Raw genomic sequence first — 57,671 nt, forward strand, 5'->3', positions numbered from 1 at the left:
TCGAACATCCCCGTGGAAACAACGTGAACCGTGTAGGAACCAACAGCCGGGAAAGCGATTGCCAGATTCGGTCGTTCAGCTGCGACGAGAGCCTAGAGTCTGCGCCGCACCGAGGACCTGGGAAGCTGCCGCATCTTCAGCCGCCTCCCACGCTCGGGCGATCAGAACTCCTGTCGTACAAGGGCGCTAGCCTGGACCTGGAGGCTTCCAGGTGCGTCCGCATGGCGGTCTCGGCGGCGTCGGCGTCGCCGCTGGTGATGGCACTGACGAGGGCTCGGTGTTCGCGTAAGGCGGCCGACCCCATCCCCGCCCCGTAGTTGAGGCGGATGATGTGCAGATGACAGTGCGTTCTGGTGAACGCCGCCCGCATCCGGACGTTGCCTCCGAGTTGCTGGATGAGGTCGTGCAACCGGTGGTCGTGCGAGGCCATCCGTTGGTAGTCCTGGTAGGACGTTCCCTTCGGCGCACTGGGTGTCGAGGCCAGCTCCTTGGTGAGGAGCGCGGCCTTGTCGTCGTCGATCGCGGCGGCGGCGTGGGCGGCCGCCCACGGCTCCACCACGAACCGGAACTCGAAGAGGTCCTCGAACTCCGCCTTGCTGAGCAGTGGCGCGGTCGAGTAGCCCCGGAAGGGCTCCTTGATGACCAGCCCCTCCGACTCCAGCCGGACCAGCGCCTCGCGGACCGGTGACTGGGAGACCTCCAGTGCACGTGCCGCCTCGTCGATGTTGATCCGGGCGCCCTGGTTGTAGACGCCGTCCATGATCATTTCCTTGAGCGCTTCGTAGACGCCCTCGGCGAGGTTCTGCCGCCTGGGCAGCACGACGTTCCCACCTCGCCCACCCAGTGACACCCGTGCACGTGCGCCCATGCCGCGCTCTTTTCAGGTAAGGAGCATCGAGACTTCAGGTAGGCCCCGCGAAGGGCTTGAGAAGAAGAAGCGCGTTCGAGGAGAACCCTCGATCGTGGACACACGATCCTATAGCCGACACGATCGCGCAATCCCCATTCGGCGATTGCCCCGCGCGCTTCCGTTTTCGGACGCCGCCCGCCCGGCAGGCGGCATCCGGCAGGACGCTCAGCGGTGCACGTTCGCGGCCATCATCCGTACGAGCACGTCCGGCGTCACCACCCGTACGTGTGGCGCCAGCTGGTTGACGACCGACCGCACGTCGTCCACACTCTTGCTCCACGCGTGCCAGATCACCAACGAGTACGCGTCGACGCTGGTGGGATCGCGGCCCGCGTCGTTCACCGTCGCGGCCACACTGGCCTCGTCGGCGCCGGACAGCCCCTGCCACAACATGGCGCGCGGAGCGACGACCGGCTTGTCGTTCACCCACACCACCCGGCCACGTCCGGCGTCGTAGCGGGAGTACTCGAGATACACCAGTCCCTCGATCTGGTCGTGGCGCAGGTAACTCGACCACAGCGACGTGTCGTCCATCGACTCGAAGTCGAGGATCTGCACGACGCCGAGGTCGGCCCGGCGCATCTGGCCGGCCAGCCGGTCGGTGTGCAGGTCGAGGTCGGCCCTCGGGTACCTGCTGGGATAGAGGTAGCCGCCACCGGAGGGGCCGACCACGAACCGGTCGCGGTGCTCACCGTCGGCCGCGTGGTCGTAGTACCACCGGAGCACCGAGGGCGCGAGGTCGACCAGTCCCGGCGCGACGGCCCAACCGAGGTCGAGGGACCCGCGCGACGGACTGCCGTACCACCTGCGATCGCTCTGGAAGTCGCCGAGCAGCCACTGCACGTTGTCTCCGTCGGTGACGAGGAACGCCACGTGGTGGGTGCCCTGCGGCGGTGCCGGCACTTCGTCAAGCGGATGTTGACGCACGGAGTCGAGGGTGATTCCGGACAGTGGCGCGAGGTTGCGGGCGTGGTCGGCGGCGATCGTCCGGACGCCGGCTCGGGAGGAGACGGAGACGAACGCGTCCTCCCCCTTGGACGCGTCACCCCAGCCGATCACGGCCGCGTCCGGATCCAGGTCGCCCACGACCTCGGCGCGGAAGTCGGAGTTGCCGTCGAAGAACACGAACGCGCCGGCCATGGTGGCGTAGTCACGCAGCTGGTTGGCGAAGTCCGCCTTCTGCTCGATCGCGACGTCGTGGCGCAGCCGGTTCCAGAACGTGTTCTTCACCCAGTGGTCGTCCCGCCCACGCACGTCGAGGACCCGCCGCATCCGGTGGGCACGTACCGACGGCTCCAGGCTCTCCTCCACCGCGACGGCCCCGAGGAGACCGGCCACGCTGGTAGCCACGTTGACCGACCCGTCGCCGTCGCGGTAGAGGACGTAGCGGTCCAGCGTCCGCCCGGCCGTGCCCGGCCGCGCGAAGCGGTCGACCAGCTCCCAGGCGCCGGCCGCCTCGACCACCTCCACGTCGTAGCGGTCGGCAAGGTCTGCCAGCCACACCGGATACCCGACGCCGGGCACGTCGACGTAGATCCCCTCAGAGCCCGAGTACGGCCGGGGGCGCGCCAGTTGGCCCTGCAAGGTCGCGACGAGCACGCGTTCGGCCGGGCTCAGAGCTCCCTCCCTGACGGCGTGCAGCCGGGTCGGCCGTACGCCCTTCGGGAACAGGCTGCGTGACCCCCCTGCCGCCTGCGCGGAAGGCGGCCGGGCCAGGTCGACCGCACCCAGGCCTAGGACACCGGCACCCGCCCATGCCATCCGACTCATCGCCTGCCGCCGGGAGATCCCGGACCGTGCCTCGGTCATCGCGAACGGTTCCCTTCGTCGCCTCCGGTCGGGGTCGCTCGCACAGTAATGATCTTCGTTCCGAGGTCACCAGCGTTCGTCCCATGTCGGACGACCAGAACGCCGCGACACACCGGATGTTGGGTTGCATCGGATTGAGAACCACAACATGTAGTCTCTCCGTGCTGGTGATCGCGGCGGATGCGTGACGCGCGACGCGTGCCCGAGGCCGCCGGCACTTCTTTGGACCTGCGGTCGGCGCACGCCCCCACACGGGCGTACGCCGATCCGACGGCCGCGAGGGTAAATGGTCATGCAGGGCGGGTACGGGCGCAGTGAGCCCGACGCCCCCCGCGTGACCTGCACAGGCCTGGGTCGACCCGGCGCCGCACCACCGGCGCCGGTTGACCCCGCTCGCCTTTCGCGGCCGGAGGCCGACGTCATTCCGCTCGCGAGGAGAGAGAGCCCGTGTCCACGCACGACACCACGCACGCAACCATGCACGATGGACCAGACCCCGTCGCCGATTCCGCGATCGGCTCCCCGGCCGAAGGCGTGTCCGTCCCGCCACCGCCTGCCCCCGACACCGACGAACGCCAGGTGGTCCGCCGCGACGGCAGCATCTCGCCGTTCGACCCGGCGAAGATCGCGGTGGCCATGTCGAAGGCGTTCCTCGCGGTGGAGGGACCCGACGCCGGGGCGTCCTCCCGCGTCCACGAGACCGTCGACCTGCTCACCCGGCAGGTGGTCGCCTCGCTGACCCGGCACCCCGACCTGGGCCGGATCTTCCACATCGAGGACATCCAAGACCAGGTGGAGCTCGCCCTGATGCGGTCGGGCAACCACCGCGTCGCCCGGGCGTACGTGCTGTACCGCGAGGAGCACACCCGCGCCCGGCTGGAACGCGAACCCGCCGTCGAGGTCGAGCCTGCCGAAGTCTCCATGCACGTCAAGGGCGCCGACGGAGAGCTCCACCCGCTCGACGACGTCCGGCTCACCCGGATCGTCGAGGAGGCCTGCCACGGGCTGCCGGCCACCTCGGCCGAGTTGGTGCTCACCGAGGTGTCCCGCAACCTCTACGACGGGATGAGCCAGCACGAACTCGAACTCGCGCTGGTGATGGCCGCCCGAACCTTCGTGGAGACCGACCCGGAGTACTCGCTCGTCAGCGGCCGGCTGCTGCTGGACAAGCTGCGCCGGGAGGCCCTGTCGTTCCTGCGCGGCAGGCCGGACGAGGCGAGCCAGGAGGAGATGGTCCCGCGCTATCCGGCGTACTTCCGCGAGTACGTCCAGCGTGCGGTGCGGCTGGAACTGCTGGACCCCGAGCTCGCGAGGTTCGACCTGGACCGGCTGGGTGCCGCGCTGCGGCCGGGCCGGGACCCGGCGTTCCAGTTCCTCGGGCTGCAGACGCTCTACGACCGCTACTTCCTGCACAGCGACGGTACGCGGTTCGAACTGCCGCAGGCGTTCTTCATGCGGGTCGCGATGGGGCTCGCGCTGCGCGAGGACGACCGGGAGCGGCGGGCGATCGAGTTCTACGAGATGCTGTCGTCGTTCGACTTCATGTGCTCCACGCCGACGTTGTTCAACGCCGGAACCACCAGGCCCCAGCTGTCGTCGTGCTTCCTCACCACGGTGTCGGACGACCTGGAGGGCATCTTCACCGGCATCCGGAACAACGCGATGCTGTCGAAGTACGCCGGCGGACTGGGCAACGACTGGACACCGGTGCGCGGGATGGGCGCCTACATCAAGGGAACCAACGGCCAGTCCCAGGGCGTCGTGCCGTTCCTGAAGATCGCCAACGACACCGCGGTCGCGGTCAACCAGGGCGGCAAGCGCAAGGGCGCGGCCTGTGCCTACCTCGAGACCTGGCACATCGACATCGAGGAGTTCCTCGACCTGCGCAAGAACACCGGCGACGAACGCCGGCGCACCCACGACATGAACACCGCGAACTGGATACCGGACCTGTTCCTCCAGCGGGTCGAGGCAGACGCCCAGTGGACGTTGTTCTCCCCCGACGAGGTCCCGGACCTGCACGACCTGTACGGACGGGCGTTCGCCGAGCGGTACGCCGAGTACGAGGCCCGGGCGGACCGCGGCGAGATCAGGGTGTTCCGCCGGTTGCGGGCGGTCGAGCTGTGGCGGCGGATGCTCACCATGCTGTTCGAGACCGGGCACCCGTGGATCACGTTCAAGGACCCGTGCAACCTGCGCTCCCCGCAACAGCACGCGGGTGTGGTGCACTCCTCCAACCTGTGCACCGAGATCACGCTGAACACCTCGACCGCCGAGGTGGCGGTCTGCAACCTCGGCTCGGTCAACCTGGCCAACCACGTCACCGCGAACGGCGTCGACCACGAGCATCTGGCGTGGACGGTGCGCACGGCGGTGCGCATGCTGGACAACGTCATCGACGTGAACTTCTACACCATCCCGCAGGCCGGTGAGTCCAACCGGCGGCACCGGCCGATCGGCCTCGGCCTGATGGGCGTGCAGGACGCGTTGTTCACGCTGCGGATCCCGATCGCCTCCGACGCCGCGGTGGAGTTCGCCGACACCACGACCGAGATCTTCAGCTACGAGGCCATCGCCGCCTCCAGTGACCTGGCAGCCGAACGCGGAACCTACGAGTCCTTTCCGGGATCCCTGTGGAGCAGAGGGATTCTGCCCATCGACTCCCTCGCCCTGCTCGCCCAGGCCCGCGACGACAAGCTCGACCTGGACCGCTCCAGCCGGCTGGACTGGGACAGCCTGCGCCGTCAGGTTCGCACCACCGGCATGCGCAACTCCAACGTGATGGCGATCGCGCCGACAGCGACGATCTCCAACATCTGTGGCGTGGGGCAGTCCATCGAGCCGCTGTACCGCAACCTGTTCGTCAAGTCGAACATGTCCGGTGACTTCACCGCGATCAACCCCCACCTCGTCCGTGACCTCAAGGCCCGCGGGCTGTGGGACGAGGTGATGGTGAGCGACCTCAAGTACTACGACGGAAGTGTCGCCCCCATCGACCGGGTGCCGGCCGACCTGAAGGCCCTGTACGCGACGGCGTTCGAGGTCGACCCGGCCTGGCTGGTGGAGGCGGCGGCCCGGCGCCAGAAGTGGCTCGACCAGGCCCAGGCGCTGAACCTCTACGTCGCCTCACCGAGCGGGCTGCAACTGGACGCGCTCTACCGGCTGGCCTGGCGCCGGGGACTGAAGACGACGTACTACCTGCGGTCCCAGAGCGCCACGCACGTGGAGAAGAGCACCCTTCGCGGCACGGACGGCAAGCTGAACGCGGTGTCGCCGGCACCCGTCGTCACCCCGGCCGGCATCACGGTGCCGCCGCCGTCTGACACGGCGTTCTGTGTGATCAGCGATCCCGACTGCGAAGCCTGCCAGTAAGCGTCCCCGTGAGGTGTGGAGAACCATGAACAGGACTGACCCGACCGGTCTGGGACACATCGACCGGCACGCGGCCCGCGTCAGCGTGGACGACAAGGCGATGATCAACGCGCGGGCGGACGTCAACCAGCTGTTGCCCCTGAAGTACAAGTGGGCATGGGAGAAGTACCTCGCCGGCTGCAACAACCACTGGATGCCGACCGAGGTCTCCATGCAGGCCGACATCGCCCTGTGGAAGTCGCCGGAGGGGCTGACCGCCGACGAGCGCCTGATGATCAAACGCAATCTCGGCTTCTTCGCCACGTCGGAGTCGCTGGTCGCCAACAACATCGTGCTCGCGGTCTACCGGCACCTCACCAACCCCGAGTGCCGGCAGTACCTCCTGCGCCAGGCCTTCGAGGAGGCCGTGCACACGCACACGTTCGAGTACGTCTGCGAAAGTCTCGGCCTGGACGAGGGTGAGTTGTTCAACATGTACCGCGAGGTGCCCTCGATCACCGACAAGGCGGCGTGGGCACTGGAGTACACCCGGCACCTGGAGGACCCGTCGTTTCGTACGGGCACCCCCGAACGCGACCAGGCGTTCCTGCGCGACCTGGTGGCGTTCTACGTCGTCTTCGAGGGAATGTGGTTCTACACCGGATTCGCGCAGATCCTCTCCCTCGGCCGCCGCAACAAGATGGTCGGCATCGCCGAGCAGTACCAGTACATCCTGCGGGACGAGTCGATCCACCTGAACTTCGGCATCGACACGATCAACCAGATCAAGATCGAGAACCCTCACCTGTGGACCCCGGCGTTCCAGGAGGAGATCCGCAGGATGCTCGCCGAGGCGTGCGAACTCGAGATCGCCTACGGACGCGACACCCTGCCGCACGGCATGCTCGGCCTCAACGCGGGCCTGTGTGAGAAGTACATGCGGTTCGTCACCAACCGGCGGTGTGTCCAGATCGGGTTGACACCGGTGTTTGCCGTGACCGAGAACCCCTTCCCCTGGATGTCGGAAATGATGGACCTCAAGAAGGAGAAGAACTTCTTCGAGACCCGGGTCATCGAGTACCAGAGCGGCGGGGCGCTGACCTGGGACTGACCTGGAACTGACCTGGAACTGACCTGGAACTTGCCTGCACCTGATCCGTGGATGGGCGGCGGCCTACGCCGCCCATCCACGCTACGACCCGGCCTGGGCACCACCAGCCTCGTCGGCGGCCAGGCGGTAGGGCGTCCGGCTGTCCCCCGCACCCGAGGACTGGGCGACCGCCCAACCGCTCCCGGCGGTCCGGTGCCGGACCACCGGCGGCGCAGCACGTGTGCGACTACTCCGCGCACCCTGCAGAATGCGAGACATGGCGACGACGTTCGAGGTCTGGGCCCCGCTGGCCCGCGAGCAGGTCCAGGTCGAGGTCGACGGGTCGGCCGTCCCGATGACCGGCTCCGACGACGGGTGGTGGCGGGCACGGGTCGACCAGGCCACGCACGGCACGCCGTACTCCTTCCGCCTCGACGGCGGTGATCCCCGGCCCGACCCCCGCTCGCGGTGGCAGCCCGAGGGCGTGCCCGGCCCGAGCGCGGTCTACGACCACGGCCGCTTCTCCTGGACGGACCAGGGCTGGCGGGGCACGCCGCTGCCCGGCGCGGTGATCTACGAGCTCCACGTCGGCACGTTCACTCCGGACGGCACCCTCCAGTCAGCCGTCGACCGGCTGGACCACCTCGCCGCTCTCGGCGTGACCTTGATCGAACTCCTGCCCCTCGCCGCCTTCCCCGGGCACCACGGCTGGGGCTACGACGGGGTCGGGTTGTACGCCGTACACCAGGCCTACGGCGGGCCCGATGGGCTGAAGACGTTCGTCGACGCCTGTCATGCGCGGGGCATCGGGGTCTGCCTGGACGTCGTGTACAACCACCTCGGCCCGGCCCACAACTACCTGAGCGAGTTCGGGCCGTACTTCACCCACAAGTACGCCACCCCGTGGGGACAGGCGGTCAACCTCGACGACCCGGGCTCGGACGAGGTCCGGCGGTTCATCGTCGGCAACGCACTCGGCTGGTTCCGCGACTTCCACGTGGACGCGCTCCGCCTGGACGCCGTGCACGCCCTGCACGACGAGCGCGCCGTCCCGATCCTGGAGGAGCTCTCGCAGCAGGTGGACGCGGCGGCGGCGACCCTCGGCCGACCGCTGTGGCTGATCGCAGAGAGCGACCGCAACGACCCGCGCACGGTGACGCCGCGCGAAAGCGGCGGGCTCGGGATCCACGCACAGTGGGATGACGACGTCCACCACGCCCTGCACGCTCTGCTCACCGGCGAACGCGACGGCTACTACGGCGACTTCGGCAGCCTGCCGTGCCTGGCCAAGACCATGACCCGGGCGTTCTTCCACGACGGCACCTGGTCGTCGTTCCGCGGCCGCGTGCACGGCCGGCCGGTCGACGTCGAGCACACGGCCGGCTGGCGGTTCGTCGCCGCGCTGCAGAACCACGACCAGATCGGCAACCGCGCGGCCGGCGACCGGCTGTCGGCCACCCTGTCCGACGACCAGCTCGCCGTGGCGGCCGGCCTGCTGCTGACCTCGCCGTACACTCCGATGCTGTTCATGGGCGAGGAATGGGGCGCGGGCACGCCCTGGCAGTACTTCACCGACTTCGCCGACCCCGACCTCGCCGAGGCCGTTCGCAACGGCCGCCGCAACGAGTTCGCCGACCACGGCTGGAACCCCGAGGACGTACCCGACCCGCAGGACGAGGGCACGTTCCGCGCCTCCCGGCTGGACTGGAACGAGCCGGAGAAGGAGACCGGCGCCCGGCTGCTGGACTGGTACACCACCCTGATCCGGCTGCGCCGGGAGCTGCCCGGCCTCGCCGACCCCCGCCTGTACCGTGTCGAGGTGACCTACGACGAGGACGCGCGCTGGGTGATGATCCGCCGCGGTGACCTCGGCGTGGTCGCCAACCTCGCCGGCGCGCCGGCGACGGTTCCGCTCGGCGCGGTGGTGGACGAAACGGCCGGCCGCGACGGCGTCGTGCTCGCCTGGCATCCCGACGACACCCACACCGCACCCGGCTCCCACCCCAGTTCGTACCCCTCCCCCACCTCAGACGCCAACTCCGCGGACAAGGACGACGTGACCCAGATCCAGCTGCCCGGCCACTCCCTCGCGATCGTCGGGCTGCGGCCTTGAGCGCCGCCGAGCACGACCTCGAGCTGCACTCCCCCGCACCCGGGCGCTCGCGCGCGAACGTCGTCTCGACGTACCGCCTGCAGCTCCAGCCGGAGTTCGACTTCGACGCCGCGGCCGCCGCCGTGCCGTACCTCGCCCGGCTCGGGGTGACCCACCTCTACCTCTCGCCGGTCCTGCAGGCCACGCCCGGCTCCACCCACGGCTACGACGTGGTGGACCACACCCGGCTGTCGGCCGACCTCGGCGGACAGCCGGCGTTCGACCGGCTGGTGGCGGCTGCCCACGAGGCCGGGCTGGGCATCGTCGTCGACGTCGTGCCCAACCACATGGCCGTGCCGACGCCACTGCACCTGAACGCCAAGCTGTGGGCGGTGCTGCGCGACGGGCCGAGCTCTCCGTACGCCCGCTGGTTCGACGTCGACTGGTCGCTGCAGTCGGGCACCGGCCACGGGGCGATCCTCATGCCCGTACTCGGCGACCGCATCGGCCAGTGCCTGGACCGCGGTGAGATCCAGCGCGACCAGTACGCCGGCGCGCCGATCCTGCGCTACTTCGACCACGTGTTCCCGGTCCGCCCCGGCACCGAGCACCTGCCGCTGGACGAACTGCTCGACATGCAGTTCTACCGGTTGGCGTTCTGGCGGATCGCGGACGAGGAGCTCAACTACCGGCGGTTCTTCGACATCGACACCCTGGCGGCGATCCGGGTGGAGGATCCCACGGTGTTCGCCGCCAGCCACGACCTGCTGATCCGGCTGCACCGCGAGGGCAAGGTCGACGGCTACCGCATCGACCACCCCGACGGACTGGCCGACCCGCGCGGTTACCTGCGCCGGCTGGCCGCGGCCACCGGCGACGCCTGGGTGGCGGCGGAGAAGATCCTGGAGGCCGAGGAGCCGCTGCCGGCCGACTGGCCCTGCGCGGGGACCACCGGGTACGACGCGCTGTGGCGGGTGCAGTCGCTGTTCGTCGACCCCGACGGCGCCGCTCCTCTCCTGCGCCTGTGGACGTCCCTCACCGGCGAGCCGGACACCCTGCAGCCCGTCGTGGACGAGGCCAAGCGCTACATCGTCGACCAGGTGCTGGCCGCCGAGGTGGTTCGCCTGGTCGAGCTGCTGATGGCCATCGGCGAGCACGACATCCGGCTCCGCGACTTCACCCGGCGCCGGCTGACCCGCGCGCTGGGCGAGCTCCTGGTGGCGTTCGACGTCTACCGTGCCTACGTCCACCCGGGTGAGCCGCTCGCACCGGAGGCGGAGGAGACGGTGCGGGCCGCGGCCGCCCGGGCCACCACCGCCGCACCCGACCTGGCCGAGGAGATCGAGTTCCTCGTCGGCGTCGCCCTCGGCGGCCACGACTGCTCGGGCGCCCGGGCACAGCAGGACGAGTTCTGCGTACGGTTCCAGCAGACCACCGGGCCGGTGATGGCCAAGGGCATCGAGGACACCGCGTTCTACCGCTGGTTCCCGCTCGTCTCGCTGTGCGAGGTGGGCGCGCCGGCAGACCGGTTCGGGATCGCGCCGGACACCTTCCACGAGTGGGCCGCGGGGGCGACCGCGCGCCACCCGTCCGCGATGACGACCCTGTCCACTCACGACACCAAGCGGACCGAGGACGTACGCGCCCGGCTGGGCGTGCTGTCGGAGCTGCCCGCGGTCTGGGAGCACACCGTGTCCGCGCTGCGTGAGGCGACCGCGGGCTACCGGCCCGAGCCGCTGGACACCGCGACGGAGTACCTCCTGTGGCAGATCCTCGTCGGCGCGTGGCCGATCGAGGCCGACCGGCTGGTGGAGTTCGTCACCAAGGCCACCCGCGAGGCCAAGCGGCACACCACCTGGACCGAGCCGAACGAGGCGTACGACGAGGCGGTCACCGGGTTCGCGCGCGCGGTGGTGGCCGACGAGAACGTCGTACGCCTGGTGCGGACGTTCGTGGACACGATCGCGCCGTACGACCGGGCCAACGTTCTGGGCCAGAAGCTCGTCCAGCTCACCTGCACGGGTGTGCCCGACGTCTACCAGGGCACCGAGCTGCGCTCGCTGACGCTGGTCGACCCGGACAACCGGCGGCCGGTCGACTTCACCGAACGCGTCCGGCTGCTGGACCGGCTCGACGCCGGTGATCCCGTGGCCGAGATCGACGGAGGCTCCCTCGACGCGGAGAAGCTGCTGGTCACCGCTGCGACGTTGCGGTGCCGGGCGGCGCATCCGGACTGGTTCGTCGGGCCGGGGGCGAGCTACACGCCGTTGGAGACCACCAGCCCGCACGCACTGGCCTTCTTGCGCGGGGGCACGGCGGCCACGGTGGTCACCCGGCTGTCGGCGGGGCTCGCCGCCGCGGACGGCTGGGGCTCGGCCACCGTGGACCTGCCCGCAGGCAGCTGGACCGACCAGTTCACCGGCCAGCGGGTCGACGGCGGGAAGGTTCGGCTGGACCAGCTGCTGGCCCGGCGGCCGGTGGCGTTGCTCGTACGCGAGGACGATGGCACCTGAGTCAGGCCTCAGGGCACCAGGACGGCGACGCCGTTCACCCGGTCCGCGGCCAGGTCGTCCAGTGCCTCGTCGGCCCGGTCCAGCGGGTAGGTCGTGGTGGAGATCCGCAGCCGGTGCGCGGCTGCGGCCGCCAGGAACGCGTGGCCGTCCTCGCGGGTGTTGGCGGTGACGCTGCGAACCGTGCGTTCCTGGAACAGATGCCGCTCGTAGTCGAGGGAGGGTACGGCGGTCAGGTAGATGCCGGCGATGCTCAGTGTCCCGCCGCGGTCGAGGGCGCTCAGCGCGGCGGGGACGAGATCGCCCACCGGGGCAAACAGGATCGCCGCGTCGAGTTGCTCCGGCGGTGCGTCGTAGGCGCCACGCGCGGAGGCGGCACCGAGTTCCAGGGCGAGTTCGCGGGCGGCCGCCGACCGGGTGAGCACGTGCACCGTCGCACCTTCGGCCGCCGCCACCTGGGCGGTGAGATGGGCCGAGCCGCCGAAGCCGTAGACGCCGAGCCGGCCGCCGGCGGGCAGGTCGGCACGCAACAGCGCGCGGTAGCCGATGATCCCCGCGCACAACAGGGGCGCGAGCTCCTGTTCGGCGTACGCGCCGAACCGGTCGGCCGGCAGCGGGTAGGCGTAGGCGGCCGGGACGGTGGCGTACTCCGCGTACCCGCCGTCGGCGTCCCAGCCGGTGTAGCGGGAGTTCGGGCAGAGGTTCTCCTGGCCGCGCAGGCAGTACCTGCACCGCCCGCACGTGTGCCGCAGCCAGGGCACACCGACTCGACTGCCGATCGGTGCGACCTCGGCGATTCGGCGAGCGAGGTCTCCGGCCTTCGCACCCGCGGCCACCGCGACTTCGGTACCCGTCGCCACCACCTCGCCGACGATCTCGTGGCCGGGCACCACCGGCGAGCGGTGCGGCGGCAGGTCGCCGTCGCGTACGTGCAGGTCGGTACGGCACACCCCGCACGCCCGCACCCGCACCAGCAGCTCGTCCGGAGCGGGCTCGGGGACCGGCAACTCGACCGCTTCCAACCGGCCCGGCTCGCTGACCACCCAGGCCCGCATGGTCGCGGGCAGGCCGCCGGGCGCGGCCGGGGAACTCTGCTCCGTCATGGGGCGATTCTCCCCCGGTGCCCGGCATCTCACCGCGGACCTGATGGAATCGTGCTCGTGGTGTACGGGATCGGGCGTGCGCGGTGAGGTGTACGCCGTGAGGTGCGCGTGGTGAGCGGCGCAGGTGCCGGGGAGCTGCTGGCGGAGGCCGGCACGGTCGGGGCGTACTTCGCCGTCTCCACCGAGGTCCCCCGCGAGCTCCCCGGCGACCGCGAGCTGGTCTCCCTGGCGCAGTTGTACGCCGGCCACGCCGCGCTGGGGCAGGCGATCACGCACACGACGGACCGGCTCGGCACCACCGAGCCCCGGGTCGGCGCCTCGATCCTGTTCCAGGGAATGGCCGCGCGCCTGTGGTCACCGGTGGTGGCGGTGGCGCTGCTGCGTCGACGGGTGCCGGTGCTGGCGCCCGGCACGACGTGGCCGGACCTCGGCGCCTCGGGCCGGCCGTGGCGTACCGACCCCGCACGGGTCGTCCTGCTCGCCCCTGACGGGCAGCGCGACGTCGACGCGAGCGGGCACCTGCACAACGACCTCGTTCACCTTGCCAGGCTTGCCGTTCGTACCGTCGTCAAGACGCACCTGACACCCCTGAAGGACGCGGTGCGCGCCGAGGCGTCGCTGCCGGACGCGCTGCTCTGGGGAAACGCGGCATCGGCGCTCGTGGGCACGCTCGGCGTCCTCGCCGGGGCCAGGCCCGAACTCACCCGTGAGGTGGCCGCGTTCACCGAGACGGCCCTGCGTCAACCGCCGCTTGCGGACGCCGGGATCGTCGATCCCCCGACGCCCTCCGCGGGAGGAGTGAGCACCTCGGCGTTCGTGCGCCGGAGCTGTTGCCTCTACTACCGAGTACCCGGCGGCGGGCTGTGCGGTGACTGCCCGCTCGCCCGCTGACCTCGCCGGCAACGGGGTGGGGCTGGCCCCACCTTCGACCCGGGGGCGCACGGGCTGCCGCTCGACATGGCCACCGCACAGACTCGACGGGTGAGCACAGACACCACGCACGAACGAGCCGGCACTGCCACCTACACCGGCCGGAAGCCCAACCCTGGCAGCGAATTCGCCGAACTCCGCCGCCGGGTGGGCGAGGCCCGGCTCCTGACCAGACGGCCGGGTTACTACGCGGCCCGGATCGCCGTGGTGGCCACCTGCTACGCCGGCGCCTGGGTGGCGTTCGGCCTCCTCGGCGACACCTGGACGCAACTGCTGGTTGCGGCGTTCCTCGGCGTGGTCTTTGCCCAGGTCGCCCTGGTCGCGCACGACCTGGCGCATCGGCAGGTCTTCCGTACCCGGCGGCCCAGCGAGTTCGCCGGCCTGGTCGCGGGCAACCTGGGTATCGGCATGAGCTACGGCTGGTGGATGGACAAGCACACCCGCCACCACGCCAACCCCAACCACGAGGACCTCGACCCCGACGTGGGGCCGGGCATCCTGGTGTGGTCGGCGGAGCAGGCTCGGCAAAGTCGCGGCGTGACCCGGATCATCGGCCGCCACCAGGCGTTCTGGTTCTTCCCGCTGCTCGCCCTGGAGGGCTTCAACCTGCACCTGTCCGCGGTGCGCGCCCTCCTGCGCCCCGGTTTGCGTACCCGCCGGACGGAGGCGGTCCTGCTCACGGCACACACCGTCGCGTACGTCGCGGCGTTGTTCGTCACGCTCTCCCCCGGCCTCGCGGTCGCGTTCTGTCTGATGCACCAGGCCGTGTTCGGCCTCTACCTCGGATCGACGTTCGCCCCTAACCACAAGGGGATGCCCGCACCCGGCTCCGAACTGCAGAAGGACTTCCTGCGCCGCCAGGTGCTCACCTCCCGCAACGTCCGCGGCGGCCGGCTGGTCGACATCGCGCTCGGCGGGCTCAACTACCAGATCGAGCACCACCTGTTCCCGAGCATGCCGTCGCCGCACCTGCGCCGGGCCCAGCCGATCGTGCGCGCCTACTGCGCCGAACGCGGCATCCCGTACCAGGAATCCGGCCTGGTCGACTCCTACGCGCAGGCGCTGCGGCACCTGCACCGCGTCGGCGCCCCGCTGCGCATCGGCCGCCGGCCGTAGGACCGAAGACTCAGGCCCGGACGGTCCGCGGAACGATGCCGCGAGCCCGCCCCGGTTCCTAAGGTGGTGCCCATGACGCACTGGATCTGTGGTACCTGTTCGGTGGAGTACGCCGACACTCCCGAGCCGCCGGCTTCCTGTCCGATCTGCACCGACGAGCGGCAGTACGTCCCGCCGACCGGGCAGACCTGGACCACCACGAAGGATCGCGCGGCGGCCGGCCACCGCACCCACGTCGAACCGGTCGGGGCGCACGAGCCCGGTCTCCACCGGGTGAGCGTGCAGCCCACCGTCGGCATCGGCCAGGTCTCCCTGCTGGTGCAGACCGAGGCGGGCAACCTGCTGTGGGACCCCACCGGTTTCGTCGACCAGGACGCGGTGGACGCCATCTCCGCGCTCGGCGGGCTCGCCGCGATCGCCGCCAGCCACCCGCACATGTTCGGCGTGCAGGTGGAGTGGAGCCATGCGTTCGGCGGCGTACCGGTGTACGTCAACGAAGCCGACCAGCGCTGGCTCGGGCGTACCGACGAGGTGGTGCGGCCGTGGTCCGGCACCCACGAACCCATGCCCGGCGTCAGGTTCGTCCAGGCCGGCGGGCACTTTCCCGGCAGTTCGGTGGCGATCTGGGCGGCCGGCGCCGGCGGACGGGGCGCCCTGCTCAGCGGTGACACCATCGCCCCGGTGACCGGCCGCGGGTGGGTGACGTTCATGCGCAGCTACCCGAACTCCATCCCGCTGTCCGCCGCCGCCGTGCGCCGCATCGTCGACCGGGTCGAGCCGTACGACTTCGATCGGCTGTACGGCAACTTCGGGGCCGTCGTGGAGGCGGACGCGAAGGCCGCCGTACGCCGGTCCGCCGACCGTTACATCGGCTGGGTCAGCGGCGACTTCGACGCCGACACCTGAGACCTTCGGTGCTCCGCGGCCACGGGTCACGCCGGCGGCGGGACGTCCCTGGTGAGCACGTAACAGGCGACCGCCGCGGCGGCGGCGACGTTGAGCGAGTCGACGGCCGCGCTGATCGGGATGCGGGCTCGTACGTCGGCCTGGTCCTGCCACCGCGCCGACAGGCCGTCGCCCTCGGTGCCGAGCAGCAGGGCCAGCCGCTCGGCGCCGCCGCTTTCGTCCCCCATCGCGAGGGTGTCGAGGTCTACCGCGTCGTCGGCCGGGGTGAGAGCCACCAACGTGAACCCGGCCGCGCGCAACGCGTCCAGTCCGTCGTACCAGTTGTCCATCCGGGCGTACGGGCAGCTGAAGACGGTGCCCATCGACACCTTCACCGACCGGCGGTACAGCGGATCCGCACATCGCGGCGCGAGCACGATCGCGTCCACCCCGAACGCCGCCGCGCCACGAAAGATCGCTCCGACATTGGTGTGATCCACGATGTCCTCGAGGACCAGGACCCGGCGCGCGTGCGCGATCACCTCGGCCACCGAGGGCAGCGGCCGGCGTTCCATCGACGCGATCGCGCCCCGGTGCACGGCGAAGCCCGTGACCTCCTCCAGGCGGTCGGGCGGCAGGACGTAGCAGGGAGCGCCGCTGGCGGTCACGACGTCGGCCAGGCCGTCCAGCCAGCGTTCGCTCAGCAGGAACGACCGGACGCGGTAGCCGGCGGCGACCGCGCGGCGGATCACCTTCGCTCCCTCGGCGAGGAACAGCCCGTGCTCGACCTCCAGGCTCCGTCGCAGGGTGACGTCCTTGAGGTTGGCGTAGTCGTCCAGCCGAGGGTCTTCGGCCGACTCCAGCCGTACGATCGCCGACACGGCCTCAGTCTGCCGCAGGCCGCGCGGTCCGGACCCGGGCGGGTGCCGGGCGGGTGCCGGGCGGGTGCCGGGCAGTGCAGGGGCGACCGGCGCTGTGAGAATCTGAGCGCATGCAGCCCGTCCTGCCGCTGTCCGCGAGGGTTCGCCGGACCGACAGCGCCACTGACGAGGACGACGACGACCGCTTCTCCGAGGAGCTGGTCGAGGCGTTTCTCACCGCGTACACCTCTCCCGGTGACGTCGTTCTCGACCCGTTCGCCGGGTTCGGGACCACCCTGGTCGTCGCGGAGAAGCTGGGCCGGCGGCCGGTCGGGCTGGAGATCCTGCCCAGCAGGGTCGCGTACGTGCGGGAACGTCTGCGTGACCCGTCGGCGATCATCGAGGGGGACGCCCGCCGGCTCGGGGAGCTCGACCTGCCATCGGTCGACTTCACGATGACCTCCCCGCCGTACATGACGAGGTCGGACCATCCGGAGAACCCGCTCAACGGGTACCGCACCGACGACGGCGACTACGGCCGTTACCTCGACGAGCTGACCGCGGTGTACGCGTCGATCGGCAGGCTCCTGAGCGGACCCGAGTCTCGGGCGGTGGTCAACGTGGCGAACCTGCGTACCGACACCGGCGTCTCCCCCCTCGCGTGGGACGTGGGTGCCGCACTGTCGCGCGTACTCGCGTTCGACCAGGAGGTCGTCCTGGACTGGGCAGACCCCGAGGACTGGTACACCAACGACTACTGCCTCGTCTTTCAGCGGCGCTGAGTCTGCTCTGCCTTGGTGACCCTGGCGGCGATGACCTGCGCGCATTCCAGGGCGCTCGTCGTGGAGGTGTCGACCTCGAGGTCGTAGCTCACTCCCTCGTGGACGAGCAGCGCCTGGGACGCAGCCATCCCGACGGTACGGTCACCGCGGGCGGCCTCCCGCGCCGCGGCCACGTCGGGGTCGCAGCGCACGCCGACCCACAGCACGGGAAGGCCTTCCAGCGCGTTCCGCCAGCGATCCTGTGACGCCGCGCCGCCGAGGAAGACCTCGTCGACGATCACCTGCGCGCCGGCCCGTACCATCGCGGCGATCCCCAGGCTCCACGCGACGTCGAGCGCCTTGAACACCTCTCCGGTCGTGACCTCCCCGTCGGCTCCGAACCCGATTCCGGCGTCTGCGTTCGTCAGGGAGGGAGGCATCGCGTCGACCAGGGTGTCGGTCCCGAACGTCAGCCACGGCGTGGACAGGATCGACTGCAGGCACGCCGCGATCGACGACTTGCCGGTACTCGACCCGCCGTTCAGCACGATCACCTGGTAGGACACCCCGGCATGCTAGCCCGGCGACGGAGTGGGCTTGAGCGAGACCGCAGGAGGTGGTCGCGAGCTACGTGGTGCCAGCTTTTTGTCCACAGGTGGCTGATCGGGATCTCCTTGTGGACAACGATCATGGTGGCGGCGCCGGCCACTAGACTTCGAACATGTATTCGACAGTGCAGGACTCTTCGGGCTGGGATGGCGGCACCGACGCCGAGCAGCGGCTGGAGGCTGCGCTGGCCGAGGTCGCCACCATCCTCGCTGACGCGCTGGCCGCGCCGATGCTGTCGCTTCGCCCTGAGAAGCTCGGCCGGTTGTTCGACCTGCACCGGGCCGATGAGGCGATGATGTCCGCACTGAAACTGGCCATGGTCGCCCGGGCCGAGGCCTGCGACGTCGCCAAGACGACCGGTGCGCCGACCACGGCTGTGTGGCTGCGGACCGCGCAGCGGATGGGCAGGAGGGACGCCTACGCGGCGGTGGCGCTGGCGCGTGACCTGGACCGTACGGTGACGTTGACTGCCGCCGCTCTTGCGCGGGGTGAGGTGTCGTTTCGGCATGCGCAGGTGATCGCCGCCGCGATCAAGGACCTGCCCCAATGGATCGGCCTGGAACAGCGGGTGCAGGGTGAGGAGTACCTGATCGACGAATCCCTGCGGCGTAGCCCTGACGATGTGCGGCTGCTGGGGCGGCACCTGCTGCTGGTGCTCGCCCCGGAGGAATGGGAACGGCGGCTGGGTGAGGAACTCGACGCCGCCGAACGCGCCGCCGAACGCAGACGCTCCCTGAAATACCTGCCGAACGGGATCCCCGGGTCCGAAACCATGATCGTCAAGCTGCCGGTGCTGGAGATGGAAACTCTCCGCAAGATCATCGAAGCGCTCATCGCCGCAGATACCCGCCCCGAACCCGACGAGCGCCCCCTGGACCAAAAACGTGGGGACGCGTTCGCCGAACTCGTCACCAGAATGGCCGAATGGCAGGCGTCCCCCAACCGCGGCCGTGGACGCGACTGCGTCACCGTCGGACTGGCCCAGCTCCTACAAGGCACCGGGTTCGGCACCATCGACGACACCACCCCCGTCCGCCCCATCCCCTGCGGCTGCCAGACCCCCGACGCCACACGACAGGCCAAGCGAAAGAACCGGAAACAAGGCGACGGGAAGCAGGGCACCAGCAAGCAGAGCGACGGCGGCACGGATACCGCTGGCACGACGGGCACCACCAACTTCAAGCCCACCAAGAACAAGTCCGGCGAAGGCACCGGTGACACCCAGCGTGAAGCCGGGACTCGTAGCGGTGTCCCCACCCCGGACGCGACGAGGGACCTTCGCGAGACCGCTGGGCCAGCCGGAGGCGTCGATCCGAGCAAGGCTGGCACCGACACCACGACCACTGGCCGGAAAGGTCAACCAGACAACGACAATCGGCCGCCCGACCCCGCCGAGCTGGCCGACCCAACCCATCCGGCCGCTGTCGCGGAGCGAATAGCCGGACGGCGAGAACCCCGGCAACAGCCACAACAGAACACCGCAACCGGAACGGGCCTGACCAAGGCCCATCCGGAAGCAAACGCCGAACCCGAGGAACGGTGCCTCGGGGAGATGGACGACGCCTGCGCCGACTCCGACCGGGGAGACGATGCGACGAGGCCGGACGCTGCCAACGACTCCAACAACCAACTCGATCCCCACGACGGCTGCACCAAGTGCGGCGGCGGCGGATCGGCCAGGATCCTCGGCCTGCGCGGAGAACCACTCTCCGTCGCCACCATCCGCCGCATGGCCTGCGACGCCAACATCATCCCCGTCGTCCTCGGCGGCAACGGCGAAATCCTCGACATCGGAACGGCCGACCGGTTCTTCACCGAACCACAACGCCGCGCCCTCGCCATCCGCGACGGAAGCCACTGCCACTTCCCCGGCTGCCACGTCCCCGAACGCCGCTGCATCGCCCACCACATGAACCCCTGGGAAGACTTCGGCCCCACCGACCTCGCCAACGGAGTACTGCTCTGCAAAACCCACCACACCTACGTCCACCACAAAGGCTGGACAGTCCGCATGGGCAACCACGGCCACCCCGAATACACCCCACCCGAATGGGTGGACCCGCAGCAGAAAGTGCAACGGCCATGACGGTGTCGGCACTGGACGGGTGCAGATCCCCTGCTACGAAGGAGATCTCACGACGGCACCGGCCCGGAGTCGTCGGCCGGTTCGATCCGGAACACCGCGAGTCGACCGGCGAGCGCGGCGTACTCCTCGGGCGTACCCTCCCGGACGATGCCGGCCTGCCTCATGAGCGGCACACCCCTCGGCACCTTCGCAGGGAAGGCGGCCAGCACAGGGCGGGACTCCTCCGGCGACAGTTCCACCAGTCTGACCCGCTGCCGCCGGCGACCCGACCCGAACACACCCGCCCCGGCCGCACGCGCGTTCGCCACCCAGTCGGCGCCGGGGAACCCGCCCACGACGTACCGTCCACCCTCGAACTCGAAAGGCGTCACCGGTGTGGTGCGGTCCTTGCCGGACCTGCGCCCCCGGACCGTCAGCGTGTACACCGGGCCCGTACGCAGACCCGCGCGCTGCACCGTGACGAGGAGCCTGTTCATCGGCCGCAACCATCGCGGCAGCGCGTATTCCTTCGAGCGACTCGTCATGTCGTACCTCCCGTTCGGTCGGCGACCCGGCTCGACGCGACGGCTCGACTCAGCCGTCAGCCCTCACAGCGGTACGGAACGCCCGCCGATACGCCGATGGCGACGTCCGCATCGTCTTCGCGAAGTGGTGGCGAAAGGTGACCGCGGTGGCGAACCCGACGGTGGCGGCAACCTGTTCGACCGGGGCATCGCCGCGCTCCAGCAGCGGCAGACTCGCCTGGACTCGTTGGGATATCAGCCATCTGATGGGGCTGGTCCCGGTGCAGCGCTGGAAGTGCCGCAGGTAGCTCCGCCGCGACATGTGCGCCTGGGCGGCCAGCGCCGACACGGTGAGGTCCTCGTCCAGGTGGGACAGAGCCCACGTCATGCTGGCGCCGATCCGGTCGTCGTCGAGTTCGTCCGGCACCGGGGTCTCGACGTACTGCGCCTGGCCGCCGTCGCGGTGCGGCGGGACGACCATCCGCCCGGCGACCGCGTTGGCGATCGACGGGCCGAAGTCCTGCCGTACCAGGTGCAGGCACAGGTCGACGCCGGCCGCGCTGCCGGCGCTGGTGAGAACGTTCCCGTCGTCGACGTACAACACGTCGGCATCCACCTTCACCAAGGGAAACCGCTGCCGCAGCAGAGGCGCGTACTGCCAGTGCGTCGTCGCGGGCCGGTTGTCGAGCAGGCCCGCCGCGGCGAGCGCGAACGCGCCGGAGCAGATGGACACGATCCGCGCTCCACGCTGGTGGGCGGCCCGCAGCGCGGTCACCAGCTCAGGCGAGGGGTCGCCGTGAACGTCGGGGACCCCGGGAACGATCACGGTGTGGGCGTGCGCGATCTCCGCCAGTCCGTACGCCGCGGACAGCTCCGCCCCGCCGACCAGCGGGACCGGGTTCCGCTCGGCACAGATCCGCAGGTCGTACCACCCCAGGTCGAACTCCGGCCGCTCCAGCCCGAACACCTCGGTGACGATTCCGGTCTCGAACGCAGACATCCCGTCGTAGGCGACCACCACGACCCGCCGGCCCTCTGCCGCGGCCCGTCGACGGCGCCGGATCGTCACCGGGGCCGGTGTGCGAAGGTCCGCTGTAGGCATGGCGCGATATTAGTGCAGTACGGCATTCGTGCCACTGTCGCCGGACTGAGCGAGGCCGCAGGATCTCGGGCATGAGCAATCCACTGATCACCGCCGACGGCACCCGTCCCTCCGCCGTAGCCGGCATGCCGCCCGCCCCGGCCGTGACCGCCGCCGCGCACTTCGCCGCCCGGCTGAGCTTCGAGACCGACGTCAGTGACGTGCACGCGGACCTCGAGGCGCGCGTGGCCGGCCTCGTCGTCGTCGACGTGCGTTCCTACGAAGCCTGGGCGCAGGGACACCTGCCCGGAGCGATCCATCTGCCCGCCAACCGGATCTCCACCGACGGTCCCCGCCTCGTACCGGCCGAAGCACTGGTCGTGACGTACTGCTGGGGACCAGGGTGCAACGGCGCGACCCGGGGCGCCCTGGAGTTCGCCCGCCTGAACCGCCGGGTGAAGGAGATGCTCGGCGGGTTCGAGTACTGGGTGCGGGAGGGCCTGACGGTCGAGACGGCACAGGGCCGGACGGTACGGCCGGTGGACCCGCTCACCGCTCCGGTCGCAAGCCCCGCCTGCGGGTGCTGAGGTCGCCGCCTGGGACGGGGCCGGGCAAACCGAGCCGGGCAAACGCGTGAGTAGGCGGAGAGCAAGCCGGATATGTCAAAACGGACATTCCCGCCGAAAGGTCTTGACCTTGACCGCCGTGACGATGCGATCCTTCCTGCGTGAACTCCTACTCCTCCGGCCAGGCGGCGGACAGATCAGGCTTCAGCATCGACACCCTTCGTTACTACGAACGGATCGGGCTGCTGAAGGGGATCAACCGCACCGAGTCCGGGCAACGCCGGTTCACCGACGAGGACGTCACCTGGCTGCGCCTGCTGCGGTGCATGCGGGACACCGAGATGCCGCTGGCCGAGATGCGCCGGTACGCCGACCTCCACCGCGCCGGCCCCGCCCGGCTCGTCGAGCGCCTCGCCCTCCTGGAGGAACACGGCCGGCGGGTGGAGCACCGGCTCGCGCATCTGCAGTCGTGCTGGACCGTCATCCAGGACGAGATCCAGACCGCGGCGGAGGCCGAGCAGCCTGTCAGCTGACCGCCCGCTCCCGATCACCGTTGTCCCCGCCGCCACTGTCAAGCCAGCCTTGACGGCCGCACCGGACGCCCGTCATCGGCAACGCCGTTCGGAGTCGGGCAGAATGTCCCGATGCTGACCGACGTTCCGAAGCTCGCCGGCGCGCGGGTCACCGTGATGGGTCTCGGCCTGTTCGGCGCGGGGATGGGCGTGACGAAGTTCCTGTGCCGATCGGGTGCGCGCGTCACCGTCACCGACCTCCACGACGAGCACCAGCTCAGGGAGTCGGTGGCGGCACTCGACGGCTGGCCGGTCGACTTCCACCTCGGGGGGCACCGCGAGGAGGACTTCACCCGCGCCGACCTGGTCGTCGTCAGCCCGGGCGTGCCGGACGAGTCGCCCTGGCCGGGACTCGCCAACGCGTTGGAGGCGGAGCTGAACCTGTTCGTGAAGCTCTGCCCGGCGCGTACGGTCTACGGCATCACCGGCTCCAACGGCAAGTCCACCACGACGACGCTGATCGGCCGGATTCTCGCCCGCGGACCTCGCCGGGTCTGGGTCGGCGGCAACCTTGGGGTTTCCCTGCTGGACCGCCTCGACGAGATCCGCCGGGACGACATCGTCGTACTCGAACTCTCCAGCTTCCAACTGCAACGGCTGGCTCCGCTGCGGTGGAGCCCCCAGGTGTCGGTCGTCACCAACATCACTCCCAACCACCTCGACCGGCACGGCACGATGGCCCGTTACGTCGAGGCCAAGCAGACGATCGTCCGTCACCAACGCGAGGGCGACGTACGAGTGCTGAACGCCGACGACCCGTTCGCCGCGCAGTTCACCGGACACTTCGCCGATGACGGCATCGAGGGCCCACCTTCCGTGCGCTGGTTCGGTGCGAACGCAGCGGTCGACGGCACCCGGATCGGCGACGAGGTGATCGAGCACGCCGGCCACCTGTTCGACGTCCGCAACCGCCGGCTGCCCGGGAGATTCCAGCTGCACAACCTCGCCGCGGCCACCGCCGCCACCGCGGACGCCTTTCCCGGCTGGGCGCAGGCAGCGGCCGAGATCATGGCGAGCTTTCCCGGGGTGGAGCACCGGCTGGAGTTCGTCGGCGAGATCGACGGTGTCGCCTACTACGACGACTCGATCGCCACCACGCCCGAACGCACCCTGGCCGCCCTGGACACCCTGCCCGGGCCACTGGTGATCCTGCTCGGCGGTTACGACAAGGGGCTGTCCTTCGACGCCCTCGGCGCTCGGGTCCGGGAACGCTGCCGGGACGCGGTGGTGTTCGGGCAGACCTCCGACACACTGGCCGAGGCCATCGGTGCCGACCGGACCGGCGTCCACCGGGCGGCCTCGTTCGAGGACGCGGTCGGCCGGGCGCGTGCGCTGGCCCGGCCCGGCGACACGGTGCTGTTGTCACCGGCCTGCGCGAGCTACGGATGGTTTCGCAACTTCACCGAACGCGGACGCAGGTTCAAGGAACTCGTCCGGGACTGAATGGATCCCGGCCGACCGAGCCCGAGCCACTTCGCAACACACGTTAGGGTTCGGCAGCATGTCCCTCGCAGCTGACGGCGGATTCGAAGAGCTGAAGCCGCCCAGCACGATCCGCGCTCTGGTGTTCGACTTCGACGGTCTGGTGGTCGACACCGAGACACCGGAGTTCCGGGCGTGGCAGGAGATCTTCGCCGACCACGGCACCGTGCTCGAGCTGGCGACGTGGGCGGGCGGAATCGGTACGACCGACCACCACTTCGACCCGTACGTCGCACTCGAACGCGCCTCGGCCCGCGCCGTCGACCGGGACGCCATCCGCGCTGCGCGGCGGGCCCGAATTCGGGAACTCGTCAGCGACCAGCCCGTCCTGCCCGGTGTCGAGGACTACCTCCGGCAGGCCCGCGAACACGGACTCCGGGTCGGCCTGGCGTCCAGTTCGTCCCGTGACTGGGTGCACGGCCACCTGGCCGAACGCGGCCTGCTGCACCACTTCGACACGATCCGCACCGGTGACGAGGTGGCGCGCACCAAACCCGATCCGGCGCTGTATCGGCTGGCGACGGCCGACCTGGGCGTGGACCCGGCGCGGGCGGTCGCGCTGGAGGACTCCCCCAACGGCGTGGTTGCGGCCAAGCGGGCCGGGCTGTACTGCGTCGTGGTGCCGAACGCCCTGACCCGTCAACTCGACCTTGCGGCGGCCGAACTCCGGGTCGACTCGCTTGCCAACCTCCCGTTGACACGGTTGCTGGAAATGGCTCGGGCATGGGCCGAAGGCGCACCCGGGCCGAACCACCATCCGATCCCGGGCCGAACCACCGGCCCAGCCACCGTCCCAGCCACCGGCGCCGGCCACCGTCCCGAGCCGGGAGCGAAAAGGTGGTGACACCCCGGCAGAGCACCTATAGCGTCTCGGGGTCATGAGCTCCCCCTCCTCGGCCGGCGACCACGTGCCACCCGCGCGAGCCACCTCCCCGGGCGCGGAGTTCTGCATGGAGTGCGGCCCAGAGACCGCGCTGCGCCCTCACGACACCGCGGACGGTGCGGCGTTCGGGGCTCGGTGCCCCCGGTGCGGCTGGGAGCGTCCCTTCACCCGGCGGCCGCTGCTGCTCCTCACCGGCGCGAGCGGCACCGGGAAGACCACGGTCACCGACGAGCTCACCAGGCTGGCCGAGCGCGGCGGCCTGCCCGGCTGCGCGGTGTTCGACGTCGACCTCACCCTGCACGTCGCCGCCTTGGGCTGGGACGTCTGGCGCAACACCTGGCTGCAGCTCGCGCACGGGCTCGCCGGCAACGGCCTGGCCACGTTGCTGTGCGGGACGATCCTTCCCGGCCAGCTGGCGGGCCTGCCTGCCCGGATGCTGGTCGGTCCGATCCACCACGCCGCCCTGGACTGTCCGGACGACGTACTCGCCGGGCGTCTTCGGGACCGGCCGGCGTGGCGCGGCTCGACCGAGGAGTTCGTCGCCGACCAGCTTCGTTTCGCCGAGTGGCATCGTTCCCAGGTCGGCCGGAGGTTCGGCACGCATCGATCCGATCCGGCGGCGGTGGCTGCCGAGGTCGCGGTGTGGGTACGCGAGGTGCTGGGCACGACGACGAAGACGACGGGAGGTGCCCGGTGACCGGCACCGAGGGCAGCGACTGGGTGAGCCGTACCGCCGACGAGGTGATCGCCGAAGCCGACCGCCGTGCGCCCGGCGCGCCGGTCGTGTGTGCCTCCGGCCTCAGCCCGTCCGGCCCGATCCACCTGGGCAACCTCCGCGAGCTGATGGTCCCCCACCTGGTCGCCGACGAGGTCCGCCGCCGTGGCCGGGAGTGCGTCCACCTGCTGTCCTGGGACGACTACGACCGGCTGCGAAGGGTTCCGGCCGGGCTGCCGCCGTCGTTCGCCGACCACGTCGGCCGCCCGCTGACCGCCGTACCCGATCCCGACGGCGTCCACGACAGCTGGGCCGAACGCTTCAAGGCTCCGGTGCGGGCTGCCATGGACGCGCTCGGCATCGAGGTACGCGAGATCAGCCAGACCGCGATGTACGCCTCCGGGACGTACGCCGACGCGATCCTGCACGCTCTCGACGAACGCGCCCGCATCGACTCGATCCTGGCCCGCTACCGCACCCGGCCAGGAGCCGGCGGCTCAGCCGCCACCGAGGAAACCACGGACGCCGGGGAAGCAGGGGACGCCGTAGGCCCGGACTCGGCTGCCCGCCTCTACTACCCCTACCGGCCGTACTGCCACCGGTGTGGCCGCGACACCACACAGGTGACGTCCTACGACGCCGCCGGCGCGTGGGTCGACTACGCCTGCGCCGCCTGCGGGCACCGCGACCGCGTGCACCTGCGCGAGGACAACCACGGCAAGCTGGTGTGGAAGGTCGACTGGCCGATGCGCTGGGCCCACGAGCGTGTCACGTTCGAACCCTTCGGCGCCGACCACTCGGCCCCGGGGTCCTCCTACACCGTCGGCGCACAGGTGGTCCGCGAGGTGTTCGGCGGGCAGCCGCCGGTCCCGTTGGCGTACTCCTTCGTGGGCATCCGCGGCATGGCGAAGATGTCGAGTTCGGCCGGTGGCGTCCCGACCCCGGCCGACGGGCTGCGGATCCTGGAGCCCGCGGTGCTGCGCTGGCTGTACGCCAGGCGGCTGCCCGGCCAGGCGTTCACCATCGACTTCGGGGCGGAGGTGAGCCGGCTGTACGACGAGTGGGACCGGCTCGCCGAGCGCATCGAGGCCGGGCAGGCGCAGCCGTGGGAGCGCGACGTCGCCGACCGAGCGACCACGACCAGCCGTGGCCGGGTCGCCGGCCCGCGCCGCCGGGTGTCGTTCCGCGTCCTCGCCTCCCTCCTCGACGTCACCGCGGGCGACACCGCCCAGGTCGGCCGGATCCTCACCGGTTTCGACGACGGCGCACCCGGCATCACCGTCGACGACGTCGAGCCGCGGCTGAGTCTTGCCCGCACCTGGCTGGCCGAGCAGGTGCCCGCCGAGGAACGCACCCACGTACGCACCGAGCCCGACACCGACCTGCTGGCCTCGCTGTCCGCCGAGGACGCGGCGTCCCTGCGCGAGCTGACCACCCGGCTGACCGACGACTGGACGCTTACCGGGCTGACCCGCCTGGTGTACGGCGTACCGAAGCTGAGGGCGGGCCTGACCCTGGACGACCCGGCGACGGCGGAGGTCAAACGCGCGCAGCGGGGATTCTTCCGGTTGCTGTACCGCCTGCTCGTAGGCGCCGACCGCGGGCCGCGGCTGCCGACCCTGCTGCTGGCGCTGGGTCCGGACCGGGTGCGGGCCCTGCTCGCAGAAGGCGGCCCGCTCCAGGAGGCAGGTACGTCCGGCGGGGATAACCGGCTGACCGAACCTGGCTAGAACCCGGCCGGCGAGGTGCGACTCCCGGCTCACCTTCGTACGGTGGAAGGGATCCCCGAACGCTGCCAGGGAGGCATCGTGACCACCGTCGTGGAAACACCCCAGGTTCTGAGTGACGCAGAGATCACGCAGTTCTGGGAGCAGGGTTATCTCCTCGTGCGCGGAGCAATCTCCCGGGAGGAGGCGGCCCACTACCGCGACCACATCCTGGACATGATTCCGCGCAACCTCGCCTTGCCCGAGCACTGGCACTCCGCCGCGGGCCGGATCAAGCCGATGCGCAACGCCCACGACCACACCTTCGACACACCGGAACTCCTGCCGCTGTGGGCGAACGAGAAGCTGTACCACGTCGCCGCGCAACTGCTGGAGTCGACGCGGCTGCGGGTGCTGGACGGTTCGCTCGGCATCACCCTGCGCAACGACAGCGACCGGGACCGCGCGCTCAGCCAGACGCTGCACATCGACGCGTCGGTGCCGACCGACATCGACCAGTTCCTGTTCTCGCTGGCCGAGGTGCAGATCGGCGGCTGCTTCTACTTCACCGACGTACTCCCGAACGGCGGCGGCATCCACGTCGTACCCGGCGGTCACCGGATCGTGGAGGAGGAGGCCCGCGCCCACCCGCAGGGCCGGCACCTGTACGACAACTGGAAGCGCATCACCCACCTGGAAAGCGTCGAGGTCACCGGCGAGGCCGGCGACTTCGCGCTGCTGCACCATCTGATGCCGCACGGCGCGTCGCACAACCGCCGGTCCACGCCGCGGGTGGCGCAGTTCCTGCGGTGGGTACGCGAGGACCAGCCGCATGGCGCGGGCAAGGCGCCGGAGCCGGGCCGGTACGGCGCACGCCAGCTGGAGGCGGCCGGTCCCCTCGGCCGCAAGCTGCTCGGCGTCGAGCCCTGGTAGGCCGGCATGAGGATCACCGGTGCCCGGGTGATCGTGACCTCACCCGGGCGGAACTTCGTCACGTTGAAGGTCGAGACCGACGAGGGCGTCCACGGCATCGGGGACGGCACTCTCAACGGCCGTGAGCTCGCCGTGGCGTCCTACCTCGCCGACCACGTGGTGCCCATGCTGGAAGGCCGCGACCCGGCCGACATCGAGGACACCTGGCAACTGCTCTACAAGGGCGCGTACTGGCGGCGTGGCCCGGTGACGATGGCCGCGATCGCCGCCGTGGACATGGCGTTGTGGGACATCAAGGGGAAGGTCCTCGGCACCCCGGTCCACAACCTGCTCGGCGGCCGGTCGAGGCGCGGCGTGCTGTGTTACGCCCACGCCTCCGGCCGGACGATCGAGGACACCGTGGAGCAGGTGCTCCGGCTGCGGGAGGAGGGCTACCGTGCGATCCGGGCGCAGTGCGTCGTGCCCGGCATCGACAACATGTACGGCACGCCGCGCGGCGACGTGTCCGGACAGCGGCCCGACCTGCCGTTCGTCGAGGACGGCTGGGCGAGTGAGAAGTACCTCCGATTCGCGCCCGAACTGTTCGCCCGGATCCGGGAGGCTGTCGGCTTCGACGTCCACCTGCTGCACGATGCTCACCACCGGCTGACCCCGGCCGAGGCGGGCTGGCTGGGCCGGCGACTGGAGGACCACCAGCTGTTCTGGCTGGAGGACGCCGTACCCGCCGAACTGCAGGAGAGCTTCCGGGTGATCCGGCAGCACACCACCACCCCGCTGGCGGTGGGCGAGGTGTTCAACTCGCTGTACGACTGTCACCAGCTGATCCGCGAACAGCTGATCGACTACATCCGGGCCAGCGTCGTGCACGCGGGCGGGATCACCCACCTGCGCAAGATCGCGCACTTCGCCGAGCCGTACCACGTCCGTACCGGGTGCCACGGCGCCGCCGACCTGTCGCCGGTCTCGATGGCGGCCGCGCTGCACTTCGGCCTGGCCACCCACAACGCGGCGATCCAGGAGTACGGCCACCACAGCGAGGAGACGCTCGAGGTCTTCCCGCGTGCCTGGTCGTTTGCCGACGGCTACCTTCACCCCGGTGAGGCGCCCGGACTGGGCGTGGACATCGACGAGGGTCTCGCCGCGAAGTACGAGTACCAGCGCGGCTACCTGCCGGTCAGCCGCCGGGTGGACGGCACCGTCGGGAGCTGGTGAGCTCCGCCTCGGTGGCTTCGGCTCGAGCCGGGGCTCGGTCCTGAGCCTCGGCTTCGACCCACCCGGCCAGCCGGTCGGGTGGGTCGAAGCCCCACATCGCGGCGAGCGCGCGCCACAGCCGGTCCCCCAGCGCCCACGCGGAGTCGTACGCCCGGGCGAGGTCGGCCGGCTCGGTGCGGGCGGAGACACGCCCCAGGGCCTCGACCACCTCCGGGGCCAGGTCCCGTTCGGCCAGCCGGGACGGCGTGAGCCATCGCCCGGTGGCGTCACCGGACAGCCGGGCCATCCACAACAGCTCGCGGCGTACGTGCGCGAGCGCGTCCTGGGAACGTTCCCACTCACCTCGGCCCGAGACGTTGTGGCCGAGCACCCACCAGTTGGCGAACCGCCCGCAGACCTGCGCAACCTCCGCCGCGGTGCCCGGCACGCGTGGATCTTCGGGGAGTGCCGCCACCGCGGGCGTCAGCGCGCCGTCCCGGTCCAGCACCACCATCGCCTCCACCGGCGCGCCCCGCGCCGGCCAGCCGCGTACGACGTCGACATCCGCGGCCGGCCACACGTGCACCTCCACACGTACCAGCCCGGCGTGCACCGCGACCCAGGCGCCGAACTCGTTGCGCACCAGCAGCGCCGGGTCACCGACCTCGCACAGCCACTTCGGCGGGTGCTCGAGGTGGTCGGCGGCCGACTGCTCGTCCGCCACGAACACCCAGTACTCCACGTCCGACCACGCGTCGCCCAGCCCGGCCGGCCGGGATCCGTAGGTGAGCGCGGCGCGAACCCGCTCGTCGGCAGTGAACGCCGCGCGGTACGCCGCGTCGAGCGCGTCCTGCCGCGAAGTGGCCGAAGAAGACATGGAGCCGGCGTCAGCCGCCGCGGACGTCGGCGAGCAGTCGCTCGGCGTCGTCCAGCCGGGCGGTGAGTTCGGCAGGCGTGGCGCCGATCCGGCCGCACAGCACCTGGGCACGGGCCGTGAACTCGGCCGGTGCGCCCGGCAGCCGGCCGGCCGCGGCGACCAGGCCCTTCTCGTTCAGCACCCACCGGCCGGCACGGGCGTGCAGCGCGTGCGCCATGATGCCGACCGCCCGCAGCACGCACATCGCGACGTACGCCGCGTCGCCGCGCCCGGTCGCCTTGCGAGCCACCGCGAGGCTGAAGTCCGCCTCCCACAGCCAGCCGACGAGCGCGTCGCGCAGTGGTTCGGGATACCGCGCGGCGGCCTGCCGGAGCCGGCCCACCTCGCCGGTCGGGTCGGCGACGACGACCGCGGTCGCGAGCTCCCCGACGTAGGTCGTACTGAGGAATCCGAACGGGTGACCCGGCTGGTGGTGCAGTCCGAACTCCCCGCGCCGGGCTCGTTCCCATTCGTGGGTGACCCGGTCCAGGTCGCGGAGGATCCAGTCCACGGGGCCTGAGTCGGTGGACAGCCATGCGCCGCCGTTCACCCACGGCCCCCACCCACCTGGCGGAGCGACCTCGGTGGGCCGGCCGGAGAGCGTGGTCGCCAGGTCGGCCAGCGCCGAGACGTCGAGGGGTTCTCGGTAGTAGAGGCCGAGATCGAGGTCGGAGGTGGCGTCGGCGGTTCCGCTGGCGTGGCTGCCGCCCACCACCACCGCGACCACGCCCTTCACCTCGACCAGCGCCCGCGCGTGCGTACGCGCCGTCGCCATCGGATCCACGGCGGCGGCGAAGGACGGCTCAGTCACCCGCGCCGACCCGCTCGCTCCGCCGGTCGCCCTCACGGCCGCCGGTGCCCCGGCCGCGCTGGACGTCGGCGACGATCCTGCGCTCGGCGAAGAACGCCGCGAAGGGAATCGTCCCCGCCAGCATCACCACCAGCATGCGCACCGGCCGCCACCGCAGCGAGAACCCCAGCAGCAGGACCACCACGACGTAGACCATGTAGAGGAAGCCGTGCAGCTGGCCGATCACCATGGTCGGGCCGGGAGTGTCCGCGAAGTACTTCAGCGGCATCGCGACCAGCACCAGCGCGAGCAGCACGACACCGGTGACGTAGGACATGACCCGGTAGACAGTCAGCAGGGGCATGGCGGAACCTTCGTGAGCTGGTGGCTCGCGGCGGCCGGGGGACGCACCGCGCACGAACGGGACCCTGCCTGCATATCACGGGGACCTCACCGCCGGAATCACCGCCTCGGGCGGGCGCCGCGGGAAGTTCGCCGGAGTTCTGACGCGCAGGTTCGCCACGGCGGTCCGGCGAATATCCCTTCCCGTCCCGGCCGGTGCCGGTTATGCTGTCTGGCCGCCAAAATCCCGGTCTGCCCCCGGTCTGGCCATCGTCAGCCCAGCGGCCGGTCACATCCGCCCCCAGCTCCACCCCCGGTCATGACCGCTGCGGGGGAAGTTCGACGTGCCCAGCGCACCGCCCGCCCTCGTCGCGGACCGTGCCGTCCCAGGTCCACCCCAAGCGCGAGCAACTGCCCGCGCTGCTCCCCGCGTGCCAAAGACGCGCCCCCTCCGCGCGCTCTGCCCGTCCCACGCATGCCGCCCGTCGAAGGGAGCCGCCCCCTCATGAGGGTCTATGCCGCGATCGCGTGGCGTACCTTCCGCCGATACTCGACCTACCGCGCCGCCACCGCCGCCGGCGTCTTCACCAACACCGTCTTCGGCTTCATCATGGCGTTCACCTACATCGCGTTGTGGCGCGCCCGGCCCTCTCTCGGCGGGTACGACGTGACCGACGCGGTGACCTACGTCTGGCTCGGCCAGTCCCTCGGCATGGTCGGTGCGCTGTGGGGCGGCGGGTTCCGGGAGGAGCTCGCCGAGCGCATCCGCACCGGCGACATCGCCGTCGACCTCTACCGCCCGGTCGACCTGCAGGCGTGGTGGCTCGCGAGCGACCTGGGCCGGGCCGCGTTCCACCTGCTCGGCCGGGGCATCGGCCCGACCCTGGTGGGCGCGTTCGCGTTCACCCTCAACGTCCCCGGCGACCTGGCGACCTGGCTGGCGTTCCTGCTCTCTGTCTTCCTGGGCGCGGTGGTCTGCTTCAGCCTCAACTACCTGTTCACCCTGGCCGGCTTCTGGCTGATGGACGCGCGCGGTGTGCACCAGCTGGCCGGGGTGCTGGCGATGTTCTTCTCCGGCATGTTGCTGCCGCTGAACGTCTTCCCCGGCTGGCTGGGCGACCTGGCCCGGGCACTGCCGTGGTCGTCGGCGCTGCAGATCCCGGCCGACGTGTTCCTCGGCAAGCGTCAGGGCTCGGCGCTGGTCCTCGTCCTCGCCTTCCAGGCGGGCTGGGGGCTGGTGCTCTGGCTGGCCGGACGGGCACTCACGCAGCTCGCCACGCGGAAGGTGGTGGTCCAGGGTGGGTGACGCCCTGCGGGCGTACGGCTGGATCGTCGCGATGTGGGTGCGCTCCACGATGGTCTACCGGGCGTCGTTCGCCATGCTCACCGTCGGGCAGTTCGTGGTGACCGGCTTCGACTTCGTGGCGATCTTCATCATGTTCGTGCACACCGACACCCTCGGCGGGTTCGACCTGCCCGAGGTCGCCTTCCTCTACGCCACCTCCGGGGTGGCGATGGGCACCGCCGACCTGCTGGTGGGCAGCATCGAACGCCTGGGCCGGCGGATCCGGGACGGCTCCCTCGACGTGATGCTGATCCGGCCGGTGCCGACGTTCGTCCAGGCCGCCGCCGACGACTTCGCGCTGCGCCGGCTCGGGCGGATCACCCAGAGCGCGCTGGTGTTCGGCTGGGCGATGGTCGCGGTCGACGTGCACTGGACGTGGGACCGGATCGTTCTGATACCGGTCATGCTGGTCAGCGGCACCGTCATCTTCGCCGCGATCTTCGTCCTCGGCGCCGCGTTCCAGTTCGCCGCGACCGACGCCGCCGAGGTTGCCAACGCCTTCACCTACGGCGGCAACTTCCTGACGCAGTACCCTCCGACGATCTTCGCCAAGGACCTGCTCCGGGCGGCGACGTTCGGCATCCCGCTGGCGTTCGTCAACTGGCTGCCGGCACTGCACGTCCTCGGCCACCCCGACCCGCTCGGGCTGCCGAAGGGCTTCCAGTTCGCCTCGCCGCTGGCCGCGGCAGTCCTCGCCCTCGTCGCCGCGCTGGCCTGGCGGGCCGGCCTGCGCAGCTATCGCAGCACCGGGAGCTGACCATGACACCACGGACCACACGTTCGGACCAGCCGTCCCTCACGACCACAGCCGCGTCCACGGCCGCACCCACGAACGCCGTGCCCACGAACGCCGTGCCCACGAACGCCTTGCCCACCAGTGCCGCCACCCAGGAGCCCGCCGCCGACGGTCCGCTGATCGAGGTGCGGGACGTGCGGAAGACGTTCGCCGTACGACGTCGTGCCGGCCGGCTGCGGCGTACCCGGTCGGAGGTGCACGCGGTCGCCGGGCTGTCCTTCGAGGTGGCCGCCGGGGAGATGGTCGGCTACATCGGGCCCAACGGAGCCGGCAAGTCGACCACGATCAAGATGCTCACCGGCATTCTCGTACCCACCGCCGGCACGTTGCGCGTCGCCGGCATCGAGCCGTCGCGCGACCGGATCCGGCTGGCCCGGCGGATCGGCGTCGTGTTCGGCCAGCGCACCACCCTGTGGTGGGACCTGCCGCTGCGGGACAGCTTCGGCCTGCTGCGGCGGATCTACAAGATCCCGGACGCGCGCTACCACGAGAACCTCGACCACTACGTCGGCCTGCTCGAGCTCGGTCCGCTGCTCGACGTGCCCGTACGCCAGCTCTCCCTCGGCCAGCGCATGCGGGGCGACATCGCCGCCGCGCTGCTGCACGACCCGGAGGTCGTCTACCTCGACGAACCCACCATCGGGCTGGACATCGTGAGCAAGGCCAAGGTGCGGGAGTTCCTGCGCGACCTCAACCGTGAACGCGGCACCACCGTCCTGCTGACCACTCACGACCTCACCGACATCGAGCAACTGTGTTCGCGGGTGATGGTGATCGACCACGGGCGGGTGATGTACGACGGGAGCCTGCCGGGGCTGCACGGCCTCGGCGAGAGCGAACGCACCCTCGTGGTCGACCTCGCCGAGCCGGGCCCGCCGATCGAGGTGGACGGGGCGAGCGTGGTCCGGGTGGACGGCCCACGGCAGTGGCTGGCCTTCCCCGCGGCGACCAGCGCCGCCCCCCTGGTGGCGTCGATCGCCGCGCGCTACCCCCTGGCAGACCTGTCGATCCAGGAGCCCGCGATCGAGTCGGTGATCGCCCGGATGTACGCCGCCGGCGAGGCCTGAGCGGGGACATGAGTCGGACCCGAGCGGGGTCCGGCACAGGCACCCACCACGTCGTCGTCGCGGTACGCACCCGGTTCGACACGTCTGGTAGCGCTTCGTCCCATAGCGGATGAGGCTCGCCGATCGGAGCGGGTTTTCCGGTAATGTCCCGCCCACTCGGGGTGGAGAGGGAGCAGCGCTATGCCCGGTCGTCATGCCGCCGCAGACCTGCGACCCCGCCGTCACCACGGGCGAGGTCGAGGTCTGCTCGTACTCGTCGTCGCCTGTGCGTTGATCATTCCGGCGGCGGTCTTCCTCGGTGTCCGCGAGTTCGGTGCGTCCGCGAGCAGCACGCCGGCTGCCTGCAAGGGCACCATGCGTGTCCGGATCGCGGCCGCACCCGAGATGGTCGCGCCGCTGAAGGCGGTGGCCGCCCGCGTCGAGAAGGACAGGGTGCCGATCGGCGGCGCATGTCTGACGTTCGGGGTCACGGCGGCAAGCTCGCGCGACATGTTCACCCGGTTGTCCAGCGAGACCGCGGGTGCCATCGCGAACTCCCCCGACCTGTGGGTACCGGACACGTTCGAGTGGATTGCCCGTACCGGCATCCCGCCGTCCCGGGTGCTCGCACTGAGCCCGTCGCTGGCCGCGTCCCCGATGGTTCTCGCCACCACCCAGGCACAGGCGGAGAAGCTCGGCGGCGACGCGGACAACTGGTCGACGCTGGCCACCAGCGGGCACATGGCGGTGGCGGACGCGGAGCGGTCCGGCGTCGCCCTGAGCGCACTGCTCGGCGTGCGGCGCTCGGTGACCGGCGAGGCCGAGGAGGCCCGGTCCAAGCTCGGCACGGTACTCATCAAACTGGCCAAGGATCGCGTCGACGACCTCGACCGCGAACTCGCCCAGGCAGCCACCGAGGCCGGCCTGCAGCGAGGTGTCCCCACCAGTGAGCAACAGGTGCTGAGCTTCACCCGGGAACACGCAGACACCGACGTCGTGGCGGTCGCGCCGAAGAACGGCACGGTCCTCCTCGACTACCCCCTCGTCGCGATCCGCCACGGCGGGGCCCGCACCAACCAGATCGCCGCCGCCGGTGCCGCGCTCGCCCGGTTCGCCGACGCCCCGCAGGGCCGGGAGACGTTCCGCAAGGCGGGGTTCCGCGACTACCGCGACCTCGCCCCACCCGTCAAGAACTCCGACGTCGGCACGGTCAAGGTGCTCCCGCCGGTCACGCTGCACGACGCCGACGACGTTCTGCGCAGCTGGGCCGCGCTCAGCCTGCAGTCGCGGCTGCTCGCCGTCGTCGACGTGTCCGGTTCGATGGCCGAGGCGGCCGGCAGCCGGAGCCGGATCGAACTGGCCCGTGACGCCGCCGGCACCGCGCTCAGTTACTTCCCCGACGGGGGCGAGGTCGGACTGTGGGAGTTCTCCGAACTCCGCGACGGCACCCGCGACTACCGCGAGCTCGCGAAGACCGCCGAACTGTCTGCCGCACACCGTGCCGAGCTGGCGAAGGTGCTGGCGAAGCTGCCCAGCCAGGTCAGCGGCGGCACCGGCCTCTACGACACGTTCCTGGCCGCCTACCGCACCGCGCAGAACGGCTACGACGACTCCAAGGTCAACTCCGTGGTGCTGCTCACCGACGGCAAGGACGAGGACCGTACGGGCGTCTCCCTGACCCAGCTGCTCAACACGCTGAAGACGGAGGCCGACCCGGCTCGCCCGATCGCGGTCGTCCTGGTCGGCATCGGCCCGCAGGCCGACCTCGCCTCGCTCGGCAAGATCGCGGACGCGACCGGCGGCCGGGCCTACCGCGCGCGCGACCCCAAGGACATGGAGGGCATCGTCATCGACGCGCTGCTGCGCCGCCAGTGCGGGGCGACCTGCAACTAGCGTCTGTCCTGGGGCCCCCTCCTGGGGTACTCCTGCGCGCCTCGTACAGCAGCAGCGCCGCCGACACCGAGACGTTCAGCGAGTCGGCGGTCCCGAACATCGGGATCGACACCGGCCGGACCCTTGCCGCGTACCACGCCGAGGAGACGCCGCGTCCTTCCGAGCCCACGACGACGGCCGTCCGCGGGCCGGACAGGTCGCCCGCGCGGTAGTCGCGGGTCGCTCCGGGCTCGGCGACCACGACGGTGAAGCCACACCGGTCCAGCCAGGCCGAGGCCGCCGCCGGGTCGGGAAACTCCACCAGCGGCACGGTGAGCACGGTCCCCCGGCTCGCCACGAACACCCTGGGATGGTTGGGCCGGACCTGCCGGCGCACCAGCACAACACAGTCGGCGCTGCACGCGTCGGCGGTCCGGACCAGCGTGCCGAGATTCCCGGCGTACTCGATGCCGTCGGCCACGACCACCAGCGCCGAGCTGCCGAACTCCAGCTCCGCCGCGGTCCGGCGCGGCAACCGTGCCAGGGCGAGCAGGCCGTCGGGGCGGGCCCGGCCGCACAGCCGGGTGAGCACCCTGGGACCGATCTCGTACGCCGTCGCAGCACGCGCACGCAGGACGTCCGCGCACCGGCGCGCCGCCCGCGTACGAACCAGCTCCGGGCACCACAGGAAGGTCTGCACCGGCGTCCGCGCGGCCAGCAGCTGCTCGTGCGCCCACGTCCCCTCGACCACCACGTGGTCCTCGTCGGGTGGCGCGGTGTTCCGCGCGGCGGCCAGGAAGGGACGCAGGCAGGGGTGGTGGAGGCCGACGCGTTGCGGCGTCATCGCGATGCTCCCGGGAGGAGTGGCCGCGACGACGCGCGGCCACGGAAGGTGGAGAGACGGGGAAGTTCGGGCGGACCGAGTGACGCCGGCTCGACGCCGGGACGGTCCGTCCGGAGGTCGCCGGCCGCTACGGCCGGGCTGTCGGCCGTCAGGGCCGGGCGGTCACGCGGGCGCTACCCGCGGCGCATCTCCACGTCCCCGACCATAGGCCGGGGTGTACCGGTGGGTCATCAGGTTTTGCGCGGGGCGAGGATGGGGTCATGAGTCTCCCTACCCGGCGACCGGGCAGCACGGTGCGAGTACGCGTCCGCGAGGTCGACGGTGCCACGGTCCGCGGCCGCGCCGACGTGGTGGCGACCGAGGAGCCACTGGAGATCCGGGTCGGCTGGCCGGGAGCGGCCCCGCGGTCGCTGGTGGTCACCATGCGCACGCCGGGTGCCGACTTCGAGCTGGCCGCGGGCTTCTTGCGGTCGGAGGGGTTGCTGACCGATCCCGACGACGTGGTACGACTGGCGTACTGCACGGATCCGACGCTGCGCTCCGAGCAGCGCTACAACGTCGTCACCGCCGACCTGGCACGCCCGCTGCCCGATGCTCCGACCGCCAGGTACGGCGCGGCCACCTCGGCCTGCGGCGTGTGCGGCAAGGAGAGCCTGGACGAGCTCGAACTCCGCGGGTGCTCGTCCGTCGCTCCCGGACCGGAGCTGGACTCGGCCCTGCTGTGCGCGCTGCCCGACCGGCTCCGCGAGGCGCAGAACGTGTTCAGCCGGACCGGCGGGCTGCACGCGGCCGGGTTGTTCACCGCCGACGGAACGCTGGTGCGCGCCCGCGAGGACATCGGCCGGCACAACGCGGTGGACAAGGTGGTCGGCTGGGCGTTCCTCGAACGCCGGCTGCCGCTGGCCGGCCACATCCTGGTCACCAGCGGCCGGGCGGGATACGAGATCTGCCAGAAGGCGCTCGCGGCCGGCATCCCGTTCGTGGCGGCGGTCGGCGCACCGTCCAGCCTCGCGGTGGACCTGGCCGAGCGGTTCGGGATGACGTTGGTCGGGTTCCTGCGCGGTGAGCGCTACGTCGCCTACACCCACCCCGAACGTCTCGCCGAACTCCGCTGAACCGCCCGGCCGGCCAAGCGACCCGGCTGTCCGATTCGCGTGATCATCTATCGACTGGCTTGTTCAGCTGCGGCCGGCTTGTTCTGCAGCGGCCGGCTTGTTCAGCAGCGGCTGGACGACGTAACGCCGAAGACACGGCCCGACCAGGATGATGCCGATCAGCGCGTAGATGATGAACGACACCGGCCCGCCGATCAGACCGGACAGGTCGCCACCCGACAGTTGGAGGGCCATCCGTCCCTGTCGTTCGGCGATCGGACCGAGAATGACGCCGACGATGAGCGGCAACACCGGAAGCCCGAAGCGGCGCATGGCGAAGCCCAGAATTCCCAACACCAGCAGGAGAAACAGGTCGAAGGGCTGGGCGTTCACGGCGTAGGCACCCATCGAGGCGAAGAAGAGGATACCCGCGTAGAGATACGGTCGCGGAATGCGCAACAGCCGTGCCCACAGCGGCGCCAGCGGCAGGTTGAGCACCAGCAGCATCAGGTTTCCGACGAACAGGCTCGCGATCAGGGTCCACACCAGAGCGGATTCGCGCTGGAACAACAACGGACCCGGCTGGATCCCGTACGACTGGAAGGCCGCCAGCATGACCGCCGCCGTGGCGTTGGTGGGCAGCCCGATCGCCAGCATGGGCACGAGCGTGCCGGCTGCCGAAGCGTTGTTCGCCGCCTCCGGACCGGCAACCCCTTCGATGGCACCCTTGCCGAACTCCTCCGGATGCCTGGTGAGTTTGCGTTCGGTGACGTACGACAGGAAGGTGGGGATCTCCGCACCGCCCGCCGGTAGTGCGCCGAACGGGAAACCTATCGCGGCGCCACGCAGCCAGGGCTTCCAGGATCGGCCCCAGTCCTGCCGGCCCATCCATGGCTGACCGACCGACACGACCTCCCCGGCCGTACGGCGCAGGTGTGCGGCGACCCACAGCACCTCACCGACGGCGAAGATGCCGACCGCGATCACCACGACGTCGAGACCGTCGGCCAGCAAGGGAGAGCCCAGCGTCAACCGTTGCTGGCCGGTGACCTGGTCGATGCCGACCAGGCCGATGACCAGGCCGAGCAACAACGACGCGAATCCTCGCACCCGGGAGCGCCCGATCACGGCGGTGACCGCGATGAACGCGAGTACCACGATCGCCAGGTAGTCGGGCGCGCCGAGGCTGATCGCGAACGCCACCACAAGAGGCGCGACGAGAACGAGCAGCAGGGTGCCGATCGTCCCTGCGACGAACGAGCCGATGGCCGCCGTCGCGAGGGCCTGCGCCGCCCTCCCGGCCTTGGCCATCTTGTTGCCCTCGATCGCGGTGACCACCGACGACGACTCACCGGGCGTGTTCAACAGGATGGAGGTCGTCGAGCCGCCGTACATGCCGCCGTAGAAGATGCCGGCGAACATGATGAGCGCCTGCGTCGGGTCCATGCCGTACGTGATCGGCAACAACATGGCGACGGTCATCGCCGGACCGACGCCCGGAAGCACGCCGACGGCCGTGCCCACCGTCACCCCGATCAGAGCGATCAGCAGGTTCGCCGGGGTCACGACGTGCGCGAAGCCGGTCAGTAGCTCAGTCAGGTTGCCCATCTACAGGATCCCCCGCAGAATTCCGGCCGGCAGGTTGACGCCCAGCCCGATCGCGAACGCATAGAAGCTGACAAGCGACAGCGCGACTCCGAACGCGAGAGCGATGACGTAGCGCCTGCTGCCGAGGGCGAGAGCCGAACCCCAGAACAGCAACGCCCCGCTGATCACCCAGCCGAGCCGGTCGATCAGCAGCGCGTTGGCGACGAAGATGCCGATCAGGGCAAGCACCGATCGCCAGCCGATCTTCGCGGTGAGATCGACGTCCTCGCCGCCCTCCTGCTCGCCGGTGCCGCCCCTGGCCACGTCGATCGCGTACACCACGGCGACGACCAGCAGCAGTACGCCGAGCAGAGTCGGCACCGGACGCGGACCGACAGGGTCGTTGCTGCTCGTCGCGCTGCCGATGCGGCTGGCGTCGACGACCACCGCCGTACCCGCCAGGGCGAGGAACGCGCACACCCCGTACTGTGCGCGATCCGGCCGCTGTTCGTTCGTCTGGTTCATGCCAGCCCGAGCCTCGACAGGGTGTCGGCGACCGTCTGGTCCTGTTTCCTGAGGAAGGTGCCGAACTCGTCGCCGGTGACGTAGGCGTCGGTCCAGCCGTACTTCTTCTCCTGGTCCTTCCAGTCCTGCGTGCCGTGCATCTTCGTCAGGGCGTCGACCCAGACCTGGCGCTCCTCGTCGGAGATCCCTGGTGGGGCGACGATCCCGCGCCAGTTCGTGAACACGAGGTCGATGCCCGCGCTCTTCAGCGTCGGCGCGTCCTTGATCGCCTCGACCGGCTTCTCACTGGTCACCGCGAGGACCCGGATCTGGCCCGCCTCGATCTGGTCGAGGAACTCGCCGACACCACTCGCTCCGAAGGCGATCTTGTCGCCGAGGAGGGCAGGCAGCAACTCGCCGCCGCCGTCGTACGTGACGTAGTTGACCTTCTTGGGATCGATGCCCACCGCCTTGGCCAGTTGCATCGGCAGCAGGTGATCCGGCCCGCCGGGCGAGGAGCCGCCGCCGACTGCGACGCGCTTGGGATCTGCCTTCCAGGCGGTGACGAGATCGTCGATCGTCTGGTACGGCGAGTCCTTGGGAACCACGATGGCGCCCGCCTCCTCGATGAGCTTGGCGATCGGCGTGGTGTCGGTGAGCTTCGCCTTCGACTTCTGGGTGTACGACGCACCGACGACGCCAAGCCCCATCTGCATGGCGAGCTTGCCGTTGCCCTTCTCGTTGACCGTGCGCTGCAGACCGACCACGCCGCCGGCACCTTCGAGGTTGAACACGTTGACCCCGGTGGCGATCTTGTTGTCCTCCATCACCTTGGCAACGGTCCGGGCCGTGATGTCGTAGCCGCCGCCGGGGCTGTTGGGGACCATGATCCGCAGATCGCCGACCGGTCCGTCGGCCTTCTCGCCTTGCTGCTTGTCCGCCGTAACGCCGCAGGCACTGGCCGCGAGCACCGCGGCAGCCACAGCGCCGGCGAACAGGCCCCTTCGAAGTTTCATCGCGGTTTCTCTTTCGTTTCGTCGGACTCAGGCGCGATGATGGTGGCTCTTCAGCGGGTGGCCGTCCACCGTTGTGTCACTTGCGAAGGTTGTGTTCATTGTGGTCATGAGGTCCCGCCGCCCCTCCCTGGCGGGCCAGTTGCTGGCTCTGCAGCTCGTGATCATCGTCCTCGTCCTGGTGGCGGTCGCCGCGTTGTCACTCGCCCAGTCCGCGGCGACGTTCAACCGTGTCGAGGGCCGCCGGGTCGCCGCGCTCGCCGAGCAGCTGGCCGCCAATCCGCTGGTACGCGGCGAGCTGGTTCCCCCCGAATCCGCCGGCGCGCTCGCCACGCTCGTCCAGACCGTACAAACCCAGTCCGACGTCACGTCGGTGACCGTCGCGAACGCGCGCGGCGAGGTGGTCAGCTCCACCAATCCGCTCCTCGTCCGTACCCGGCTGCCGTTCGGCGGCCCGGACGGCAGGGTCGGACGTGGCTGGTCCGGGGAGATCGACATCGGCGGATCTCGCGAGCTGGTCGCCCAGGTGCCGGTGCTCTCGGCGCAGCGGCAGAGCCTGGGCAAGAACCTCGGCACCGTCATGATCGGGGAGGCGTCACCATCGCTGTGGGACCGCCTGGTCGGCGCTTCGTCGTACCTCGTGATCTATCTCGGCATCGCCAGCCTGATCGGGCTGGTCGGCTCCTGGCTGCTGGTGCGGCGGATCAAGCGGCAGACCTTCGGCATGGAGCCGCGAGAGATCGCCGGGCTCGCCGAGCACCGTGAGGCGATGCTCTACGGGATCGCCGAGGGTGTCATTGCGCTCGACCCACACCACTGCGTCACGCTGGCCAACGCGGTGGCCCGGACCCTGCTCGACCTGCCCGAGCGGTGCGTCGGCAAGAGCCTCGACGAGCTCTCGATCGAGGGACGGCTGCGGGACGTCCTGCTGGCGTCCGACGGCGTCGCCGAGCGGGACGAGGTCGTGTTGAGGCGAGGGCGGGTCCTGATCATGAACCGGATGACCGTCGTGAAGGACGGCCGGACGCTCGGTTCGGTGACCACCCTTCGTGACCGCACCGAGCTGGCAGAGCGGGAACGCGAGGTCGGCTCGTTCCGCAGCTCGGCTGAGCTGCTGAGGGCACAGGCCCACGAGTTCGCCAACCAACTGCACACCATCTCCGGCCTGATCCAGATCGGAGAGTACGACGAGGTGGTGCGCTACGTCGACGCGCTCAACCTGCACCGGCAGTCGCTGGACCTGACTCTCACCCAGCGGATCCAGGACCTGGCGGTCTCCGCCCTGCTGATGGCGAAGTCCGCGCACGCGGCGGAGCGCAAGATCGAGCTCCGGGTCTCCGAACGCACCTGCCTGAACCACCTGGACCCACACGACTCGGCGGACGTGGCGACCGTCGTCGGCAACCTCGTGGACAATGCTCTGGACGCCGCGGCCGACGCCGCCGGAGGCGCAGAACCCGCCTGGGTCGAGCTCGAGGTCCTGCAGGACGCGTCGAGCGTGGAGATCGTCGTGCAGGACTCCGGCCCGGGCGTGGCACCGGACCTGGCGCAGGAGGTGTTCTCGCACGGGTTCACCACCAAGGCCGCGAAGGCCGGTGAGCGAGGCATCGGGCTGGCGTTGACGCGGCGCATCTGCGTACGCCGCGGCGGAGAGATCGCGGTGACGAACACCACCGACGGCGCCAGGTTCACTGCTCGCCTGTCGATCGGTCAGCGTGCGGACAGCACCATGCACACCATCGGCATGACCGAAGGAGCGGCCCCATGATCGGCGTACTCGTCGTCGACGACGACTACCGAGTCGCACGGATCCACGACAACTTCGTCGCCAGAGTGCCCGGCTTCACCGTCGTCGGCGTGGCCCACACCGGCCGGGAGGCCATCGCCATGGCTGCCCGGCTCCGCCCCGACCTGGTACTGCTCGATCTCTACCTTCCCGACATCCACGGCCTCGACGTGATCAACCAGCTAAGGGTCGCCGGGCACGACTGCGACATGCTGGTGATCTCGGCCGCCAAGGAGGCCGCCGCGATCCGTACGTCGGTCCGGCAGGGAGCGGTCAACTACCTGCTGAAGCCGTTCGGTTTCGACGACCTTCGGCGCCGCCTGGAGCGCTATGCTGCGCAGCGGGCGGGACTGTCGCTCGCCGCGGTTCAGGACCAGACAGACGTGGACCGCATGCTTGCCAGCGCCACCTCACGGATGACCGCGACCGCGTTGCCCAAGGGGCAGAGTGCGGAGACGGCCGCACTGGTCGAGCGGGCTCTCCGCGCCGCCGACGCCGGGCTTTCCGCCGCGGAATGTGCCGACCAGGTGGGCATCTCGCGGGTGAGTGCGAGGCGGTACCTCGAGCACCTGAACGAGACCGGACATGCCGAGATCACGCTGCGCTACCAGGCGACCGGCCGACCCGAACGTCGCTACCGCTGGGTCGGCTGACCGGTGCCGGAGGTGGTTTCGTCAGCCGACCGTGAACGTCAACTGCGTGGCCGGCAGGTCTGTTTCGGGCGGCCCGATCCGCCGCCGGCCGACCTCGCCGGTCGCCACCGCCCGCACCACGTCGGGCCAGAACTGCCGGGCGGCCGCGTTCGCGTCGTAGTACTCGAGGCTCCACTCGCCCGGGTAACGGCGGAACAACGCGTGCGCCGCCGACCGGCCGACCCCGAGCCGGCGGTGCTTCGCGACGACGAAGAACTCCGCGAGGAGGTTCACCCCGTCCACGTGCCGCACCAGCGCGAACCCGGCCAGCCGGTCACCCACCAGGATGAACAGCGGCTCGCGGCCGGCCTCGACGAAGTAGTGGTCGAGGTAGCGGTAGGAGTACGTCCCGTGCGTGGACAGCTCGACGTCCCTGAGGGAGCTGAAGTCGTACAGGTAGAGCTGCAACAGGTTGGCGAGGACGGACTTGTGGGGCTCGGTCACCCGGACCAGCCGAACCGCGTCGTTCACCCGGTCAGCCTAGGGGGCCGTCCGGCGCGCCTAGATCCGCACCACCCGGGCGCCGGGGACCGTCCCGACGTACCGGTCCGGCGCCGAGGTCAGCAGGATCACCTGACCGGTGGCACCGGCGCGGGCCAGCAGCGCGCCCATCGCCTGCAGCCGGCCTGGGTCGGACCAGCCGAGGGCGTCGTCGAGCACCACCGGGACGCCGCTGCCGTCGGTGGCGGTGAGGCCGGCGATGGCGAGCCGCACCAGGGTGGCGAGCTGTTCGCGGGCGCCGGTGGACAGTGACGACACCGGAAGCCGGATCCCGTCGACCGTGCGGGCCTCCACCTCCAGGTCGGCGCCCAGGCCGACACCGAACGACGGTCCGTGCACCACCCGGCCGAGCGTCTCGATGCGTTCCCGTAGCGGTGCGGCGTACCGGAGACGGGCCTCAGCACGGTGGCGTTCGAGCGTCTCCCGCAACCGCGCGGCCGCCAGCGCGCGGCGTTCGAGCGTGGCGTGGTGCTCCTCGGCGTGGGCGAGTTCGGCCCGGGCCCGCTCGGCGGCGGTGGCCAGGCCCTGCGCGCCGGCGCGTTCCAGCGCGCCCTCGACCCGGCTGAGCTCGTCCTGCAGGTGTTCGACCTGCTCGGCCAGCTGCGCGCGCAGCGTCGTCGCCTCCGCCAACTGCTCACCGAGCCGGCCGGCTCCGCTGCGCGAGACCGCCTCCTCCGCCCCGGCGAGATCCGCGGCGATCGCGGCCGCCTCCTGCACCGCCTTGTCCAGCGCGGCGGTGAGGAGCTCGTCGCCCTGCCGGGCACGGTCGCGGTCCAGCGCGTCGCGGATGTCGGCACGGCGTTCGGCCGCCTGCTCGGCGCGTACGCGGGCCTCGGTCGCCTCGTCCCGCGCGGCCTCGAACGCCGTACGAACGCCTGCCTCGGCGGCCTCCGCGCGGGCCAGCGCCTCTGCCGCGGCGACGTCCTCGGCCTGTGCACGGGCGAGCGCCTCCCGGGTGCGCTCCTGCGTGCGGGGCAACGGCTCGCCTGCCGTCAAGGTCTCCTTGACAGACCTCGGAGTCTCGGCCGGCAAGGGCTCCTCGGCCGGCAAGGGCTCGTTGACAGCCAGTGTTTCCTTGGCCGGGGATTTCCTCGCAGGCAGGGATCTCTTCCGAGGAAGGGATTTCTGGACAGGCAACGGCTCTGCGTCGAAGAGCGTGGCGGCCCCCTCCGCGCGGTTTCCCCACACGTCGCCACCAGAGTCGTCGTCGCCCCCAGCACCGTCGGCCCTGTCACCGTCGGCCCTGTCACCGTCGGCCCTGTCACCGTCGGCCCTGTCACCCGCAGGGTCGTCGAGACGCCCGTCGTCGGTGACCCTGGCCAGCAGCTGGTCGCGGGCGGCAACCAGGTCGGCGAACGTGCGTCCCTCCAGTCGGCGGGTGAGGTCCTCGCGAGCGACGGTCAGGGCGCGCTCGGCCTCGGCCCTGGCCCTGGCCGCCTGCCGGACCGCGCCGATGTCCGGAAGGCCCAGCTCCGCGAGAAGCCGCCGCTCGGCGTCCTCGGCACTGGCGGTGGCGGCGGCGAGTTCGGCCGCGCCCGTACCCGGTCGTACGGTCACCTCGACCACGCCCGGAACGCTGACGGTGGTGTCCCGGTCGACCGTCACCTCCCGGTGGGCCTCCTCGAGGGGTACGCCGGACAGCTCCACACCGGCGTCACCGAGCCGGCGGACCACCATCGCCGGCGCACCCGCGGCCAGCGCCGCCCGGGCGGCGAGCACGTCCACGTGCGCGGATTCGGCGGCCTCCAGCGCGGCCTCGTCGACGTTCGCGCGCTCCAGTGCGGCGGCGGCCCGGCGTTCCTGTTCGCGGGCCTCCTCCACCGCGGCGAGCCGCTCTTCCAGATCGGCCAGGTCGGAGCGGTCACGCAGCCTGGACAGGTGCGCGTCGAGCCGGCGGACCTCCGCCCGCCGTGCGGCCTGCTCGTCCCTGGCTACCCGAAGTGCCGCGGTGGCGTGTTCCCACTCCTGCTCGGCGACCCGCAGAGCGGCGGCCGAACGCAGCCGTACCTCCTCCGCCTCGGTCGCCGCGCGGTCGCGCTCCTTCGCCTCGGCGACCAGGGCGGTCCGGCGTTCGGCCTCCGCGCGGGCAGCCTCGGCCTGCGCGGCGGCGAACTCGGCGTCGCGGCGCAGGCGTTCGACCTGACCGACGAGCTCGTCCGCGGCCTGCCTGCGGTCGGAAAGCTCCGCGACCCGGGCCTCCTGCTCGCGCAACCGGGCACTCATCGTGGCCCGGTCGCGGGTCAGGCGTTCGGCTCGGCCGACGTCCTGCTCGACCTCGACCAGCCGTGCCTGTGCGTCCTCCACCCGCACGCGTTCCTGGTCGCGCCGGCTGATCGCCTCGGCGTAGTCGCCGCTGGGCCGGCCGGTCCGGGTGAAGTACCGCTGGTACTCGCGTTCGACAGCCGCCACCAGCGGCACCGACGCGCCGTGGTCGACCTCACCACCGGCGGACTCGTCCAGTGCGGTGAGCACCGCCGCCACCGAACCGGCAGCCGGCACGGCGAGCGCGTGTTCCTGGCCCACCACCAGCGCCGCCCACAGGCTCTGGTCAACGTACGCGGCGAACAGCCTCGCGGCCTCGTCGTGCGCCTCCCGCCCGGTCCAGGTGTGCCCGCCCGGATCGACCCGAAGCTCGGTGAGCCGCTGACGGAACCACCGCTTGCGGTAGTGCACCCGCTGCCCGCCGAGGGTCAGCTCCGCGGCGACCTCGCTGGGTACGTCACGTCCGGCCGGCTGGACCGCGCGCAGCTTCGCCGCCTTGGAGTCGTCCGGCAGCTCGAACAGCAGGCTGAGCGCCTCCAGGATGCTGGACTTGCCGGTCTCGTTGTCGCCGAGTACGACGGTGACGCCGGCCTCGTCGAAGTCCAGGTCGCGCGCGGCCACCCCGCGGAAGTCGCGCAACGTCAGCCGGTGCAGCCTCATGCCGCTCCCCCGGCCAGCCGGTGCAGCAGCGCGAGTGCGTCGGCGGCCTCGCCCGCGTCGTCGCTGCCGCTGGCGACGGTGAGCCGCAACTCCTCCAGCGCGGCCCGGGCCGGCCCGGTCACCGGTAGGTCGTCCAGCATCTGGTCGTCGGGCAGAACGCCGACGTCCCAGTTCCGGCGCCATCGCTGGATCGCGGCGTACACCTCGGTCTGCGCGTCCAGCAGCACCTCCAGCCGCGTCAGCCCGGCGACGGACAGCGCGCCGCGGACGCCGAGGCGTACGACGGTGCGCGCCTTGTCCGGCTGCTCGCCCAGCCAGCGGTCGAGCGCGTCGAGGGAGCTGTCGCCGTCCACCTCGACCACCCGGGAGAGCAGCCGCCAGGTGCCCACGCGTTCAGGGCTGACGGTGCAGGTGGAGCCTCCCGGGCCGGTGGACAGCTCGACCAGGAGCACGTCACCGGGGTGTTCCTCCTCTGGGCGCGTCGGCTCCGGAGTGCCGGCGTACCAGATCCGGCCCGACTCGCCGACGGACGTACGCGAGTGCCGGTCGCCCAGCGCGGCGTAGTGGATCCGGCCGGCGGCGAGCGCCTCCTCCAGCGTCCGCAGGCGTACCAGAGCCGGCTCGCCGACGTCCGGGGCGAGGCTGTCCGTCTGGCCGTGGCCGACGAGGACCCGCACCACGCCCTCCGCGGGCGGGTCGGCGTCGAGCACGTCTGCCACCGGGTCGCGCAGTGGCCGGCGGGTACGCCACGGGGCACCGACCACCTCGACACCAGGAGCGGGCGTGCGGGGGTCGGAGTCGCGCAGCACCTCGACGTGGGACGGCAGGTGCGCGGCCAGCATCGGGCTCGCCCACACCGAACCCGGCTCCAGCGAGTCGTGGTTGCCCGGCAGCAGATAGACCGGGCAGGTGAGGGCCCGCAGCGCCTCGCACGCCCGCAACACGACCTTCCGGTCGACCTGGTTGGCGTCGAACACGTCACCGGCCACCACGACGAACGCCGCGGAGGTACGGGCGGCCACCGCGCCGATGCGTTCGATCGCGTCGACGCGCGCCTGGCCGTAACGAGCCTGCGCCTCCGGGCCGAGGAACCGGCGCATCATCCCGAGCTGCCAGTCGCCGGAGTGCAGGAACCTGATGGTGGTGTCGGGCATCGTGTCCCGAACGCTAGCGAGACCCGCGCCCGAACACCCGTTCGCCACGCGGAGACGACGAAAGCCCGCGCCCTCGGAGCCGTTCTTCGTCAACCACAGCGAGAAATTCCGGCGCGCCGCGGACCTGGTAAGACCGCGTCGCCGACCGCTCGCACAGCCTGGCGCGGCGGGCCGGTCACCGGCCAAGCAACCGCAGTCGTCATGGCCGTCACACCATCGCCTGCAACCCCGTCACCAGCGGTTTTGCCTTCTGTCGCAGCAATCTCGGCCGGCGCGCGGACGGCATCGTCAGCTCGTCGTCGGGTCATCGTCGGCCGGGTCGCACCCACTTCATCGTGGTAAACAAAGGACGGTCGCGACTTCGGTGAATCCTCTGGATCAGGTTGGCAACGAAACGATCACGTCGTACAGTCATTGCCGGTCGCGCCGACAGGGGGGCGGCTACGACCCGCTTCGCCTAGCTCCGCCCGGCGGTGTCGTCAGACCCGGTACTTCCATCGGGCGGAGACGGAGGAACCACATACGGACCCGGTGACGGGTCCTGGGGTGAAGCCGCCTCGGCGGCCGGGCACTTCCTCTCGCCCGAATCCGACAGCTAACTCCGCAGGCGACGGGAGGGAACCGATCTCATGGCCTATCAGGCAAAGCACCGCGGCGCCAGTCGTTCGAAGACCGTCGCCAAGCGCGTCACGCAGACCGCCGCCGTCACCGGTATCGCCGCCGCCGTCCCCGTGGTCGGAATGGCCGCTCCGGCCCACGCCGCCAGCACCGACACGTGGGAGCGCCTCGCCCAGTGCGAGAGCAGCGGCAACTGGCACATCAACACCGGCAACGGCTTCTACGGCGGCCTGCAGTTCACCCGTTCGACCTGGACCGGCTTCGGTGGCGGCAAGTACGCCTCCCGCGCCGACTACGCCAGCAAGTGGCAGCAGATCGCCATCGCCGAGAAGGTCCTGAAGGTGCAGGGCTGGAACGCCTGGCCTGCATGCTCGGCCAAGCTCGGCCTCGGCTCCGGCGACAAGGGCGGCAGCCCGAACACGCGCGCCCAGACGCAGGAGCGCAAGCAGCACAGCACCCGCTCCTCGCGTGGCACCTCCCGGCCGAAGATCGTGGCCAGGTCCACGCACTCCCGGCACGCGGCCACCGGCGCCAGGTACGTCGTCCGTCCGGGCGACACCCTGTCGACCATCGCGCAGGCGCAGGGTGTCGACGGCGGCTGGCGGGCGCTGTGGAAGCTCAACCGGAAGCTGGTCGGGAGCAACCCCAACCTGATCTTCCCGAACGAGCGGCTCCGCCTCGGCTGAGCCTGACCGCTTCACCAAGGTGAACGCCCCGACTGCTGCGGCGGTCGGGGCGTTCGTCCGTCCTGTCGGCCCCCTCCGCATCACGGTCGGCGGTGCACGCGAAGATGGACCCGATGAACGAGGCGCCCAGACCACCGCGACCGGTCGGTGACCCGTCGCCGACCGCCGGCGACCTCGTCCCCCGGGTGGCCCGGGGCGACGAGGAGGCCTTCGGCGCGCTGTACGACCTGCTGGCCCCGCAGGTGTTCGGCGTCGTCCGCCGCGTGCTGCGCAACCCCTCGCACGCGGAGGAGGTGAGCCAGGAGGTGTTCGTCGAGATCTGGCGTACGGCGTCCCGGTTCGACCCGTCCCGCGGCTCGGTACGCACGTGGGCGGCCACGCTGGCCCACCGCCGGGCCGTCGACCGCGTCCGGTCCGAGCAGGCGTCCACCGACCGCGAACGCCGGGCCGCGGCCGGCGACAACTCCCCCTCCTACGACCAGGTGGTCGAGGAGGTGACGGCGAGCCTGGAGCAGGAGCAGGTCCGCCGCTGTCTGGGTTCCCTCACCGACCTCCAGCGGCAGGCGGTGACCCTCGCCTACTACGTGGGGTACAACTACCGCGAGGTCGCCGAGCACCTCGGCGCCAACCTGGCCACGGTCAAGACACGCATGCGGGACGGGCTGGTCCGGCTCCGCGACTGCATCGGCGGCGTGGAGCTGGGGGCGCCGCGATGACGACCGCCTCCGGCGTGGCCGAGCAGCCCGACCGGCCCGACCTCCACTCGCTGGCTCCGCCGTACGTACTCGACGCGCTGCCCGAGCCGGAGCTGCGCGAGTTCGAGGCGCACCTGGCCACCTGCGCGACCTGCCGGGAGGAGGTACGCCAGCTGGGTGCCGTCGCGGCCGAGCTCGCCGCGGCGACCGCCACCGAGCCTCCGGAGCAGCTGCGCGACAGGGTTCTCGCCGCGATCCGGACCACCGGGCAGGAGGCGGCTCCCGGCGCCGGTGGCCGGCGTACCACCGCCGCACACAATGGCCGGAACGCCGATCCCGCGACCCCCGGCAGCGCCGCGGCCGCGCCCGATGGGCTTCGGCAACCGGGAGCCGCCGGACACCGCGGCCGGCTGCCTTACCGCCGGAGCCTGCTCGCCCTGGCCGCCGCACTGGTCGTCCTCGCCGGCATCGGGGTCGGTGCGGGCGTCGTGCAGTACGAACAGGCCCAGCAGCGAGCCACCCGGGCAGTCCAGGAACGCCAGCGGATAGAGACCGTCCTGGCCGCCCCCGACTCGCGTACCGTGCGCGGCGGCGTCCGCGGCGGAGGGCAGGTCACCGTCGTGGTGTCGCACCAGCTCGACCAGGCCGTCGTCCTTCTCGACGGACTGTCCCAGCCGCCGCGGAACCGCACGTACCAGCTCTGGTTCATCTCCGGAGACAACGCCCGCTCCGCCGGAGTCGTCGACGTCACCGGGTCCGGGCGGGTCAGCGAGGTTCTGTCCGGTGTCGACGGCGCCAACGCGTTCGGCATCTCGGTGGAGCCGATGGGCGGGTCGAAGGCGCCGACGACCACTCCGGTCGCGGCCGTCCCGCTCGCCTGACGCCTGTCGGTGCCCCCGGATACGCTCACGCTAAGGTTCGGCGGGGCAATCTCGGGAGGGCCGATCCGTTGAGCACACAGGCGACAGAGGTTTCGTACGCCCAGGTTCCTTACACCCTCACCAGGCTCGGTGTGGTGATGACGCCGGAGCCGGACAACGAGCTGGAAAGTGAAGGCGTCCTCAATCCCGCCAGTGGGCACACCCCCGACGGGAGGCTGCACCTGCTGCCGCGCATGGTGGCGGCCGGCAACGTGTCGCGGGTGGGACTCGCGGAGGTCAACTGCGTCGACGGCGTACCCGTGAGTGTCGATCGACGTGGTGTCGTGCTGGCACCCGACGAGGGCTGGGAGCGCGGCCTCAACAACGCCGGCGTGGAGGACCCGCGGGTCACCTGGGTGCCCGAGCTGGGCGTGCACGTGATGACCTACGTCGCGTACGGCCCGATCGGCCCCAAGCTGGCCATCGCCGTCTCCGACGACCTCACCACCTGGCGGCGGCTGGGCCCGGTGCACTTCGAGTACCAACCCGACCTGGACACCGACCTCAACCTCTTCCCCAACAAGGACGCGGTGTTCTTTCCCGAGCCGGTGCCCGGGCCTGACGGCGAGCCCTGCTACGCCATGCTGCACCGCCCGATGTGGGACCTCGGCTGGTTCCGTCCCGGTGAGGGCGTCCACCTGCCCGCCGGCATCGACGACGACCGCCCGAGCATCTGGGTGTCGTACGTCTCGGCGGCCGCGGTCGAGCAGGACATCCGCGCGCTCACCCATCTGCACGACCACCGCCAGGTGGCCCAGCCGGAGTTTCCCTACGAGGAGCTGAAGATCGGCGCCGGGCCGCCGCCGATGCGGGTCGAGGAAGGCTGGCTGGTGATCCACCACGGAGTCACCGGCCATATCCCGCCCGGCTGGGACCCGAGCACCCAGCGGGTCACCTACGGCGCCGGCGCGATGCTGCTGGACGCGCTGGACGTCACCCGGGTGCTCGCCCGCACACCGGAGCCGCTGCTCACGCCGGAGACCGACGACGAGCGCACCGGCACCGTCGCCAACGTCGTCTTCCCCACGGCGGTGGAGACGATCGCCGGCCGCACCTACGTCTTCTACGGCATGGCCGACGCCCGGATCGGGGTCGCCAGGCTCGACCGCGCCGACCGTACGGCCTAGACCCGTACGCCCAGACCCGTACGGCCCAGTCCGGGCTGGTGCGGGCTCCCGGATCCCGCCGGGACCCGCCGGGATATTGGACGGCCAGGTGTCGGTGGCATGCCCTAGGCTCGGGCGCGTGCCGCAGAAGATCGATCAGGACTTCCTCAGCCTTCCGCTCCGCACGCTCGCCGACGCCGCCCTCGCCCGCGCCCGCGAGCTGGGCGCCGAGCATGCCGACTTCCGGCTCGAGCGGATCCGGACGCAGAACCTCTCCCTGCGTGACGCCCAGTTGCAGGGCAGCACCGACGGCGAGGACACCGGGTTCGCGGTCCGCGTCGTCCACGAGGGGACGTGGGGCTTCGCCGCGAGCGTCGTGCTCACTCCGGAGGAGGCGGCGCGGGTCGCCGAGCGCGCCGTCGAGGTGGCGCGGGTCGCCGCCGGGATGAACGCCGAGCGCATCGAGCTCGCGCCCGAGCCGGTGCACGGTGACGTCACCTGGGTCTCGGCCTACGACCTCGACCCGTTCACGGTCCCCACCGCCGACAAGGTGGAACGGCTGGCCGACTGGAGCCGGCGGCTCCTCGCCGGCACCGGGGTCGCCCACGTCGGCGCGACGCTGCGGCAGGTGAAGGAGCAGAAGTTCTACGCCGACAGCCACGGCACGGTGACCACCCAGCAGCGGGTCCGGCTCAATCCCGACGTCGAGGCCTACGGCACCGATCCCGGTTCCGGCCGGTTCGACTCGATGCGGGTCCTCGCGCCGCCGGTCGGCCGCGGGTACGAATACCTCACCGACCCGGCCTGGGACGCTCGCCTGGCCGAGCTGCCCGACCTGCTCACCGAGAAGCTGAAGGCGCCCTCGGTGGAGTCCGGCAGCTACGACCTGGTGATCGACCCGTCCAACCTCTGGCTGACGATCCACGAGTCGATCGGGCACGCCACCGAGCTCGACCGGGCGCTCGGCTATGAGGCCAACTACGCCGGCACGTCGTTCGCCACGCCCGACAAGCTCAACACCCTGCGCTACGGCTCCGAGCACATGCACGTCACCGGTGACCGCACCGTCGAGCACGGCCTGGCGACGGTCGGCTACGACGACGAGGGGGTGGCCGGCCAGTCCTGGGACATCGTGAAGGACGGCATCCTGGTCGGTTACCAACTGGACCGGCGGATCGCCCGGTCGTTCGGCTACGACCGCTCCAACGGCTGCGCGTTCGCCGACTCACCGTCCCACATCCCGGTGCAGCGGATGGCCAACGTCTCGCTGCAGCCGGCGGCGAACGGCCCCTCGACGGAGGAGCTGATCGCCGGTGTCGAGCGCGGCATCTACGTCGTCGGCGACCGTTCGTGGTCCATCGACATGCAGCGCTACAACTTCCAGTTCACCGGGCAGCGGTTCTACCGCATCGAGCACGGCCGGCTCGCCGGTCAGGTACGCGACGTCGCCTACCAGGCCACCACCACCGACTTCTGGGGATCGATGGAGGCGGTCGGCGGCCCGCAGACGTGGGTCCTCGGCGGGGCGTTCAACTGCGGGAAGGCCCAGCCCGGCCAGGTCGCGCCGGTCAGCCACGGATGCCCCTCGGCGTTGTTCCGCGGCGTCCGCATCCTCAACACCACCCAGGAGTCAGGACGGTGAGCAGTCCCTTGAGCAGCGACCTCACTCTGCAGGAGACGGTCGAGCGCGCGCTGGCCCGGTCGAAGGCCGACGGGTGTGTCGTCATCGCCACCGAGTCCTCCAGCGCCAACCTGCGCTGGGCCAACAACACCCTGACCACCAACGGCGTCATGCTCACCCGGTCCCTCACGGTGATCGCGTCGGTCGAGGGCGCCAAGGGGACCGCCTCCGGTGTCGTCACCCGCAGCGTGACCACCGCCGACGACATCGACGCGGTGGTGCAGTCTGCGGAGAACGCCGCCCGTGACAGCGTGCCGGCCGAGGATGCCCGCCCACTGGTCGAGGGCGATGCGGCGCCCGACTGGGACGAGCCACCCGCGCAGACCTCGATCCGGGTCTTCGACAGGTTCGCACCGGCCCTGGGCGAGGCGTTCGGCCGGGCGCGCGAGGACGGCACCCACCACTACGGCTTCGTCGAGCACGACGTCACCACGACCTACCTCGGCTCCTCCTCCGGCCTGCGGCTGCGGCACGTCCAGCCGACCGGCTACGTCACGATGACCGGCAAGTCCGCCGACCTGCGGCGGTCGGCATGGGTGGGGCAGGCCACCCCGGACTTCCACGACGTCGACGCGACCGCGCTGAGCGCCGAGCTCGACCGGCGGCTGCGGTGGTCGCAGCGCCGGATCGACCTGCCCGCCGGCCGGTACGAAACGCTGCTCCCGCCGACGGCGGTCGCCGACCTGATGATCTACGCCTACTGGACGATGTCCGGCCGCGACGCCCACGACGGCCGGACGGTGTACTCCAAGCCGGGCGGGGGCACCCGTGTCGGTGAGCAGCTCTCCCCGGTACCGCTGGCCCTGCGGTCCGATCCCGCCTACGCCGGCCTGGAGTGCGCGCCGTTCGTGGTCGCGAAGTCCTCCTCCAGTGCGCAGAGCGTGTTCGACAACGGCACTCGGCTCGGCCCGACGGACTGGATCCGGGACGGCAGGCTGACGTCGCTGGCCACCACCCGGCACTCCGCCGACCTGACCGGGCTGTCCACGACGCCGTACGTCGACAACCTCGTCCTCGACGTGCCGGACGCGCACGCGTCGCTGGACGACATGATCGCCCGCACCGAGCGCGGTCTGCTCCTCACCTGCCTGTGGTACATCCGCGAGGTCGACCCGCAGACGCTGCTACTGACCGGGCTCACCCGCGACGGCGTTTACCTCGTCGAGAACGGCGAGGTGGTCGGGGAGGTCAACAACTTCCGGTTCAACGAGAGCCCGGTCGACCTGCTCGGGCGGTTCACCGAGTCGGGGACGACGGTGCCGGCGTTCTCCAGGGAATGGGGCGACTACTTCCCGCGGGTCGCGATGCCCGCGCTGCGGGTGCCCGACTTCAACATGTCCAGTGTGAGCCAGGCCAGCTGAGCCCGGCGCCGGGAAGGCGGCCCGGGTCGCAGGTCGACCCGGGCCGCCACACCGTGGTCGGCGCGGTCGGTGCAGGTCAGCGCAACCCGAGCCGGCTCACCGCGGAGATGCCGTACCGCTCGCCCGCCTTCTTCTTCAGCGCCCGCACACCACCGGCGCGTCCGGTGACGACCAGCCCGGTGAGCGAGCGCTGGGCGTCCGGGTCGCCGCCGAACGCCGCGATGCAGGCCTCCGGCTGGATGTTCGCGAACGCCAGCAGCGCACCGGGCGCGCCCAGTGGGCCGGCCAGGGCCAGCAGTGCCGCCGACCCGACGTAGGTGCGGCCGCCCCATTCCGCGAGCTCGCGCAGTAACCGCACCGGGTCACCCGAGGAGTCCTTGACCGCCCCGACGGGCAGGCCGGGCAGGGCGTCGACCTCGATGCCGGGCACGCCGAGCGGGCCCGGGTTGTGGTAGCCGATCACCCGGTCCGCGCCGCCGACCGCCGCCGTCACCGCGCCGAACAGTTCGGCCGCGTCCACGCCGCCGCGGGCGGGGCTCACCAGTACGGCGTCGGCGCCCGCCTTTCGGGCGGCCATCGCCCGGTCCGCCGCCGCCCGCGGCCAGGGCGCGCCGGCTCCGGCGATCACGGTGACGTCGGGCGGCAGACCGGACCGAACGGCGGCGATGAGGTCCTCGCGTTCGGTGTCGGTCAGCGTCTCAGCCTCGCCGGTGGTCCCGGCCACCAGCACCGCGCGTACCCCCGCCTCCACCACGCGGTTGGCGTGCGCGACGGTGCCGGCGACGTCGACCTCGCCGTTGTCGCCGAAGACCGTGAACAGTGCGACCCCGACGCCGGTGAACGTGGGTTCCGCCATGCCTGACCACTCCCCTGTCGTGTGCCGTCCGGCTGCCGACCGGCTTGCTGCCCCGGTTGCCGGCTGGTTGCTGTCTGGTCCTTCCCATTGTCGCCCCGCCCCGTCCCGGCGACCTCCCGGCACGGGCGATCACGGCGCTGTTACCGTCCATGCATGCCCACTGCCGCCCCGCCACCGAACGAGTTCATGCGTTCGCTGCTGCAGATCCCTTCCGTCGCCGCCCGCGACGTGGACACCGAAGGCCGCACGCTGGTCAGCTACGACGTCACCGGCTCGGCCCAGCTGTACGAGGTCGGCGCCGACGGAGAGTGGCGGCAGCTGACCGACCTCGACGGCGTGGCCGCCGGCCGCTACCTGCCCGGCGCCCGCGCGGTCGTCGTTCAGCACGACGCCGGCGGCAACGAACGCGGCCAGCTGTCCCTGGTCGACCTCGACTCCCCCGACGTCGCCGGCGAAGGTCCACTGCCCCCGCTCGTACCCTTCGTCCATGATCCGGCTTTCGTGCACCGGTTGGCGGGGGTCGCGCCCGGACGGGTGCTCTATCTCACCAACCGCCGCAACGGTGTCGACTTCGACCTGGTGAGCCGGGAGATCGCGTCCGGCAAGGAGACCGTGCTCTACGACGGCGGCGGCTACGTCGCCGAGGTCGAGGCGTCCCCCGACGGACGCTGGGTGGCGCTCACCCGGCCGAACGCACCCGCCAACTCGCTGCAGTTGCTGCTGGTCTCCACCGAGGACGGCCGGATCGAGCCGCTCACCCCGTGGGGCGACGACGCCTTCGTGCGCACGCCGTCCTGGCA

The 57,671-nt window shown here is 71.1% G+C and carries 49 protein-coding genes and 1 riboswitch (1 of these 50 cut by a window edge); of the genes, 31 read left to right on the plus strand and 18 right to left on the minus strand.

Annotated features, from left to right (window positions below):
* Positions 1-136: 136 nt before the first annotated feature.
* Together BLU27_RS22835 and BLU27_RS22840 are read right to left on the minus strand one after the other, a co-directional pair.
* The gene (locus BLU27_RS22835) at positions 137-868 is read right to left on the minus strand and encodes a GntR family transcriptional regulator (RefSeq protein ID WP_092655711.1); all 732 of its coding nucleotides are present in this window, start codon (positions 866-868) and stop codon (positions 137-139) included.
* Positions 869-1,075: 207 nt separating this feature from the next.
* A complete protein-coding gene (locus BLU27_RS22840) occupies positions 1,076-2,719 on the minus strand; it encodes a GxGYxYP domain-containing protein (RefSeq protein WP_092655712.1) in 1,644 nt (547 codons plus the stop codon).
* A gap of 477 nt (positions 2,720-3,196) precedes the next feature.
* Here BLU27_RS22840 and BLU27_RS22845 point away from each other — a divergent pair, with 477 nt between their 5' ends.
* The 4 genes from BLU27_RS22845 (at position 3,197) to treY (ending at position 11,765) form a co-directional block, all read left to right on the plus strand.
* Positions 3,197-6,091: a ribonucleoside-diphosphate reductase subunit alpha gene (locus BLU27_RS22845; protein WP_092658094.1), complete on the plus strand. Its 2,895-nt coding sequence runs from the start codon at positions 3,197-3,199 to the stop codon at positions 6,089-6,091.
* A 25-nt stretch (positions 6,092-6,116) separates the two neighbouring features.
* A complete protein-coding gene (locus BLU27_RS22850; protein ID WP_092655713.1) occupies positions 6,117-7,181 on the plus strand; it encodes a ribonucleotide-diphosphate reductase subunit beta in 1,065 nt (354 codons plus the stop codon).
* Positions 7,182-7,437: 256 nt separating this feature from the next.
* Positions 7,438-9,273 (plus strand): malto-oligosyltrehalose trehalohydrolase, encoded by a 1,836-nt coding sequence (treZ, locus tag BLU27_RS22855; protein ID WP_092658096.1) that lies wholly within the window; start codon positions 7,438-7,440, stop codon positions 9,271-9,273.
* The gene (gene treY / locus BLU27_RS22860; RefSeq protein WP_241827585.1) at positions 9,270-11,765 is read left to right on the plus strand and encodes a malto-oligosyltrehalose synthase; all 2,496 of its coding nucleotides are present in this window, start codon (positions 9,270-9,272) and stop codon (positions 11,763-11,765) included. Before treZ ends, treY begins: the two co-directional genes overlap by 4 nt.
* Positions 11,766-11,773: 8 nt before the next feature.
* Here the strand turns inward: treY and BLU27_RS22865 are convergent, their stop codons facing one another.
* Entirely contained in the window at positions 11,774-12,865 is a 1,092-nt protein-coding gene (locus tag BLU27_RS22865) for a zinc-dependent alcohol dehydrogenase family protein (RefSeq protein ID WP_241827586.1), read from the minus strand.
* Between the two features lie 111 nt (positions 12,866-12,976).
* Between BLU27_RS22865 and BLU27_RS22870 the strand changes: the two genes are divergently transcribed.
* The 3 genes from BLU27_RS22870 to BLU27_RS22880 all read left to right on the plus strand — a co-directional run bounded on the left by BLU27_RS22870 (position 12,977) and on the right by BLU27_RS22880 (position 15,817).
* Positions 12,977-13,756 carry a (2Fe-2S)-binding protein gene (locus tag BLU27_RS22870; RefSeq protein WP_157728766.1) on the plus strand — a complete coding sequence of 260 codons (780 nt, stop codon included), beginning with the start codon at positions 12,977-12,979 and terminating at the stop codon, positions 13,754-13,756.
* 90 nt (positions 13,757-13,846) lie between these two features.
* On the plus strand, positions 13,847-14,911 hold the full coding sequence (locus BLU27_RS22875; RefSeq protein WP_241827587.1) for a fatty acid desaturase family protein: 1,065 nt from the start codon (positions 13,847-13,849) through the stop codon (positions 14,909-14,911).
* Positions 14,912-14,983: 72 nt separating this feature from the next.
* The gene (locus BLU27_RS22880) at positions 14,984-15,817 is read left to right on the plus strand and encodes an MBL fold metallo-hydrolase (RefSeq protein WP_092655716.1); all 834 of its coding nucleotides are present in this window, start codon (positions 14,984-14,986) and stop codon (positions 15,815-15,817) included.
* A gap of 26 nt (positions 15,818-15,843) precedes the next feature.
* Here the strand turns inward: BLU27_RS22880 and BLU27_RS22885 are convergent, their stop codons facing one another.
* Positions 15,844-16,677, minus strand: coding sequence for a TrmH family RNA methyltransferase (locus BLU27_RS22885; protein ID WP_092655717.1), 834 nt, complete (start codon positions 16,675-16,677; stop codon positions 15,844-15,846).
* 110 nt (positions 16,678-16,787) lie between these two features.
* Here BLU27_RS22885 and BLU27_RS22890 point away from each other — a divergent pair, with 110 nt between their 5' ends.
* Positions 16,788-17,438, plus strand: a complete 651-nt coding sequence (locus tag BLU27_RS22890) for a DNA methyltransferase (protein ID WP_092655718.1) — start codon at positions 16,788-16,790, stop codon at positions 17,436-17,438.
* Here the strand turns inward: BLU27_RS22890 and cpt are convergent.
* Positions 17,426-17,983, minus strand: coding sequence for a chloramphenicol phosphotransferase CPT (gene cpt / locus BLU27_RS22895; RefSeq protein ID WP_197681532.1), 558 nt, complete (start codon positions 17,981-17,983; stop codon positions 17,426-17,428). The genes BLU27_RS22890 and cpt overlap by 13 nt on opposite strands.
* Before the next feature lie 155 nt (positions 17,984-18,138).
* Between cpt and BLU27_RS22900 the strand changes: the two genes are divergently transcribed.
* Complete coding sequence (locus tag BLU27_RS22900; protein WP_092655719.1) at positions 18,139-20,112, plus strand: HNH endonuclease signature motif containing protein; 1,974 nt, start codon at positions 18,139-18,141, stop codon at positions 20,110-20,112.
* Positions 20,113-20,159: 47 nt separating this feature from the next.
* Here BLU27_RS22900 and BLU27_RS22905 read toward each other — a convergent pair whose 3' ends face one another.
* Both BLU27_RS22905 and BLU27_RS22910 read right to left on the minus strand, forming a co-directional pair.
* Positions 20,160-20,588 (minus strand): nitroreductase family deazaflavin-dependent oxidoreductase, encoded by a 429-nt coding sequence (locus BLU27_RS22905; protein ID WP_197681533.1) that lies wholly within the window; start codon positions 20,586-20,588, stop codon positions 20,160-20,162.
* 97 nt (positions 20,589-20,685) lie between these two features.
* On the minus strand, positions 20,686-21,717 hold the full coding sequence (locus BLU27_RS22910) for a helix-turn-helix domain-containing protein (protein WP_092655721.1): 1,032 nt from the start codon (positions 21,715-21,717) through the stop codon (positions 20,686-20,688).
* A 71-nt stretch (positions 21,718-21,788) separates the two neighbouring features.
* Between BLU27_RS22910 and BLU27_RS22915 the strand changes: the two genes are divergently transcribed.
* The 8 genes from BLU27_RS22915 (at position 21,789) to manD (ending at position 29,765) form a co-directional block, all read left to right on the plus strand.
* A complete protein-coding gene (locus BLU27_RS22915) occupies positions 21,789-22,283 on the plus strand; it encodes a rhodanese-like domain-containing protein (protein ID WP_197681534.1) in 495 nt (164 codons plus the stop codon).
* Between the two features lie 140 nt (positions 22,284-22,423).
* A complete protein-coding gene (locus tag BLU27_RS22920) occupies positions 22,424-22,795 on the plus strand; it encodes a MerR family transcriptional regulator (protein ID WP_092655722.1) in 372 nt (123 codons plus the stop codon).
* A 111-nt stretch (positions 22,796-22,906) separates the two neighbouring features.
* The gene (gene murD, locus BLU27_RS22925; RefSeq protein ID WP_092655723.1) at positions 22,907-24,277 is read left to right on the plus strand and encodes a UDP-N-acetylmuramoyl-L-alanine--D-glutamate ligase; all 1,371 of its coding nucleotides are present in this window, start codon (positions 22,907-22,909) and stop codon (positions 24,275-24,277) included.
* Positions 24,278-24,335: 58 nt separating this feature from the next.
* Positions 24,336-25,160, plus strand: a complete 825-nt coding sequence (locus BLU27_RS22930) for an HAD family hydrolase (RefSeq protein WP_092655724.1) — start codon at positions 24,336-24,338, stop codon at positions 25,158-25,160.
* 34 nt (positions 25,161-25,194) lie between these two features.
* The gene (locus BLU27_RS22935) at positions 25,195-25,896 is read left to right on the plus strand and encodes an AAA family ATPase (RefSeq protein WP_157728767.1); all 702 of its coding nucleotides are present in this window, start codon (positions 25,195-25,197) and stop codon (positions 25,894-25,896) included.
* Positions 25,893-27,644 carry a lysine--tRNA ligase gene (gene lysS / locus BLU27_RS22940; RefSeq protein ID WP_197681535.1) on the plus strand — a complete coding sequence of 584 codons (1,752 nt, stop codon included), beginning with the start codon at positions 25,893-25,895 and terminating at the stop codon, positions 27,642-27,644. The genes BLU27_RS22935 and lysS overlap by 4 nt, the downstream gene beginning before the upstream one ends.
* 78 nt (positions 27,645-27,722) lie before the next feature.
* A complete protein-coding gene (locus BLU27_RS22945; RefSeq protein WP_092658108.1) occupies positions 27,723-28,553 on the plus strand; it encodes a phytanoyl-CoA dioxygenase family protein in 831 nt (276 codons plus the stop codon).
* 6 nt (positions 28,554-28,559) lie between these two features.
* Positions 28,560-29,765 carry a D-mannonate dehydratase ManD gene (gene manD, locus BLU27_RS22950; RefSeq protein WP_092655726.1) on the plus strand — a complete coding sequence of 402 codons (1,206 nt, stop codon included), beginning with the start codon at positions 28,560-28,562 and terminating at the stop codon, positions 29,763-29,765.
* On the opposite strand, the gene BLU27_RS22955 is transcribed toward manD, so the two are convergent.
* Genes BLU27_RS22955 through BLU27_RS22965 form a run of 3 tightly spaced genes read right to left on the minus strand, consistent with a single transcriptional unit; the run spans position 29,728 to position 31,814 of the window.
* On the minus strand, positions 29,728-30,621 hold the full coding sequence (locus BLU27_RS22955) for a hypothetical protein (protein ID WP_092655727.1): 894 nt from the start codon (positions 30,619-30,621) through the stop codon (positions 29,728-29,730). The two genes, manD and BLU27_RS22955, sit on opposite strands and share 38 nt — an antisense overlap.
* Before the next feature lie 10 nt (positions 30,622-30,631).
* Entirely contained in the window at positions 30,632-31,471 is an 840-nt protein-coding gene (locus BLU27_RS22960) for a nucleotidyltransferase domain-containing protein (protein WP_197681536.1), read from the minus strand.
* The gene (locus tag BLU27_RS22965) at positions 31,464-31,814 is read right to left on the minus strand and encodes a DUF3817 domain-containing protein (RefSeq protein WP_092655728.1); all 351 of its coding nucleotides are present in this window, start codon (positions 31,812-31,814) and stop codon (positions 31,464-31,466) included. The genes BLU27_RS22960 and BLU27_RS22965 overlap by 8 nt, the downstream gene beginning before the upstream one ends.
* Before the next feature lie 483 nt (positions 31,815-32,297).
* On the opposite strand from BLU27_RS22965, the gene BLU27_RS22970 reads away from it, so the two are divergent.
* The 4 genes from BLU27_RS22970 to BLU27_RS22985 all read left to right on the plus strand — a co-directional run bounded on the left by BLU27_RS22970 (position 32,298) and on the right by BLU27_RS22985 (position 36,872).
* A complete protein-coding gene (locus BLU27_RS22970; RefSeq protein WP_092655729.1) occupies positions 32,298-33,098 on the plus strand; it encodes an ABC transporter permease in 801 nt (266 codons plus the stop codon).
* Positions 33,091-33,894 (plus strand): ABC transporter permease, encoded by an 804-nt coding sequence (locus tag BLU27_RS22975; RefSeq protein WP_197681537.1) that lies wholly within the window; start codon positions 33,091-33,093, stop codon positions 33,892-33,894. Before BLU27_RS22970 ends, BLU27_RS22975 begins: the two co-directional genes overlap by 8 nt.
* 2 nt (positions 33,895-33,896) lie before the next feature.
* A complete protein-coding gene (locus BLU27_RS22980; RefSeq protein ID WP_092655730.1) occupies positions 33,897-35,000 on the plus strand; it encodes an ABC transporter ATP-binding protein in 1,104 nt (367 codons plus the stop codon).
* 180 nt (positions 35,001-35,180) lie between these two features.
* Complete coding sequence (locus BLU27_RS22985) at positions 35,181-36,872, plus strand: substrate-binding domain-containing protein (protein WP_092655731.1); 1,692 nt, start codon at positions 35,181-35,183, stop codon at positions 36,870-36,872.
* On the opposite strand, the gene BLU27_RS22990 is transcribed toward BLU27_RS22985, so the two are convergent.
* Positions 36,826-37,695, minus strand: coding sequence for a TrmH family RNA methyltransferase (locus BLU27_RS22990; RefSeq protein ID WP_092655732.1), 870 nt, complete (start codon positions 37,693-37,695; stop codon positions 36,826-36,828). The genes BLU27_RS22985 and BLU27_RS22990 overlap by 47 nt on opposite strands.
* A gap of 260 nt (positions 37,696-37,955) precedes the next feature.
* Here BLU27_RS22990 and fdhD point away from each other — a divergent pair, with 260 nt between their 5' ends.
* Entirely contained in the window at positions 37,956-38,810 is an 855-nt protein-coding gene (gene fdhD / locus BLU27_RS22995; protein WP_092655733.1) for a formate dehydrogenase accessory sulfurtransferase FdhD, read from the plus strand.
* A 63-nt stretch (positions 38,811-38,873) separates the two neighbouring features.
* Here the strand turns inward: fdhD and BLU27_RS23000 are convergent, their stop codons facing one another.
* The 3 genes from BLU27_RS23000 to BLU27_RS23010 are packed head-to-tail and all read right to left on the minus strand — an operon-like array spanning position 38,874 to position 41,896.
* A complete protein-coding gene (locus BLU27_RS23000; protein ID WP_092655734.1) occupies positions 38,874-40,397 on the minus strand; it encodes a tripartite tricarboxylate transporter permease in 1,524 nt (507 codons plus the stop codon).
* Positions 40,398-40,901 (minus strand): tripartite tricarboxylate transporter TctB family protein, encoded by a 504-nt coding sequence (locus tag BLU27_RS23005; RefSeq protein ID WP_092655735.1) that lies wholly within the window; start codon positions 40,899-40,901, stop codon positions 40,398-40,400.
* A complete protein-coding gene (locus BLU27_RS23010) occupies positions 40,898-41,896 on the minus strand; it encodes a Bug family tripartite tricarboxylate transporter substrate binding protein (RefSeq protein WP_092655736.1) in 999 nt (332 codons plus the stop codon). The genes BLU27_RS23005 and BLU27_RS23010 overlap by 4 nt, the downstream gene beginning before the upstream one ends.
* 106 nt (positions 41,897-42,002) lie before the next feature.
* Here BLU27_RS23010 and BLU27_RS23015 point away from each other — a divergent pair, with 106 nt between their 5' ends.
* Together BLU27_RS23015 and BLU27_RS23020 are read left to right on the plus strand one after the other, a co-directional pair.
* Positions 42,003-43,661: a sensor histidine kinase gene (locus tag BLU27_RS23015; protein ID WP_092655737.1), complete on the plus strand. Its 1,659-nt coding sequence runs from the start codon at positions 42,003-42,005 to the stop codon at positions 43,659-43,661.
* Positions 43,658-44,332, plus strand: coding sequence for a response regulator (locus BLU27_RS23020; RefSeq protein WP_092655738.1), 675 nt, complete (start codon positions 43,658-43,660; stop codon positions 44,330-44,332). Before BLU27_RS23015 ends, BLU27_RS23020 begins: the two co-directional genes overlap by 4 nt.
* A gap of 21 nt (positions 44,333-44,353) precedes the next feature.
* Here the strand turns inward: BLU27_RS23020 and BLU27_RS23025 are convergent, their stop codons facing one another.
* The 3 genes from BLU27_RS23025 to BLU27_RS23035 are packed head-to-tail and all read right to left on the minus strand — an operon-like array spanning position 44,354 to position 48,948.
* A complete protein-coding gene (locus tag BLU27_RS23025; protein ID WP_092655739.1) occupies positions 44,354-44,842 on the minus strand; it encodes a GNAT family N-acetyltransferase in 489 nt (162 codons plus the stop codon).
* A 30-nt stretch (positions 44,843-44,872) separates the two neighbouring features.
* Positions 44,873-47,794, minus strand: coding sequence for an AAA family ATPase (locus BLU27_RS23030; RefSeq protein ID WP_092655740.1), 2,922 nt, complete (start codon positions 47,792-47,794; stop codon positions 44,873-44,875).
* Positions 47,791-48,948 carry a metallophosphoesterase family protein gene (locus tag BLU27_RS23035; protein ID WP_092655741.1) on the minus strand — a complete coding sequence of 386 codons (1,158 nt, stop codon included), beginning with the start codon at positions 48,946-48,948 and terminating at the stop codon, positions 47,791-47,793. Before BLU27_RS23035 ends, BLU27_RS23030 begins: the two co-directional genes overlap by 4 nt.
* A gap of 474 nt (positions 48,949-49,422) precedes the next feature.
* Positions 49,423-49,572: riboswitch (cyclic di-AMP (ydaO/yuaA leader) on the plus strand.
* 5 nt (positions 49,573-49,577) lie between these two features.
* Here BLU27_RS23035 and BLU27_RS23040 point away from each other — a divergent pair.
* The 6 genes from BLU27_RS23040 to BLU27_RS23065 all read left to right on the plus strand — a co-directional run bounded on the left by BLU27_RS23040 (position 49,578) and on the right by BLU27_RS23065 (position 56,015).
* Entirely contained in the window at positions 49,578-50,252 is a 675-nt protein-coding gene (locus BLU27_RS23040; RefSeq protein ID WP_092655742.1) for a LysM peptidoglycan-binding domain-containing protein, read from the plus strand.
* 113 nt (positions 50,253-50,365) lie between these two features.
* Positions 50,366-50,968, plus strand: coding sequence for an ECF RNA polymerase sigma factor SigK (gene sigK, locus BLU27_RS23045; RefSeq protein ID WP_092658114.1), 603 nt, complete (start codon positions 50,366-50,368; stop codon positions 50,966-50,968).
* A complete protein-coding gene (locus BLU27_RS23050) occupies positions 50,965-51,828 on the plus strand; it encodes an anti-sigma factor (RefSeq protein ID WP_092655743.1) in 864 nt (287 codons plus the stop codon). The genes sigK and BLU27_RS23050 overlap by 4 nt, the downstream gene beginning before the upstream one ends.
* Before the next feature lie 68 nt (positions 51,829-51,896).
* On the plus strand, positions 51,897-52,994 hold the full coding sequence (locus BLU27_RS23055) for a glycoside hydrolase family 130 protein (RefSeq protein ID WP_241827588.1): 1,098 nt from the start codon (positions 51,897-51,899) through the stop codon (positions 52,992-52,994).
* 118 nt (positions 52,995-53,112) lie between these two features.
* Positions 53,113-54,615 carry a TldD/PmbA family protein gene (locus BLU27_RS23060; RefSeq protein ID WP_092655744.1) on the plus strand — a complete coding sequence of 501 codons (1,503 nt, stop codon included), beginning with the start codon at positions 53,113-53,115 and terminating at the stop codon, positions 54,613-54,615.
* Positions 54,612-56,015 carry a metallopeptidase TldD-related protein gene (locus BLU27_RS23065; RefSeq protein WP_241827589.1) on the plus strand — a complete coding sequence of 468 codons (1,404 nt, stop codon included), beginning with the start codon at positions 54,612-54,614 and terminating at the stop codon, positions 56,013-56,015. The genes BLU27_RS23060 and BLU27_RS23065 overlap by 4 nt, the downstream gene beginning before the upstream one ends.
* Positions 56,016-56,091: 76 nt before the next feature.
* On the opposite strand, the gene BLU27_RS23070 is transcribed toward BLU27_RS23065, so the two are convergent.
* Positions 56,092-56,871, minus strand: a complete 780-nt coding sequence (locus tag BLU27_RS23070) for a dihydrodipicolinate synthase family protein (protein WP_092655746.1) — start codon at positions 56,869-56,871, stop codon at positions 56,092-56,094.
* 153 nt (positions 56,872-57,024) lie between these two features.
* On the opposite strand from BLU27_RS23070, the gene BLU27_RS23075 reads away from it, so the two are divergent.
* Positions 57,025-57,671, plus strand: the start of a protein-coding gene (locus BLU27_RS23075; protein WP_197681538.1) for an alpha/beta hydrolase family protein. 1,225 nt of this gene lie beyond the right edge of the window; only the first 647 of its 1,872 coding nucleotides appear in the window; the start codon lies at positions 57,025-57,027; its stop codon lies off the right edge, out of view.

The sequence above is a fragment of the Actinopolymorpha singaporensis genome, from assembly GCF_900104745.1.
GTDB classification, from domain to species: Bacteria; Actinomycetota; Actinomycetes; order Propionibacteriales; family Actinopolymorphaceae; genus Actinopolymorpha; species Actinopolymorpha singaporensis.

Coding starts and splice junctions, on each gene's coding strand:
- BLU27_RS22930 (WP_092655724.1), top strand. CDS start 24,336: ATGTCCCTCGCAGCTGACGGCGGATTCGAAGAGCTGAAGCCGCCCAGC.
- BLU27_RS22935 (WP_157728767.1), top strand. CDS start 25,195: ATGAGCTCCCCCTCCTCGGCCGGCGACCACGTGCCACCCGCGCGAGCC.
- BLU27_RS22850 (WP_092655713.1), top strand. CDS start 6,117: ATGAACAGGACTGACCCGACCGGTCTGGGACACATCGACCGGCACGCG.
- BLU27_RS23010 (WP_092655736.1), bottom strand. CDS start 41,896: ATGAAACTTCGAAGGGGCCTGTTCGCCGGCGCTGTGGCTGCCGCGGTG.
- BLU27_RS23005 (WP_092655735.1), bottom strand. CDS start 40,901: ATGAACCAGACGAACGAACAGCGGCCGGATCGCGCACAGTACGGGGTG.
- BLU27_RS23035 (WP_092655741.1), bottom strand. CDS start 48,948: ATGCCCGACACCACCATCAGGTTCCTGCACTCCGGCGACTGGCAGCTC.
- sigK (WP_092658114.1), top strand. CDS start 50,366: ATGAACGAGGCGCCCAGACCACCGCGACCGGTCGGTGACCCGTCGCCG.
- BLU27_RS22905 (WP_197681533.1), bottom strand. CDS start 20,588: ATGAACAGGCTCCTCGTCACGGTGCAGCGCGCGGGTCTGCGTACGGGC.
- BLU27_RS23050 (WP_092655743.1), top strand. CDS start 50,965: ATGACGACCGCCTCCGGCGTGGCCGAGCAGCCCGACCGGCCCGACCTC.
- manD (WP_092655726.1), top strand. CDS start 28,560: ATGAGGATCACCGGTGCCCGGGTGATCGTGACCTCACCCGGGCGGAAC.
- BLU27_RS22845 (WP_092658094.1), top strand. CDS start 3,197: ATGCACGATGGACCAGACCCCGTCGCCGATTCCGCGATCGGCTCCCCG.
- BLU27_RS22965 (WP_092655728.1), bottom strand. CDS start 31,814: ATGCCCCTGCTGACTGTCTACCGGGTCATGTCCTACGTCACCGGTGTC.
- BLU27_RS23000 (WP_092655734.1), bottom strand. CDS start 40,397: ATGGGCAACCTGACTGAGCTACTGACCGGCTTCGCGCACGTCGTGACC.
- BLU27_RS23040 (WP_092655742.1), top strand. CDS start 49,578: ATGGCCTATCAGGCAAAGCACCGCGGCGCCAGTCGTTCGAAGACCGTC.
- BLU27_RS22990 (WP_092655732.1), bottom strand. CDS start 37,695: ATGACGCCGCAACGCGTCGGCCTCCACCACCCCTGCCTGCGTCCCTTC.
- murD (WP_092655723.1), top strand. CDS start 22,907: ATGCTGACCGACGTTCCGAAGCTCGCCGGCGCGCGGGTCACCGTGATG.
- BLU27_RS23070 (WP_092655746.1), bottom strand. CDS start 56,871: ATGGCGGAACCCACGTTCACCGGCGTCGGGGTCGCACTGTTCACGGTC.
- BLU27_RS22840 (WP_092655712.1), bottom strand. CDS start 2,719: ATGACCGAGGCACGGTCCGGGATCTCCCGGCGGCAGGCGATGAGTCGG.
- BLU27_RS22890 (WP_092655718.1), top strand. CDS start 16,788: ATGCAGCCCGTCCTGCCGCTGTCCGCGAGGGTTCGCCGGACCGACAGC.
- BLU27_RS22880 (WP_092655716.1), top strand. CDS start 14,984: ATGACGCACTGGATCTGTGGTACCTGTTCGGTGGAGTACGCCGACACT.
- BLU27_RS23030 (WP_092655740.1), bottom strand. CDS start 47,794: ATGAGGCTGCACCGGCTGACGTTGCGCGACTTCCGCGGGGTGGCCGCG.
- BLU27_RS22865 (WP_241827586.1), bottom strand. CDS start 12,865: ATGACGGAGCAGAGTTCCCCGGCCGCGCCCGGCGGCCTGCCCGCGACC.
- BLU27_RS22910 (WP_092655721.1), bottom strand. CDS start 21,717: ATGCCTACAGCGGACCTTCGCACACCGGCCCCGGTGACGATCCGGCGC.
- BLU27_RS22970 (WP_092655729.1), top strand. CDS start 32,298: ATGAGGGTCTATGCCGCGATCGCGTGGCGTACCTTCCGCCGATACTCG.
- BLU27_RS22980 (WP_092655730.1), top strand. CDS start 33,897: ATGACACCACGGACCACACGTTCGGACCAGCCGTCCCTCACGACCACA.
- BLU27_RS23015 (WP_092655737.1), top strand. CDS start 42,003: ATGAGGTCCCGCCGCCCCTCCCTGGCGGGCCAGTTGCTGGCTCTGCAG.
- BLU27_RS22835 (WP_092655711.1), bottom strand. CDS start 868: ATGGGCGCACGTGCACGGGTGTCACTGGGTGGGCGAGGTGGGAACGTC.
- BLU27_RS22985 (WP_092655731.1), top strand. CDS start 35,181: ATGCCCGGTCGTCATGCCGCCGCAGACCTGCGACCCCGCCGTCACCAC.
- BLU27_RS22915 (WP_197681534.1), top strand. CDS start 21,789: ATGAGCAATCCACTGATCACCGCCGACGGCACCCGTCCCTCCGCCGTA.
- BLU27_RS22900 (WP_092655719.1), top strand. CDS start 18,139: ATGTATTCGACAGTGCAGGACTCTTCGGGCTGGGATGGCGGCACCGAC.
- BLU27_RS22955 (WP_092655727.1), bottom strand. CDS start 30,621: ATGTCTTCTTCGGCCACTTCGCGGCAGGACGCGCTCGACGCGGCGTAC.
- BLU27_RS23020 (WP_092655738.1), top strand. CDS start 43,658: ATGATCGGCGTACTCGTCGTCGACGACGACTACCGAGTCGCACGGATC.
- fdhD (WP_092655733.1), top strand. CDS start 37,956: ATGAGTCTCCCTACCCGGCGACCGGGCAGCACGGTGCGAGTACGCGTC.
- treZ (WP_092658096.1), top strand. CDS start 7,438: ATGGCGACGACGTTCGAGGTCTGGGCCCCGCTGGCCCGCGAGCAGGTC.